Annotated in this window: 61 protein-coding genes and 4 tRNA genes (1 of these 65 cut by a window edge); 45 read left to right on the top strand and 20 right to left on the bottom strand. The window is 72.3% G+C overall.

The genetic code is table 11. From position 1 onward, the window contains the following. Both ribB and ribH read left to right on the top strand, forming a co-directional pair. Nucleotides 1-393 carry the 3' portion of a 3,4-dihydroxy-2-butanone-4-phosphate synthase gene (ribB, locus tag DEI92_RS11465; RefSeq protein WP_111013564.1) on the top strand. The gene continues 282 nt to the left of window position 1, outside the view, so the window shows 393 of its 675 coding nt (coding positions 283-675); its start codon lies beyond the left edge, outside the window; the stop codon is at nucleotides 391-393. Beyond that, complete coding sequence (gene ribH, locus DEI92_RS11460) at nucleotides 390-869, top strand: 6,7-dimethyl-8-ribityllumazine synthase (protein ID WP_111009399.1); 480 nt, start codon at nucleotides 390-392, stop codon at nucleotides 867-869. Before ribB ends, ribH begins: the two co-directional genes overlap by 4 nt. A gap of 167 nt (nucleotides 870-1,036) precedes the next feature. On the opposite strand, the gene DEI92_RS16550 is transcribed toward ribH, so the two are convergent. Both DEI92_RS16550 and DEI92_RS16975 read right to left on the bottom strand, forming a co-directional pair. Then, complete coding sequence (locus DEI92_RS16550) at nucleotides 1,037-1,207, bottom strand: hypothetical protein (RefSeq protein WP_181434856.1); 171 nt, start codon at nucleotides 1,205-1,207, stop codon at nucleotides 1,037-1,039. Nucleotides 1,208-1,273: 66 nt separating this feature from the next. Then, nucleotides 1,274-1,822 carry a TetR/AcrR family transcriptional regulator gene (locus DEI92_RS16975; RefSeq protein WP_111013563.1) on the bottom strand — a complete coding sequence of 183 codons (549 nt, stop codon included), beginning with the start codon at nucleotides 1,820-1,822 and terminating at the stop codon, nucleotides 1,274-1,276. Between the two features lie 138 nt (nucleotides 1,823-1,960). Here DEI92_RS16975 and DEI92_RS11450 point away from each other — a divergent pair, with 138 nt between their 5' ends. From DEI92_RS11450 to DEI92_RS11440, 3 genes are all read left to right on the top strand, one after another. Beyond that, nucleotides 1,961-3,484, top strand: a complete 1,524-nt coding sequence (locus DEI92_RS11450) for an MFS transporter (RefSeq protein WP_111013562.1) — start codon at nucleotides 1,961-1,963, stop codon at nucleotides 3,482-3,484. Nucleotides 3,485-3,659: 175 nt separating this feature from the next. Beyond that, a complete protein-coding gene (locus DEI92_RS11445; RefSeq protein ID WP_111013561.1) occupies nucleotides 3,660-4,250 on the top strand; it encodes a flavin reductase family protein in 591 nt (196 codons plus the stop codon). Continuing rightward, complete coding sequence (locus tag DEI92_RS11440) at nucleotides 4,243-4,857, top strand: superoxide dismutase (protein ID WP_111009403.1); 615 nt, start codon at nucleotides 4,243-4,245, stop codon at nucleotides 4,855-4,857. Before DEI92_RS11445 ends, DEI92_RS11440 begins: the two co-directional genes overlap by 8 nt. On the opposite strand, the gene DEI92_RS11435 is transcribed toward DEI92_RS11440, so the two are convergent. The 6 genes from DEI92_RS11435 to upp all read right to left on the bottom strand — a co-directional run bounded on the left by DEI92_RS11435 (nucleotide 4,847) and on the right by upp (nucleotide 11,519). After that, nucleotides 4,847-5,548 carry a TetR/AcrR family transcriptional regulator gene (locus DEI92_RS11435; protein ID WP_111013560.1) on the bottom strand — a complete coding sequence of 234 codons (702 nt, stop codon included), beginning with the start codon at nucleotides 5,546-5,548 and terminating at the stop codon, nucleotides 4,847-4,849. The genes DEI92_RS11440 and DEI92_RS11435 overlap by 11 nt on opposite strands. 100 nt (nucleotides 5,549-5,648) lie before the next feature. Continuing rightward, nucleotides 5,649-7,166, bottom strand: coding sequence for a serine hydrolase (locus DEI92_RS11430; RefSeq protein ID WP_181434855.1), 1,518 nt, complete (start codon nucleotides 7,164-7,166; stop codon nucleotides 5,649-5,651). Beyond that, nucleotides 7,163-8,512, bottom strand: coding sequence for a deoxyribodipyrimidine photo-lyase (locus tag DEI92_RS11425; protein ID WP_111009406.1), 1,350 nt, complete (start codon nucleotides 8,510-8,512; stop codon nucleotides 7,163-7,165). Before DEI92_RS11425 ends, DEI92_RS11430 begins: the two co-directional genes overlap by 4 nt. Next, a complete protein-coding gene (locus DEI92_RS11420) occupies nucleotides 8,509-9,048 on the bottom strand; it encodes a MarR family winged helix-turn-helix transcriptional regulator (protein ID WP_309146665.1) in 540 nt (179 codons plus the stop codon). Before DEI92_RS11420 ends, DEI92_RS11425 begins: the two co-directional genes overlap by 4 nt. Before the next feature lie 276 nt (nucleotides 9,049-9,324). Next, nucleotides 9,325-10,167, bottom strand: coding sequence for a winged helix-turn-helix domain-containing protein (locus DEI92_RS11415; protein ID WP_258370178.1), 843 nt, complete (start codon nucleotides 10,165-10,167; stop codon nucleotides 9,325-9,327). Between the two features lie 716 nt (nucleotides 10,168-10,883). Further along, entirely contained in the window at nucleotides 10,884-11,519 is a 636-nt protein-coding gene (gene upp / locus DEI92_RS11410; RefSeq protein ID WP_111009408.1) for a uracil phosphoribosyltransferase, read from the bottom strand. Between the two features lie 161 nt (nucleotides 11,520-11,680). Between upp and DEI92_RS11405 the strand changes: the two genes are divergently transcribed. Continuing rightward, nucleotides 11,681-12,112, top strand: a complete 432-nt coding sequence (locus DEI92_RS11405; RefSeq protein ID WP_111009606.1) for a nucleoside deaminase — start codon at nucleotides 11,681-11,683, stop codon at nucleotides 12,110-12,112. A 24-nt stretch (nucleotides 12,113-12,136) separates the two neighbouring features. Here the strand turns inward: DEI92_RS11405 and DEI92_RS11400 are convergent, their stop codons facing one another. Beyond that, the gene (locus DEI92_RS11400; RefSeq protein WP_111013558.1) at nucleotides 12,137-12,514 is read right to left on the bottom strand and encodes a hypothetical protein; all 378 of its coding nucleotides are present in this window, start codon (nucleotides 12,512-12,514) and stop codon (nucleotides 12,137-12,139) included. 93 nt (nucleotides 12,515-12,607) lie between these two features. Next, complete coding sequence (locus tag DEI92_RS11395; RefSeq protein ID WP_111013557.1) at nucleotides 12,608-13,564, bottom strand: cation diffusion facilitator family transporter; 957 nt, start codon at nucleotides 13,562-13,564, stop codon at nucleotides 12,608-12,610. Nucleotides 13,565-13,619: 55 nt separating this feature from the next. Between DEI92_RS11395 and proC the strand changes: the two genes are divergently transcribed. The 6 genes from proC (at nucleotide 13,620) to DEI92_RS16540 (ending at nucleotide 16,189) form a co-directional block, all read left to right on the top strand. Next, the gene (gene proC / locus DEI92_RS11390; protein ID WP_111013556.1) at nucleotides 13,620-14,450 is read left to right on the top strand and encodes a pyrroline-5-carboxylate reductase; all 831 of its coding nucleotides are present in this window, start codon (nucleotides 13,620-13,622) and stop codon (nucleotides 14,448-14,450) included. Between the two features lie 71 nt (nucleotides 14,451-14,521). Beyond that, the gene (locus tag DEI92_RS16970; protein ID WP_111009412.1) at nucleotides 14,522-15,040 is read left to right on the top strand and encodes a helix-turn-helix transcriptional regulator; all 519 of its coding nucleotides are present in this window, start codon (nucleotides 14,522-14,524) and stop codon (nucleotides 15,038-15,040) included. A 120-nt stretch (nucleotides 15,041-15,160) separates the two neighbouring features. Next, nucleotides 15,161-15,355, top strand: coding sequence for a helix-turn-helix domain-containing protein (locus tag DEI92_RS11380; RefSeq protein ID WP_111009413.1), 195 nt, complete (start codon nucleotides 15,161-15,163; stop codon nucleotides 15,353-15,355). A 110-nt stretch (nucleotides 15,356-15,465) separates the two neighbouring features. After that, nucleotides 15,466-15,564 carry a 30S ribosomal protein bS22 gene (locus DEI92_RS11375; RefSeq protein WP_003792170.1) on the top strand — a complete coding sequence of 33 codons (99 nt, stop codon included), beginning with the start codon at nucleotides 15,466-15,468 and terminating at the stop codon, nucleotides 15,562-15,564. Between the two features lie 80 nt (nucleotides 15,565-15,644). Beyond that, nucleotides 15,645-15,899: a glutaredoxin family protein gene (locus tag DEI92_RS16545; protein ID WP_181434854.1), complete on the top strand. Its 255-nt coding sequence runs from the start codon at nucleotides 15,645-15,647 to the stop codon at nucleotides 15,897-15,899. Continuing rightward, nucleotides 15,896-16,189 carry a Dabb family protein gene (locus tag DEI92_RS16540; RefSeq protein WP_181434852.1) on the top strand — a complete coding sequence of 98 codons (294 nt, stop codon included), beginning with the start codon at nucleotides 15,896-15,898 and terminating at the stop codon, nucleotides 16,187-16,189. Before DEI92_RS16545 ends, DEI92_RS16540 begins: the two co-directional genes overlap by 4 nt. 87 nt (nucleotides 16,190-16,276) lie before the next feature. Here DEI92_RS16540 and aspS read toward each other — a convergent pair whose 3' ends face one another. Beyond that, nucleotides 16,277-17,620, bottom strand: coding sequence for an aspartate--tRNA(Asn) ligase (aspS, locus tag DEI92_RS11365; RefSeq protein ID WP_111013554.1), 1,344 nt, complete (start codon nucleotides 17,618-17,620; stop codon nucleotides 16,277-16,279). An 82-nt stretch (nucleotides 17,621-17,702) separates the two neighbouring features. Between aspS and DEI92_RS11360 the strand changes: the two genes are divergently transcribed. From DEI92_RS11360 to ccsB, 8 genes are all read left to right on the top strand, one after another. Next, nucleotides 17,703-19,205: a SulP family inorganic anion transporter gene (locus DEI92_RS11360; protein ID WP_111013553.1), complete on the top strand. Its 1,503-nt coding sequence runs from the start codon at nucleotides 17,703-17,705 to the stop codon at nucleotides 19,203-19,205. A 103-nt stretch (nucleotides 19,206-19,308) separates the two neighbouring features. Beyond that, nucleotides 19,309-19,953 (top strand): histidine phosphatase family protein, encoded by a 645-nt coding sequence (locus DEI92_RS11355; RefSeq protein WP_111013552.1) that lies wholly within the window; start codon nucleotides 19,309-19,311, stop codon nucleotides 19,951-19,953. After that, a complete protein-coding gene (locus DEI92_RS11350) occupies nucleotides 19,950-20,597 on the top strand; it encodes a TlpA disulfide reductase family protein (protein WP_258368505.1) in 648 nt (215 codons plus the stop codon). The genes DEI92_RS11355 and DEI92_RS11350 overlap by 4 nt, the downstream gene beginning before the upstream one ends. Before the next feature lie 48 nt (nucleotides 20,598-20,645). Next, nucleotides 20,646-21,344 carry a cytochrome c biogenesis CcdA family protein gene (locus DEI92_RS11345; protein WP_111009609.1) on the top strand — a complete coding sequence of 233 codons (699 nt, stop codon included), beginning with the start codon at nucleotides 20,646-20,648 and terminating at the stop codon, nucleotides 21,342-21,344. Between the two features lie 70 nt (nucleotides 21,345-21,414). Further along, nucleotides 21,415-23,163 (top strand): cytochrome c biogenesis protein ResB, encoded by a 1,749-nt coding sequence (locus DEI92_RS11340; protein ID WP_375342543.1) that lies wholly within the window; start codon nucleotides 21,415-21,417, stop codon nucleotides 23,161-23,163. Nucleotides 23,164-23,264: 101 nt separating this feature from the next. Continuing rightward, on the top strand, nucleotides 23,265-23,600 hold the full coding sequence (locus DEI92_RS11335; protein ID WP_111009418.1) for a hypothetical protein: 336 nt from the start codon (nucleotides 23,265-23,267) through the stop codon (nucleotides 23,598-23,600). 3 nt (nucleotides 23,601-23,603) lie between these two features. Further along, complete coding sequence (locus tag DEI92_RS11330; protein WP_111009419.1) at nucleotides 23,604-23,951, top strand: ATP-dependent DNA ligase; 348 nt, start codon at nucleotides 23,604-23,606, stop codon at nucleotides 23,949-23,951. A gap of 103 nt (nucleotides 23,952-24,054) precedes the next feature. Further along, nucleotides 24,055-25,038, top strand: a complete 984-nt coding sequence (gene ccsB / locus DEI92_RS11325) for a c-type cytochrome biogenesis protein CcsB (RefSeq protein WP_111009420.1) — start codon at nucleotides 24,055-24,057, stop codon at nucleotides 25,036-25,038. 27 nt (nucleotides 25,039-25,065) lie between these two features. Here the strand turns inward: ccsB and DEI92_RS11320 are convergent, their stop codons facing one another. Further along, nucleotides 25,066-26,073 carry an o-succinylbenzoate synthase gene (locus tag DEI92_RS11320; protein WP_258370176.1) on the bottom strand — a complete coding sequence of 336 codons (1,008 nt, stop codon included), beginning with the start codon at nucleotides 26,071-26,073 and terminating at the stop codon, nucleotides 25,066-25,068. A 139-nt stretch (nucleotides 26,074-26,212) separates the two neighbouring features. On the opposite strand from DEI92_RS11320, the gene DEI92_RS11315 reads away from it, so the two are divergent. From DEI92_RS11315 to DEI92_RS11300, 4 genes are read left to right on the top strand one after another with little or no spacing between them, the layout of a single operon-like run. Beyond that, nucleotides 26,213-26,698, top strand: a complete 486-nt coding sequence (locus DEI92_RS11315) for a hypothetical protein (protein ID WP_111048148.1) — start codon at nucleotides 26,213-26,215, stop codon at nucleotides 26,696-26,698. Between the two features lie 48 nt (nucleotides 26,699-26,746). Then, on the top strand, nucleotides 26,747-27,676 hold the full coding sequence (locus tag DEI92_RS11310; RefSeq protein WP_111013549.1) for a 1,4-dihydroxy-2-naphthoyl-CoA synthase: 930 nt from the start codon (nucleotides 26,747-26,749) through the stop codon (nucleotides 27,674-27,676). A gap of 37 nt (nucleotides 27,677-27,713) precedes the next feature. Further along, entirely contained in the window at nucleotides 27,714-28,886 is a 1,173-nt protein-coding gene (locus DEI92_RS11305) for an AMP-binding protein (protein ID WP_111013598.1), read from the top strand. 17 nt (nucleotides 28,887-28,903) lie between these two features. Continuing rightward, nucleotides 28,904-29,863 (top strand): 1,4-dihydroxy-2-naphthoate polyprenyltransferase, encoded by a 960-nt coding sequence (locus DEI92_RS11300; RefSeq protein ID WP_181434851.1) that lies wholly within the window; start codon nucleotides 28,904-28,906, stop codon nucleotides 29,861-29,863. 132 nt (nucleotides 29,864-29,995) lie between these two features. Here the strand turns inward: DEI92_RS11300 and DEI92_RS11295 are convergent, their stop codons facing one another. Then, entirely contained in the window at nucleotides 29,996-30,328 is a 333-nt protein-coding gene (locus tag DEI92_RS11295) for a DUF4229 domain-containing protein (protein ID WP_111013548.1), read from the bottom strand. A 100-nt stretch (nucleotides 30,329-30,428) separates the two neighbouring features. On the opposite strand from DEI92_RS11295, the gene DEI92_RS11290 reads away from it, so the two are divergent. Then, complete coding sequence (locus DEI92_RS11290) at nucleotides 30,429-30,812, top strand: PLD nuclease N-terminal domain-containing protein (protein ID WP_111009424.1); 384 nt, start codon at nucleotides 30,429-30,431, stop codon at nucleotides 30,810-30,812. Nucleotides 30,813-30,873: 61 nt separating this feature from the next. Further along, on the top strand, nucleotides 30,874-32,571 hold the full coding sequence (gene menD, locus DEI92_RS11285; protein WP_258370175.1) for a 2-succinyl-5-enolpyruvyl-6-hydroxy-3-cyclohexene-1-carboxylic-acid synthase: 1,698 nt from the start codon (nucleotides 30,874-30,876) through the stop codon (nucleotides 32,569-32,571). A gap of 30 nt (nucleotides 32,572-32,601) precedes the next feature. Here the strand turns inward: menD and DEI92_RS11280 are convergent, their stop codons facing one another. Next, complete coding sequence (locus DEI92_RS11280) at nucleotides 32,602-33,888, bottom strand: isochorismate synthase MenF (protein ID WP_375342542.1); 1,287 nt, start codon at nucleotides 33,886-33,888, stop codon at nucleotides 32,602-32,604. Nucleotides 33,889-33,976: 88 nt separating this feature from the next. Here DEI92_RS11280 and DEI92_RS11275 point away from each other — a divergent pair, with 88 nt between their 5' ends. The 4 genes from DEI92_RS11275 (at nucleotide 33,977) to DEI92_RS11260 (ending at nucleotide 38,449) form a co-directional block, all read left to right on the top strand. After that, nucleotides 33,977-34,795 (top strand): demethylmenaquinone methyltransferase, encoded by an 819-nt coding sequence (locus tag DEI92_RS11275; RefSeq protein WP_111009427.1) that lies wholly within the window; start codon nucleotides 33,977-33,979, stop codon nucleotides 34,793-34,795. An 88-nt stretch (nucleotides 34,796-34,883) separates the two neighbouring features. After that, nucleotides 34,884-35,960 (top strand): polyprenyl synthetase family protein, encoded by a 1,077-nt coding sequence (locus tag DEI92_RS11270; RefSeq protein WP_111009428.1) that lies wholly within the window; start codon nucleotides 34,884-34,886, stop codon nucleotides 35,958-35,960. A gap of 43 nt (nucleotides 35,961-36,003) precedes the next feature. Beyond that, on the top strand, nucleotides 36,004-37,374 hold the full coding sequence (locus tag DEI92_RS11265; RefSeq protein WP_111013545.1) for an FAD-dependent oxidoreductase: 1,371 nt from the start codon (nucleotides 36,004-36,006) through the stop codon (nucleotides 37,372-37,374). A gap of 7 nt (nucleotides 37,375-37,381) precedes the next feature. Next, the gene (locus tag DEI92_RS11260) at nucleotides 37,382-38,449 is read left to right on the top strand and encodes a DUF418 domain-containing protein (RefSeq protein WP_111013544.1); all 1,068 of its coding nucleotides are present in this window, start codon (nucleotides 37,382-37,384) and stop codon (nucleotides 38,447-38,449) included. Here the strand turns inward: DEI92_RS11260 and cls are convergent. Further along, nucleotides 38,430-39,890, bottom strand: coding sequence for a cardiolipin synthase (gene cls, locus DEI92_RS11255; protein WP_111013543.1), 1,461 nt, complete (start codon nucleotides 39,888-39,890; stop codon nucleotides 38,430-38,432). The two genes, DEI92_RS11260 and cls, sit on opposite strands and share 20 nt — an antisense overlap. Before the next feature lie 36 nt (nucleotides 39,891-39,926). Next, nucleotides 39,927-40,415, bottom strand: a complete 489-nt coding sequence (locus DEI92_RS11250; protein ID WP_111013542.1) for a YajQ family cyclic di-GMP-binding protein — start codon at nucleotides 40,413-40,415, stop codon at nucleotides 39,927-39,929. A gap of 124 nt (nucleotides 40,416-40,539) precedes the next feature. Between DEI92_RS11250 and DEI92_RS11245 the strand changes: the two genes are divergently transcribed. The 6 genes from DEI92_RS11245 to DEI92_RS11220 all read left to right on the top strand — a co-directional run bounded on the left by DEI92_RS11245 (nucleotide 40,540) and on the right by DEI92_RS11220 (nucleotide 44,082). Further along, nucleotides 40,540-40,621, top strand: a tRNA-Tyr gene (locus DEI92_RS11245). Between the two features lie 94 nt (nucleotides 40,622-40,715). Next, nucleotides 40,716-41,537 carry an inositol monophosphatase family protein gene (locus tag DEI92_RS11240; RefSeq protein WP_111013541.1) on the top strand — a complete coding sequence of 274 codons (822 nt, stop codon included), beginning with the start codon at nucleotides 40,716-40,718 and terminating at the stop codon, nucleotides 41,535-41,537. A 455-nt stretch (nucleotides 41,538-41,992) separates the two neighbouring features. Beyond that, entirely contained in the window at nucleotides 41,993-42,757 is a 765-nt protein-coding gene (locus DEI92_RS11235) for a M23 family metallopeptidase (protein WP_181434849.1), read from the top strand. 98 nt (nucleotides 42,758-42,855) lie between these two features. Beyond that, a tRNA-Thr gene (locus DEI92_RS11230) sits at nucleotides 42,856-42,927 on the top strand. A gap of 35 nt (nucleotides 42,928-42,962) precedes the next feature. Further along, nucleotides 42,963-43,036 (top strand) — tRNA-Met (locus DEI92_RS11225). Nucleotides 43,037-43,140: 104 nt separating this feature from the next. Beyond that, complete coding sequence (locus tag DEI92_RS11220; protein ID WP_111013539.1) at nucleotides 43,141-44,082, top strand: AraC family transcriptional regulator; 942 nt, start codon at nucleotides 43,141-43,143, stop codon at nucleotides 44,080-44,082. Nucleotides 44,083-44,122: 40 nt separating this feature from the next. Here the strand turns inward: DEI92_RS11220 and DEI92_RS11215 are convergent, their stop codons facing one another. Further along, nucleotides 44,123-44,926, bottom strand: coding sequence for a helix-turn-helix transcriptional regulator (locus tag DEI92_RS11215; RefSeq protein WP_146246007.1), 804 nt, complete (start codon nucleotides 44,924-44,926; stop codon nucleotides 44,123-44,125). Between the two features lie 164 nt (nucleotides 44,927-45,090). Here DEI92_RS11215 and DEI92_RS11210 point away from each other — a divergent pair, with 164 nt between their 5' ends. The 3 genes from DEI92_RS11210 to DEI92_RS11200 are packed head-to-tail and all read left to right on the top strand — an operon-like array spanning nucleotide 45,091 to nucleotide 47,080. Next, nucleotides 45,091-45,540: a MaoC family dehydratase N-terminal domain-containing protein gene (locus DEI92_RS11210; protein WP_111013537.1), complete on the top strand. Its 450-nt coding sequence runs from the start codon at nucleotides 45,091-45,093 to the stop codon at nucleotides 45,538-45,540. Then, nucleotides 45,537-45,965, top strand: a complete 429-nt coding sequence (locus tag DEI92_RS11205; RefSeq protein ID WP_111013536.1) for a MaoC/PaaZ C-terminal domain-containing protein — start codon at nucleotides 45,537-45,539, stop codon at nucleotides 45,963-45,965. The genes DEI92_RS11210 and DEI92_RS11205 overlap by 4 nt, the downstream gene beginning before the upstream one ends. Before the next feature lie 8 nt (nucleotides 45,966-45,973). Further along, nucleotides 45,974-47,080 carry a UDP-N-acetylmuramate dehydrogenase gene (locus tag DEI92_RS11200; protein WP_258370173.1) on the top strand — a complete coding sequence of 369 codons (1,107 nt, stop codon included), beginning with the start codon at nucleotides 45,974-45,976 and terminating at the stop codon, nucleotides 47,078-47,080. A gap of 82 nt (nucleotides 47,081-47,162) precedes the next feature. Here DEI92_RS11200 and DEI92_RS11195 read toward each other — a convergent pair whose 3' ends face one another. Next, nucleotides 47,163-48,377, bottom strand: coding sequence for a pyridoxal phosphate-dependent aminotransferase (locus DEI92_RS11195; protein WP_111013535.1), 1,215 nt, complete (start codon nucleotides 48,375-48,377; stop codon nucleotides 47,163-47,165). Between the two features lie 210 nt (nucleotides 48,378-48,587). On the opposite strand from DEI92_RS11195, the gene DEI92_RS11190 reads away from it, so the two are divergent. The 6 genes from DEI92_RS11190 to DEI92_RS11165 all read left to right on the top strand — a co-directional run bounded on the left by DEI92_RS11190 (nucleotide 48,588) and on the right by DEI92_RS11165 (nucleotide 52,351). Further along, nucleotides 48,588-48,660: transfer RNA gene (locus DEI92_RS11190), tRNA-Trp, on the top strand. A gap of 84 nt (nucleotides 48,661-48,744) precedes the next feature. Beyond that, nucleotides 48,745-49,026, top strand: coding sequence for a preprotein translocase subunit SecE (gene secE / locus DEI92_RS11185; protein WP_111009440.1), 282 nt, complete (start codon nucleotides 48,745-48,747; stop codon nucleotides 49,024-49,026). 119 nt (nucleotides 49,027-49,145) lie between these two features. Beyond that, the gene (gene nusG, locus DEI92_RS11180) at nucleotides 49,146-50,201 is read left to right on the top strand and encodes a transcription termination/antitermination protein NusG (RefSeq protein WP_111013534.1); all 1,056 of its coding nucleotides are present in this window, start codon (nucleotides 49,146-49,148) and stop codon (nucleotides 50,199-50,201) included. A 126-nt stretch (nucleotides 50,202-50,327) separates the two neighbouring features. Then, entirely contained in the window at nucleotides 50,328-50,759 is a 432-nt protein-coding gene (gene rplK / locus DEI92_RS11175) for a 50S ribosomal protein L11 (RefSeq protein WP_111009442.1), read from the top strand. Between the two features lie 79 nt (nucleotides 50,760-50,838). After that, nucleotides 50,839-51,531 (top strand): 50S ribosomal protein L1, encoded by a 693-nt coding sequence (gene rplA, locus DEI92_RS11170; RefSeq protein WP_111013533.1) that lies wholly within the window; start codon nucleotides 50,839-50,841, stop codon nucleotides 51,529-51,531. Between the two features lie 193 nt (nucleotides 51,532-51,724). Beyond that, on the top strand, nucleotides 51,725-52,351 hold the full coding sequence (locus DEI92_RS11165; protein WP_111009444.1) for a Pr6Pr family membrane protein: 627 nt from the start codon (nucleotides 51,725-51,727) through the stop codon (nucleotides 52,349-52,351). 8 nt (nucleotides 52,352-52,359) lie between these two features. Here DEI92_RS11165 and DEI92_RS11160 read toward each other — a convergent pair whose 3' ends face one another. Both DEI92_RS11160 and DEI92_RS11155 read right to left on the bottom strand, forming a co-directional pair. Continuing rightward, a complete protein-coding gene (locus tag DEI92_RS11160) occupies nucleotides 52,360-53,004 on the bottom strand; it encodes a YqaJ viral recombinase family protein (RefSeq protein WP_111013531.1) in 645 nt (214 codons plus the stop codon). A 28-nt stretch (nucleotides 53,005-53,032) separates the two neighbouring features. Next, nucleotides 53,033-54,247, bottom strand: coding sequence for an ROK family transcriptional regulator (locus tag DEI92_RS11155; protein WP_111009446.1), 1,215 nt, complete (start codon nucleotides 54,245-54,247; stop codon nucleotides 53,033-53,035). Between the last annotated feature and the right edge of the window lie 104 nt (nucleotides 54,248-54,351).

Genomic DNA, 54,351 nt, shown 5'->3' with positions numbered 1-54,351 from the left:
TACACGGTGACGGTCGACGCCGCCGCGGGGATCACGACCGGCATCTCGGCGTCCGACCGTGCACGGACCCTCCGCGTGCTCGCCGATCCGCGATCGCAGCGCGGGGACCTCCACCGACCGGGTCACGTCGTCCCGCTCCGGGCACGTCCCGGCGGCGTCCGCGAGCGCCCGGGGCACACCGAGGCGGCGATCGACCTCGTGACGGCGGCCGGCCTCCGCGCTGCGGCAGCGATTTGCGAGATCGTCGGCGACGACGGCGCGATGATGCGCCTGCCGGCGCTGCTGGAACTCGGGGCGTGCGAAGGCGTCCCGGTCATCACGATCGCCGAGCTCAGCGCGTGGCTGACGGCGCGGGACGGGGCCGGACGGTCCCGGAGAGGACAGGACGGATGAGCGGAGCAGGAGCGGCCGAGCGTGACGAGGTCGACGGAACGGGTGTCCACGTGGCGATCGTCGCCGGGCGCTGGCACGAGACGATCGCCGGGGGGCTCCTCCAGGGCGCCCTGCGTGAGGCCGAGCGGCTCGGGGCGAGCACCGAGGTGATCCACGTCCCCGGCAGTTTCGAGCTGCCGGTCGTGGCGAAGGCCGCGCTCGTGGCCGGGGCGGACGCGGCGGTCGCCCTCGGCGTCGTGATCCGTGGCGGCACACCGCACTTCGAGTACGTGTCGGACGCCGCGACGAGCGGCCTGGTCCGGGTCGCGCTCGACACGGGCAAGCCCGTCGGCTTCGGGGTGCTCACCCTCGACGACGAGCAGCAGGGGCTGGACCGTGCCGGGCTGCCCGGCTCGAAGGAGGACAAGGGCGCCGAGGCGCTGCACGCGGCGGTCTCGACGGCCGTGGCGCTGCGCGGTCTCCACCGTCGCGCCTGACCGACCCGCGACCGGCCGTTGTCGCCGGGACGGCGAACGGCCCTGCACGCGCTCGACACTGTCGCCGGGACGGCGAACGGCCCCGCACGCGATCGACACTGCCGCCGGGACGGCGAACGGCCCCGCATCCGATGGGATGCGGGGCCGTCCCGTTCCGTCGAGGAACGCTAGCGCTTGGAGAAGGCGTGGATCGGCAGTCCGAACGACAGGCACATCAGGAGGATGCCGCCGAAGAAGATGAAGCCCTGCCCACTGGAGACCTGGAACGCGACACCGAACAGGTAGATCGCGACGACCAACAGTGCGATCGAGAACAGGGCGAGGAAGACGCGGCCCACGAGGTACCTCCGGTGACGAGCGGTTGAACGACGCCCAGTCTAGTCCCCGGTGGCGGCCGCGGTCGTTCAGGCGTCGGGGCGGGTGGCGACGAGTCGGTCGACGACGCCGAGGATGTCCTCCATCACGACGCCCTCGGCACGGGAGCGCCCGCCCGCGACCGCGCCGAGCGCCGCGGCGTGGTACAGGCCGTCGCCCATGAGCTTGATCGCCTGCGCCGTGGGAACGTCGCCGAGGTGGTCGACGAGCGCCGCGAGCCAGGCACCCTCGACCTCGTCGAGGGTGCGACCGGCCTCCTCGTAGCCGGCCTGCTGCAGCCGTGACGCGGCGAGGAGTGCGAGGTCGAGCTCGCTGCCGACGAACTCGCAGTTGCGGACGAAGTACCGCGCCGGGCCGTCCGTCGCCGCCCGCATCCGCTCGACGTCGGCGACCCCGAGGTCCGAGAGCCGCTCGCACAGGCCCGCGACGAGCGCCGCCTTGGACCCGAAGTGGTAGAGCAGTCCGCCCTTCGACACCCCAGCGCGGGCCGCGACGGCATCGAGCGTGGCGACGCGCTCGCCGTCGTCGCACACGATGCCGACGAAGCTGTCGAGGATGCGGTCCCGCGCGCTGGTCATCTCCTCAGTCTAGGGAGCGCGATGCAGGAGCCAGCGTTTGCAGCATGTACCGTCCGGTCGGTACAGTAGTTCGGTCAACCTCGCCGCGACGCATGCCGTCGCCTGCGCAGCACCACCGCCGTCCCGGAAGCACCACCGATGTCCCTGCTCCTCGCCCCCGTCCGCCGTCCCTCCGCGTCGACACGCACCCGACGGTTCGCCGCCCTCGCGGTCCTCATGCTCCCCGTGCTCCTCATCGCGGTCGACAACACCGTGCTGAGCTTCGCGCTCCCGGCGATCTCCGCCGACCTCCACCCCGCCGCCACCACGCTGCTCTGGGTGGTCGACGCGTACCCCCTCGTCCTGGCTGGGCTCCTCGTCGTCATGGGCAGCCTCGGCGATCGGTGGGGGCGCCGCCGCCTGCTCTTCGTCGGCGCGACGGGCTTCGCCGCGTTCTCGGTCGCCGCCGCGTTCGCGACCGATGCCTGGATGCTCGTCGCCGCCCGGGTCGCGATGGGCGTCTTCGGCGCGATGCTCATGCCGTCGACGCTGTCGCTCATCCGCAACGTGTTCGAGGACCGTGCAGAGCGACGCCTCGCGCTGGCGGTGTGGTCCTGCACGTTCTCCGCAGGCGGCGCGCTCGGCCCCCTGGTCGGTGGCGTCCTCCTCGCGCACTTCGCCTGGGGGAGCGTGTTCCTCCTCGCCGTGCCGATCCTCGTCCTGCTGCTCCTCACCGCGCCGTTCCTCGTGCCCGAGTCCCGTGATCCCGCTCCGGGTCCCGTGGACTTCGTGAGCATGGCGTTGTCGCTCGCGGCGCTCGCACCGACGGCGTGGGCGATCAAGTCGCTGGCCGATCCGGACACCCGGGGTGCCGCGCTCGCCGCACTCGCGGTCGGGGTCGTCTGCGGCGTCGCCTTCGTCCGGCGCCAGCTCACCGCGCGTGTGCCGATGCTCGACGTCCGGCTGTTCCGCAGCGTGCCGTTCACGGGCAGCATCGTCACGAACATGACGGCGATGTTCTCGCTCACGGGGTTCCTGTACTTCATCTCGCAGCACCTGCAGCTCGTCGCCGGGCTCGACCCGTTCACCGCCGGACTCGTCCTGCTGCCGGGCACGGTGTTGTCGGTCGTCGCCGGGCTCGTGGTCGTCCCGGTCGTCGCCCGGATCGCTCCGCGATGGGTGGTCGCGGTGTCGCTGCTGTCCTCGGCCGCCGCGTACGCCCTGGTCGCCGCGCTCGGACACGGTGCGGACATCCGGGCGCTCGCCGTGGCGTACGTGCTCCTGGGCGTCGGGATCGGCGCGTCCGAGACCGTGACGAACGACCTCATCGTGTCGACGGTGCCCGCCGCGAAGTCGGGTGCGGCGTCCGCGCTGTCGGAGACGGCTTACGAGATCGGCGCCGTGCTCGGCACGGCCGTGCTCGGGACCGTGCTCGCCGCCGCGTACCGCGCGCACGTCGTCGTGCCGGCGGGGCTGTCATCGACCGAGCACGTCGCCGCCGGCCAGACGCTCGGCGGGGCGGTCGCCGCCGCCCGGTCCCTCGGCGGCCACGCGGGCGCCGAACTGCTCGCATCGGCGCGCGCCGCGTTCGACTCGGGCGTCACGACGACCGCCGGCGTCGCCGCGGTGCTCATGGTCGCAGCTGCGGTCGGCGCGTGGTTCACGCTCCGGCGCGTCCGCTGACCCTCGGGCCCGCCGCGCCGGTCGGGCCCGCCGCGCCGGTGGACTCTCGGCCGCCCGTGCCACGCCCGACCGCACGCGATTGCTGTGGATCTTGACCTCAACGGCGCTCGAAGTCCTACGTTGGGACGTGGCCCTGACGGGTCGCGCCCGAAGAGGAAGAGAACGAGCCCGACTGATGCCCCAGGTCGACACCCCCCAGTCCGTGCCGGGCACCCCCGGTGACCTGACCGACGCCTACAAGGCGGCGTTCCGCGGACACCCTGCGGGGGTCGCGGTCATCACGGCGGACACACCCGACGGTCCGACCGGGCTCACGGCGTCGTCGGTGGCGTCGGTGGCGGTCGACCCGCCCGTCCTCGTGTTCTCGCTGTCGACGAACTCCGGGTCGGCCGGTGCGGTGCTCGGTGCGCCGCTGTTCGTGGTCCACCTGATGCACGCGGGCGGCGTGGAGCTCGCCCGGCGCTTCGCCTCCACGGGGAGTCCGTCCGTCGACGAGCCGGGCATCTGGGAGCGCCTGCCCTCCGGCGACTGGTACCTGCCCGCGGCGGCATCGGTCCTGCGGTGCCGTCCGCTCTCGACGACGCCGATCGGCAGCTCGACGGTGGTCGTCGCCGAGGTGCTCGACATCGTGCTCGGCCTCGAGCAGGGTGAGCCGCTCGTCTACCACAACCGGGAGTTCCACTCCCTCACCGATCGTTCCCGGCTGGTCCATCCGGCCGCGGGACCCGCACGTCCAACCCAACACGAAAGGACATCCGATGGCTGAGTACACCCTTCCGGAACTGCCGTACGACTACGCCGCGCTCGAGCCGCACATCAGCGGCAAGATCATGCAGCTCCACCACGACAAGCACCACGCGACCTACGTGGCGGGGGCGAACACCGCCCTGCAGCAGCTCGGTGAGGCCCGTGAGTCGGGCAACCTCGCGAACGTCAACAAGCTCGAGAAGGACCTCGCGTTCAACCTCGGTGGCCACGTGAACCACTCGATCTTCTGGACGAACCTCGGCCCGGACACGAAGGTGCCCGAGGGTGAGCTCGCCGCGGCGATCGACGAGTTCTTCGGCTCGTTCGACCAGTTCAAGGCCCAGTTCTCCGCGGTCGCCACGGGCATCCAGGGCTCGGGCTGGTCGGTGCTCGCCTGGGACATCGTGGGGCAGCAGCTCACGACGTTCCAGCTGTTCGACCAGCAGGGCAACATCCCGTTCGGGCTCGTCCCGATCTTCATGCTCGACATGTGGGAGCACGCGTTCTACCTCGACTACCTCAACGTCAAGGCGGACTACGTCAAGGCCGTGTGGAACATCGTCGACTGGGAGAACGTCGCCGCGCGCTTCGCCAACGCCAAGGCGCAGTCGTTCGTCACGCTCTGACCTGACCGTCGCGGTCCGGCACGACGCCGCGATCGCGATCAGGTTCGACACGGAGGCCGCCCCGTTCGGGGCGGCCTTCGTCGTGCTCGGCGTCCGGCCCCGTGGTGTCGATCGACCCCACCGCCGCATCGGCACGTCCGGCGGCGAGGGCCAACGTGCGTGCGATCCGGTGCAGCGCCTGGTCCGCCGCCTGCTGGTCGCCGTCGAGCACACCGCCCCACTGCACGCCCCGCGCGTACAGGACGGCCTCGCGCCCCCGTCGCTCGGGATCAGTGACGTCGTGATGCCGGCACCACGCGACGACGGACGCGACCTGGCGGTCGTGCCGCGGGCGGTGCCGACATCCGCCGCGGAGCGGCTCGGTCGCGCCGAGCTCGAACGTCAACCGCGCGGCCAAGTACCGATCGGGATCGCCGAGGTTGCCGAACTGCTCCCGGAACCAGCTGCGGAGGTCCGTCGGCGTCGCGGCGGAGTCGAGCTCCACGTGGTCGCACGTCCGCTCGAGGTGCTCCACCACGGCGTCCACCAAGGCGTCCCGGGATCCGAAGTGGTACACGAGCGGGTACGCGCTGGTGCCGAGGGCCCGACCCACGCCGCGCAGCGTGACGGCCTCGATCGGTGTGGCCCGTAGATGCGCGGCGACGCGTTCGACGATCGCGGGCTTGATGCTGGGATCGGGTCTGCGTGGCACGGCGGTCCTGTCCTCCGGTGTCGTCGAGGTCGACTGGCATGTGGAATGCTACCGGAGGTGGTCGTGTGCCCGTGCACGTTCCACAGGCGTCCGCAGCCGGTCAGACCGGAGGCGCGTCCTCCACCCGGACCGTGAGCGTCTGCACGAGTCCGGCCGCGATCGGAGCGAGACGGATCTCGACCCGCAGCAGACCGGTGCTCCCCCGGTGCCACCACACCAGGTGCGTGGGTGACCGCGTCTCCTCGCGCACGGGGCGGGCCGTGAGGTCCGCGCCGGACGCGGACAGGGCCTCCCGGACGGCTGCACGGCGGCGTTCGTAGGGCACGTCCATCGCGACGTTCGGGGTGCACACCGCGTCGGCGAGGTCGTCGGGGAACCCGTCGGCCAGGAGGCGCGTCACGGCCGCCTGCGCACGTCGCGTCACGTCGAGCACCGGGACCGCAGGGTGTGCGGGTCGTGCGGACAGCAGGAGGTCGTGCGCCTCCGTCGCGGCCATCGGCACCCGAGCCCCGGTCGCGTTCTCGAACGCGACCACGCCGACGCCGTCGGCCGTGCTCCATCGCATGTGTGCGGAGAAGCCCGGGTAGCCGCCCGAGTGCGACACGATCGTCCCGACCACCGGGTCCTGTTCGACGAACAGCCCGAAGCCGTACCCGGCAGGGCGATCCCGCAGACCCGGGAGACCCGTCCCGCCCGGGATCGTCCGTGACGCCTGCTGCATGGCACGACGGTCGGCTGCCGACAGTGGCGCCGACCCGGACCACGCCGCCGCCCCGGTCGTCCCGACGCCGATGCCGTCGAACGCGGCGGCCAGGAACCGCGCCCACGCCGCGAGGTCCGTGACCGTCGAGAACAGACCGCCGATGCTCGAGAACGCACCCGGGCCGGTGAACGGCAGCCGTTCCCAGCCGTCCGGGCCCGAGCGGTACCCGGACGCGAGCGCGGCCCCGTCGGGCGCGGTGAACGCCGTCCGGGTGAGCCCGAGCGGGTCGAGCAGCTCCTCGGTCGCGAAGCGCTGGTACGGCCGACCGCTCACCCGCGCCACGACACGGCCGAGCAGTGCGTAACCGAGGTTCGAGTAGGCGAAGCCCGTTCCCGGCACCCGGTCGAAGAGCAGGCCGCCGCGGAGCACGCCGTCGAACGCGTCGTCGGACAGGGACTCCTGCCGGTCGGCCCAGGGGTCGTCGGTCGGGAACCCGGCGGACATCGTCAGCAGCATCCGCAGCGTCGGGACGGGGGCGTCCGGGCGGGGCAGTGCGACCGACGCGAACGCGGGCACGAACGCGGTCACCGGGTCGTCGGGGTCGAGCAGGCCCCGTTCGGCGAGGAGCAGCAGGGCCGCGGCGGTGACGCTCTTCGTGCACGAGGCGATCCGGTACGCCGTGTCCTGGTCGGGCGCTCGTCCGTCACCGCGGTCCCCGTGGCCGCCACTGGCGACGAGGCCCTGGCGGTCGAACACGCCCCACGCGCTACTCGGCGCGACACCGCGCTCCACACGCTGCCGGAACAGGTCGTCGATGCGGCTCAGGACGTCCGCGGGGACACGGTCCGCGGGTCGTGGAGCCCTGGCGGAGGCGGCGTTGTCGGGAGCGGCGTCCGACGAGGATGCGCTGGTCACACGGCCCGCATCTGCTGGTAGGCGTCGAGGGCTCGGGCGCGGCTCGACTTGAGGTCGACCATCGGTTCCGGCCGGACCTCGTCCGCCGGGATCCACTGCCGGATGTAGCTCCGGTGGGGATCGAACTTGTCCGCCTGGAGCTGCGGGTTGAAGACGCGGAAGAAGGGGGCGGCGTCGAACCCGGAACCGGCCACCCACTGCCAGTTGCCGGCGTTGTTCGCGGAGTCGGCGTCGACGAGGGTGTCCCAGAACCACTGCTCGCCGACGCGCCAGTCGACGAGCAGGTTCTTGACGAGGAAACTCCCGACGACCAGGCGGACGCGGTTGTGCATCGCGCCGGTGTGCCAGAGCTCCCGCATGCCGGCGTCCACGAGGTCGATGCCGGTGCGGCCGTACCGCCAGCGGTCGAGCTCGTCCGACGACGCGGAGCGCCACGGGAAGGCGTCGAACTCGGGGCGGACGTTCACGGTCGCCATGTCCGGCTCGTGGTACAGCTCGTGCCAGTTGAACTCGCGCCAGGCCAGCTGTCGGAGGAACGACGGCGCCTGCCGACGCTGCGCGGGCGTGAGCTCGCCGTGCAGACGGTGCCAGAGCTGGTACGGGCTGATCTCGCCCCAGCGGATGTGCGGGCTCAGTCCGCTCGCGGCGTCGGCCGACGGCTGGTCACGCTGGTCGTAGTCCTCGAGACCGTGCTCGAGGAAGTGGCGGAACCGGGCCGCGGCTCCGGCCTCGCCGGGGGTCCAGGTCGCGCGCAGGCCGCCGGCCCAGTCCGGTCGGGTCGGCAGCAGACCCCAGTCGTCGAGGGCGTCGCTCGCCACAGACGGCCCGGCCGGCACCGTCACGGGCCGCGGGAGCGGTTCGCGGGGTGTCGGCATCGCCTGCGCCGCGCGCCAGAACGGCGAGAACACCCGGTAGGGCTGGCCCTGGCCGGTGGCGAGCGTCCACGGCTCCCAGAGCAGCGCCGCCGCCGCGCTGTGCACGACGTGACCGCGGTCGGTGAGCGACTGCTTGATCCCCGTGTCGATCGCGCGTTCTGCGGCGCCGTACCGACGGTTCCAGAGGATCGTGTCCGCCCTGGTGTCGCGCACGAGCTCGTCGATCACGGTGGCCGCGGCACCCCGGCGCAGGACGAGGCGGTTCCCGCGGGCCCGGAGGTCGGCGTCGAGCGCGGCGAGCGACCCGTGCAGCCACCAGCGCGCGGCGCCACCGAACGGACGGAGGCCCTCCGACTGGTCGTCGAGGACGTACGCCACGGTGACCGGGCCGCCGGCCGTGACGGCGGCGTGCAGGGCGGGGTTGTCGTGGAGGCGCAGGTCGTCCCGCAGCCAGACGAGCGCGCCGCTCACACGCTCGGCAGGGTGTCGGAGGCCAGATCGGAGGCCGACGGGTCCGGGTTCGCGCGGAGCGCCGGGTGCGCCGGGTGCGCCGTGGTGCCGTCGGTGGCGGCAGCGGCGGCCGTGCGCAGCTTCGTGCACAGGTGTTCGAGCTCGCCCAGCTCGTCGTCGTCGAGTCCGGCGCCGACCTGCTCGGCGATGGTGGCGGCGTGTTGCTTCGCCACGGTGCGGTAGAGGTCGAAGCCGTGTGTCGTCAACGCGACGATCACACCGCGCGCGTCCGTCGGATCGGGGAGTTTCTCGACGACGCCGCGGGCCGCCAGCCGTTCGACGAGGCGGCTGATGCTCGGCTGGGTCAGCAGGAGCTGGCCGGTCAGGTCCCGCATCCGGAGGCGCCGTCCGGGCTGCTTGGACAGGTTGTAGCAGACGTCGTACTCGTTGAACGAGATGTCGGACGACGGGAACGCGGTGTTGAGGTTGCGCATCACGGTGACCTGCGCGCGGAACAGGGCCTCCCACGCGGCGACGGCCTTCGATGTGTCACTCACTGCGGCTCCTTCCGACCTCCGCCAACTGTATCGACGGGGTCGGACGCCCGACCGGCTCGGACACGACGAAGGGCGGCCACCAGAGGCGTGGTGGCCGCCCTCCTCCCTTGCACCCAAGAGTGTCCTGCAATCACATTCCGCAACCGCTGCCACAGCAAACAGCGACTGCTCCGTCAGAATATAACGAGGTGGTAACGAGCGGTAGGTACCGAATCGTTGTTTCACTGCGAGTTCACCCAGAGCGCCCGATGCCGACGCCGGGAGCCCCCGCGGCCGTCAGAAGAGGTCGGGGGACGGCGTGGAGGCGTACCGCACGGCGACGTCCGCGTGCCGGTCGAACCGGTAGCCGACACCCCGGACCGTCCGCACGATCTCCTCGAAGGCACCGAGCTTCGAGCGGAGGCGTCGGACGTGCACGTCGATGGTCCGCTCGTTCGGCGTCTCGTCCTCGCCGTCCGCCCAGAGTCCCTCGATGATCGCCTGGCGGTCGACCGTCCGGCCCTCGCGGAGCACGAGGAACTGGAGGAGCTCGAATTCCTTGTACGTCAGCGGTGCGGTCTCGCCGTCGAGCACGACCCGCTTGCGCGAGATGTCGATCACGACGCCGGTCTCCTCGGGCTCAGCGGGCGAGGTCTGCTTCCGCGCCGCGACCGCGGATCGGTCCTGCAGCGCGAGGCGCACCACCTCGACGTCGCGGCCCCCGGAGCCCTCGGCCGCCACGGCGACCGCCGCGTAGGTCTCGGCGGCGGGGGCGAGTTGGGCCGTCAGGGCCTTGAGCTGCTCGACGATGGCCGCGAGCGAGGTGCCGGCCGCAGCCGCCTTCGCCTCGTCGATCCCGACGTAGAGGGCGAATCCGCGTGCCTCCGTGCCCTCGGGCAGAGCGCGGCTCCGGGCGGGAGCGACGACGGGACTCGTCGGGACGTCCTCGGCAGCGGGCGCAGGCCGTGCGGCACGGGCGGGCAGGGCGATGCCGGCAGCGGGGGTACGCACGGGCGCAGCAGTGCGGGCGTGCTGGGCCGTGGGGAGAGCCGGCCCGGCCTGGGTCGGCGAGGCAGCGCCGGCGAGCGCGGTGTCGGCGGGGGCGGTGGTGTGTCGCGGGCGATCGATGGTGAGTGACATGGGAGTCCTCCTGGCTGTGGCGCTCGGAGCGCCGGTGCGTCGAATGCGTCCTCGGTCGCGGCGGCCGCGCTGCCCGGACCCCGGCGAGGGGGTTCGAGGGCGGGACGGACCGAGGGGAGCGGGTGCCTCCGCGTCGACGATCACGATGGTCGTCGGCGCCGGATCCCGGGGACCGCACACAGGACGGGGTCGCCGTCGGGGTGGGTCCGGCTGGAACGGGTGCCGGTCAGGCACACATTCGACAACACATGACCGCCATGCCCGGCATCATCATGCCGGCAGTCCCCTGGACCTCGATGAGGACGCGGGTGGACGAGGAAACAGTCATGGGGCGAGTATCGGCGGTATACCAGGGGGCTGTCAACTGTCCCGGCGGACGTGCGGACGTGCGCCCCGCGCGACGCCAGCGCCGACCGAGCCTGCGAGGGCGGTGGAAGGGGCTACTCGGCGAGTCCGCGCGCTGGAGCTGAGGCGGCGCGCCAGCGCCGCGCGACGCCAGCGCCGACCGAGCCTGCGAGGGCGGTGGAAGGGGCTACTCGGCGAGTCCGCGCGCTGGAGCTGAGGCGGCGCGCCAGCGCCGCGCGACGCCAGCGCCGACCGAGCCTGCGAGGGCGGTGGAAGGGGCTACTCGGCGAGTCCGCGCGCTGGAGCTGAGGCGGCGCGCCAGCGCCGCGCGACGCCAGCGCCGACCGAGCCTGCGAGGGCGGTGGAAGGGGCTACTCGGCGAGTCCGTACAACCGGTCGCCCGCGTCGCCGAGTCCGGGCACGATGTACCCGCGGTCGTCGAGTCGCTCGTCGAGGGCACCGAGGACGATCGTGACGTCCTTGCCCGCGGTGGCCTCCTCGACCGCGGCGAGCCCTTCGGGCGCGGCGAGGATGCAGACGGCGGTGACGTCCACGGCGCCCCGGTCGAACAGGAACTCGATCGCGGCCGTCAGGGAGCCACCGGTCGCGAGCATCGGGTCGAGGACGAAGCACTGCCGGTTCGACAGGTCCTCGGGCAGGCGCTCGGCGTACGTCTGGGGCTCGAGGGTCTCCTCGTTGCGCGCCATGCCGAGGAACCCGACCTCGGCCGTCGGCACGAGCTTGACCATGCCCTCGAGCATCCCGAGGCCCGCTCGGAGGATCGGCACGACGAGCGGACGCGGCTTGGCGATGGCGACGCCGACGGTGTTCGCGACGGGGGTCTCGATCGCGGTCGCGGTCACTCGCACGTTGCGCGTCGCCTCGTACGCGAGGAGCGTCACGAGCTCCTCGGTCAGAGCGCGGAACGTCGGTGCGGGCGTCGTGCGGTCGCGGAGCACCGACAACTTGTGCGTGATGAGCGGGTGGTCGGCGACGTGGACTCGCATACGCTCAAGGGTACCGGCCACGGAGGCGCCACCGCGGCGGACGAGGAGGGCGAGTGGAGCACCGGCAGCACGGACCCGGGCCGGTCGGCCCCGGACCCTCGGGCATCGGCGGCGGAGCGGACCGGGGCGAGCACCCGGCGGCCCGGCCGTGGGTGGCCGCGATGGAACGGGCGCTCGACGAGGCCCGCGCGTGTCTCGCGACGGGGGACGTCCCGGTCGGCGCGGTCGTGCTCGACGCGACCGGTGCGGTGGTCGCCACGGGGCGCAACGAACGGGAGGCCCGACAGGATCCGACCGCGCACGCCGAGGTGCTCGCACTCCGCGCCGCCGCGGCACGCACGGGGGACTGGCACCTCGAGCAGCACACCCTCGTCGTCACGCTCGAGCCGTGCCCGATGTGCGCCGGCGCCGTGCTCGCCGCCCGGGTACCCCGGATCGTGTTCGGCGCGTGGGATCCGAAGGCGGGTGCGTCGGGCAGCGTCTACGACATCGCGCGCGATCGACGACTCCCACACCGGGCCGAGGTCGTCGGCGGCGTGCTCGAACAGCCCTGTGCCGCGATGCTCGACACGTTCTTCGCCGCGAGACGCTGAGGCCGCTCGGCGACCGGACGCGCCTCAGTGCCAGAACACGGCGATGAGCACGTTGACGATCGCGAGCGCTCCGGTCGTGTGGAAGAACGGCAGCGCCGCCTTCGGTCCGGCCGTCCCCGCGTCGGCCCGGCGCTGCCGCGACCGCGCCACGAACGCCGTCGTGAGGGCGATCAGCGCGATGACGAGCTTGACCCCGAGCTTGACGTGGTTCGACCCGCCGTGGGTGGTCGCGTCGATGATGCCCATGAGTGCCAGACCGGTCACGAGCTGCGTCACGAGGCCGATGACGAGCCATTGGGTCTCGATGTGCTCCTTGCGCCGGACCTGCGCGAGGAAGGCGCCGATCACGGCGGCGAGACCGATGAAGTGGAGAGCCAGGAACACGTTCTGCAACACGGACATGCTCCGATCGTGGCGGAGGCCCGGCCGGCTCCGCCACGAAGGCGTGCCTTCCCTGTGGACGGTCGCTCGGCCTCCCGACCGGGGGAGGACGCGTCAGTCGGCCGCGCGGATGATGATCGCCTCGGTCGGCGGCCGCGGGGCGTCGTGCCGGACGTCGGGCTCGATGTAGATGACCCGGGCGACGGGCACGACGGACCGGACCCGGGCCTCCAGGGCGTCGATGCCCGCCGCGACGTCCCCCAGGCGACGGTCCCCGTCCACCGCGACCTTCGCCGCCACCATGAGCTCGTCCGGGCCGAGGTACAGGGTCTTCATGTGGATGATCGAGTCGACCTCCGGGCCGTCGAGGATCGCCCGCTTGATCGCCTGCAGGTCCGCGGGCGTCGCCCCCTCGCCGAGCAGCAGGCTCTTCGTCTCGACACCGAGTACGACCGCGACGGCGACGAGCAGGAGGGCGATGAGGATCGTGCCGATCGCGTCGAAGACGCCGTTGCCGGTGAGCGCCGTCAGACCGACGCCGAGGAACGCGAACACGAGCCCGGTGAGCGCCGCCGTGTCCTCGAGCATGACGATCGGGAGTTCGGGTGCCTTGGCCCGACGGATGTACTGCACCAGGGACTGGTCCCCGCGGTCGGACCGGGCCTCCCGCAACGCCGTCCGGAGCGAGAAGCCCTCGAGCAGGATGGAGATCGCGAGCACCGCCAGCGGGAGCCACCAGGTCTCCAGGGGGTGCGGGTGCTCGAGCTTCTCGATGCCCTCGTACAGCGAGAACACGCCGCCGATCGAGAACAGGATGATCGACACGACGAAGGCGTACAGGTACCGTTCGCGGCCGTAGCCGAACGGGTGTTCCTCGTCCGCCGACCGCTTCGACCGTCGGCCGCCGATGATGAGCAGGACCTGGTTGACCGAGTCGGCGAGGGAGTGGACGCCCTCGGCGAGCATCGACGCCGATCCGCTGATCGCGGCCGCGATGAACTTGACCACGGCGATGCCGACGTTCGCGCCGAGGGCCGCGACGATCGCCCTGTTGCCTCCGGATGCGCTCATGGTGCCCAGCCCTGCTCTCGTTCCTGTGCGGTCGGTCAGATCCTAGGATGGCCGGATGGTCCTCGATCTGCCACGTACCGCGATGCTCGGCGTCGGATCCATGTCGGGAGCGGTCCTGGACGGCCTGGTCGCCGCAGGCGTTCCCGCGGATCGCTTCGCCGTCACGAACCGGTCGGAGCCGTCCGCCGAGGCGCTCCGCGTCCGGGGCCTCGACGCCGTCGCCGTGGAGACCGACCCGGAGGCGAACCGGCGCGCCGTGCGCGGGGCGGGGCTCGTCGTCGTCGGGGTCAAGCCGTTCCTCGTCGCCGACCTGCTGCGCGAGGTGCGGGCCGACCTCGAGCCGGACGCGGTGGTGGTGAGTGTCGCCGTCGGGGTGACGAGTGTGACGATGGAGTCCCTGGTGCCGGAGGGCGTGCGGGTCGTCCGGGCGCTGCCGAACACCCCCGTGCGCGTCGGCCGCGGTGTCACCGGGGTCAGCGGGGGCAGTCGCGCCGACGCGGCGGCGGTCGCGCTCGCTTCGTCCCTCTTCGCGGTCTCGGGCGATGTGCTCGAGGTCCCCGAGGCCCAGCTCGACGCCCTCAGCGCGGTGTCCGGGTCCGGGCCCGCCTACGTGTTCCTGCTCGTCGAACAGTGGCGGCGTGCGGCCGAGTCGCTCGGGTTCGACCGCGAGCAGGCGCGGGTCATGGTCGAGGGCACGCTCCGCGGCGCGGTCGAGCTCCTCGCCACGTCGGACGACGGCCCCGAGGCCCTCCGGCGCGCGGTGACGAGTCCGAAGGGCACGACCGAGCGGGCGATCGCGGTCCTCGAGGACGCGGACCTCGAGGGGACCCTCCGCCGTGCCGCCGATGCCGCCATCGCCCGAGCCGCGGAGCTCGCCGCGCTCTGACGCACGCGCCCTGGGGCACCCCGAGGGCGTCCGGATGGCCCTCGCCGCGCGCGCCCCGTTACCCTGAGCGCATGCCCGACATCTTCGGCGTGATCGCGGACCCCACGCGGCGCCGACTGCTCGCAACCCTGCTCGAGGAGTACGGCGCGGCCGGGTCCGTCGGCGAACTCAGCGTGGGTGCGCTCGTCACGCGCCTCGGGATCAGCCAACCGACGGTGTCGAAACACCTCCGGGTGCTCCGCGACGCCGGCCTGGTGCGCACGCGCGACGAGGGCCAGCACCGCTACTACCGCCTCGACCCGGAGCCCCTCGTCGGCGTCGAGGAATGGCTCGCACCGTTCACCGGTGTCGTCGCTGCCGAGGAGGTCCCGGCGACCACGGCGTGGACCCCCGACGGCCGCCCCGTGTCGGTGCGCCGCGGCGCCGCGGGACGGTCTCGGGTGGACGTCGGCACCGAACTCGGACGGGTGATGGCCGAGGCGTCCTTCCGCGCCACGACGGCGATCTCGGGGGCGCAGACAGGCTGGGAGCGCGTGGTGGACCCGGTGCGGCGTCGGCTCCAGCGGCGTGCCGGCGAGGACGACGACTGACCCCCGTTCCCGGGGCAGCGGGCGGGCTGGACACCGCGCCACGGCCGCCCCTATGGTTGCCAGAGACCACGCAGGTCACACCATGGTCCGGAGGCGCCGGGCCCCTCCTGAAGGCAGAGCATGGCCGGCAACTTCGACGACGTGCGGTTCCTCACGGTCGCTGAGGTCGCCGAGATGATGCGCGTCTCGAAGATGACGGTCTACCGCATGGTGCACGCGGGGGAGCTCCCCGCCATCCGCTTCGGCCGGTCGTTCCGGGTCCCGGAGTCCGCCGTCGCGGAGATGCTCCGCGGTGGTGTCGCCGACGTCGGTTGAGCGCGCCACGCCCACGCCGTTCGACAACGCCGGTCGGCTCCGGTAATGTCGCACGAGGTATTTTTCCGCGGTCTCCGACCCGGTGTCCACATCAGCCGTAGGAGGGCCGTATGGGTTCTGTCATCAAGAAGCGCCGCAAGCGCATGGCGAAGAAGAAGCACCGCAAGCTGCTGCGCAAGACGCGCCACCAGCGTCGCAACAAGAAGTAGGTCCTACCGGACCTGCTCACCACGAGAGCCCCGACCGATCACCGGCCGGGGCTTCGTCGTCTCCGCACTACGCTGGACGGGTGCCCACCGTGACGCTCCTGACCAAGCCCGGATGCCACCTGTGCGACGACGCCCGTCCGATCGTCCGCTCCGTGCTCGACGCCCACCCCGACGTCGTGTTCGAGGAGCGGGACATCCTCCGGGACGACGCCCTGCGCGAGGAGTACGCGGAGGACATCCCCGTGGTCATCGTCGACGGCCGGGTCCACAGCACCTGGCGCGTCGACGCCGAGCGGTTCGAGCGTGCGCTCGCCGCGGCCGAGGCCCGCGCGTGATCCACCACGTCGTCGCCTGGCGCTTGCGCGACGACGTCGTCCGTCACGAGGCGATCGCCCACATCCGCGCCGTGCTCGAAGGCCTCGACGGCGTCGTGCCGTCGATCCGCTCCATCCGCGTGGTCGACAACGTGGCGTACCCCGGCAGCAACGCGGACGTCGCGGTGGTCGCCACGTTCGACGACCTCGCCGGGCTCGAGGCCTACCAGGTCCACCCCGAGCACCAGGCCGCCGCCGACACCGTCCGCGGGATGGTCACGGGGCGGACCGCCATCGACTGGGAGGCCTGAGCCGCGCCTCCCGGCCGTCGCTGCCGCACACGCGGGAGGCGCTGCCCCGGTGGGGAGCAGCGCCTCCTGTCGTGCGGTCGGGAACCGCTACGGGAGCAGACGGGTGGGACCGCGGAACAGGTACGTGACCTCGCGGATCGACGACTGGCCGAGCATGAGCATGAGCACCCGGGCCAGGCCCATGCCGAAGCCACCGTGCGGGGGGACGCCGTAGCGGAAGAAGTCGAGGTACCACTCGAGCTCGGCGGGGTCCAGGCCCTTCTCGACCGCCTGCTGCGTCAGGACGTCGACGCGGTGCTCGCGCTGGGCGCCCGTGGAGATCTCGGTGCCGTTGTAGATGAGGTCGTAGCTCTTCGTGAGCGTCGGGTCGTCCTCGTGACGCATGTGGTAGTACGGCCGGATCGTGGCGTCGTAGTCGGTGACGAACACGAAGTCCGAGCCGAACTGCTCCTTGGCGTACGCCGAGATCCGGCGCTCGCCCTCGGGGTCGAGGTCGCCGTCGGCGCGGGGGATCTCGTAGCCGCCCTCCGCGACGATCCGGCGGGCCTCGGCGAGCGGGATGCGCGGGAACGGCGCGGTGGGGACCTGGAGCTCGAAGCCGAAGACCTCGCTGATCTCCACGCCGTACTTGGCCTGCACGGCGGTGATGCCGGCGACGAGGAGCTCCTCGTGCATGGCCATGACGTCCTCGTGGGACTCGACCCAACTCATCTCGGCGTCGACGCTGGTGAACTCCGTCGCGTGCCGGGAGGTGAACGACGGGTCGGCCCGGAACGCGTCCGCGATCTCGAACACCGCGCCGAATCCGGCTGGCTGCGCCATCTGCTTGAAGTTCTGCGGGCTCTGCGCCAGGTACGCCGTCGTGTCGAAGTACGGCAGCTCGAACAGCTCGGCGCGGGACTCGGACGCGGACGCCATGAGCTTCGGCGTGTGGATCTCGATGAAGTCGCGCTCGACCCAGTAGGTCCGGAACGCGTGCTCGAGGGTCGTCTGGATCCGGAACACGAGGTTCTGTTTGCGGTTCCGGAGGTCGAGGAACCGCCAGTCGAGGCGCTTGTCGAGCGAGGAGTCATCGGCGATCGGCGTCTCGGGGAGCGCGGCGGTCACGACGTCGAGGCGGTCGATCTTGACCTCGATGCCACCGAGCTTGACGCGCTCGTCGTGCTTGAGCGTGCCCTGGGCCACCAGGAAGGTCCCGTGCGCGAGCCCGGAGATCGTCTCGGTCGTGGTCAGCGCCGCACGTGCGCTGTCGTCGGCGTCGTCGTCGACGGCGCGGACGGCGGGGTTGACGAGCTGGACGGCGCCCGTCTCGTCGCGCAGTACGACGAACTGCACCTTCTTCTGGTCACGGACGGTCTCGACCCATCCGCCGACGGTCACGGGACCGTCGGGGAGTGCGGCGAGGTCGGCGATGCGGGTGCGTTCGATCACGGGGGTCGAGTCTAGCGGGCGGCCCCCGTCCCGCGTCGGACGCCGTGGTGAGCGCTCACGCCCGCCCGTAAGGTGGTCGCCGATGACCTCCGCAGCTGTCCCGTCCGGTCCGTCGGCACCCGTCGCCCACTCCGTGCTGCAGGCGCTGCGGTCGCCGCGCTTGCTCACGCGCGAGGTGCTCGCCGGCGTCGTGACGGCGCTCGCCCTGATCCCCGAGGCGATCTCGTTCTCGATCGTCGCCGGGGTCGACCCGGCGGTCGGCCTGTTCTCGTCGTTCGTCATCGCGGTCGTGATCGCGTTCGTCGGAGGTCGTCCTGCCATGGTCTCCGCGGCGGCCGGATCCGTGGCGCTGGTCGTCGCGCCGCTCATCCGGGACCACGGCATCGCGTACCTCGTGCCGACGATCGTCCTCGGCGGTGTGTTCCAGCTCGTGCTCGGCTTCCTCGGCGTCGCTCGTCTCATGCGGTTCATCCCGCGGAGCGTCAACGTCGCGTTCGTCAACGCGCTCGCGATCCTCATCCTCACCGCACAGCTGCCGAACCTGTTCGGCCGTGGCGTGCCGGTCGTCGTCTGGCCGCTCACGGCGCTCGGCATCGCGATCATCATCGCGTTCCCGCTCCTGACGAAGGCGGTGCCCGCCCCGCTCATCGCGGTGATCGTGGTCACCGCGCTCACGTTGCTGTTCCACGTCGACGTCCCGACGGTCGGGGACAAGGGCGCGCTGCCGTCGTCGCTGCCGACCTTCGCCGGGATCCGTGTGCCGCTCGACCTCGAGACGCTGCGGATCATCGCCCCGACGGCCTTCGGCATGGCGGTCGTGGGGCTCATCGAGACCCTGCTCACCGCACAGCTCGTCGACGCGCTCACGGACACCCGGTCGAGCGGGTGGCGCGAGTCGTGGGGGCAGGGCATCGCCAACGTCGTCAGTGCGTTCTTCGGCGGCACGGGCGGCTGCGCGATGATCGGCCAGACGGTCATCAACGTCAAGACGGCCGGGGCCCGGACCCGCGTCTCGACCTTCGTCGCCGGCGTCTCGGTGCTCGTGCTGACGGTGACCCTGCGCGGGGTGGTCGCCGAGATCCCGATGGCGGCGCTCACCGCCGTCATGGTCATGGTGTGCGTCGCGACGTTCGACTGGCACAGCGTCCGTCCGCGGACCCTCCGCCGGATGCCGCTCGGGGAGACGGGCGTCATGGTGATCACGGTCGTGGTCGTCGTGTTCACCGACAACCTCGCCACCGGCGTGCTCATCGGCGTCGTCGTGTCCGCGCTCGTGTTCGCCCGGCGGGTCGCCCACGTCGTGTCCGTCGAGCGGGAGGTCCGTGGCGACCTCGTCCGCTACCGCGTGCACGGCGCGCTCTTCTTCGCCTCGTCGAGCGATCTGCCCACGCGGTTCTCGTACGCCGAGGACCCGGCGCGGGTGGAGATCGACCTCGCCGGCGCCCAGGTGTGGGACGCGTCGACGGTCGCCGCGCTGGACGCCATCGAGCAGCGGTACGCGATGCACGGTGCGACCGTCGAGGTGGTGGGGCTCGACACCCGCTCGCTGCGGATCCACACGCGGCTGTCGGGCCACCTGTCCTGACGGGCCCGCCCGGGCCTCCCGGACGCCGCTGCTGAGCGGTTCCGCATACCCGTGCGGCAACTGGGTGGGAGGTGGACGCGCCGCCCGACCTACACTGGAGGGCATGCCCGCGACCCGCTTGCACCTCGTTCGTCACGGCGAGGTCCACAACCCCGATGGCGTCCTGTACGGACGCCTGCCGGGGTTCCGGCTGAGCGAGCTCGGCCGACGCATGGCCGAGGCCGCCGCGCGGTCGTTCGTCGACGCCGGTGTGGACGTCCGTGCGGTCGTCGCATCGCCCCTGCAGCGGACGCAGGAGTCGGCCGCGCCGTGGGCCGAGGCGTACGACCTCGACGTCCGGCTCGACGAGCGGCTCATCGAGCCGACGAACCGCTACGAGGGCCAGCCGCCCGGCTTCACGCGGCGGTCGGTCGCCCGGCCGACGGAGTGGCCGTGGATCGCCAACCCGTTGCGGCCGAGTTGGGGCGAGGCCTACGCGTCGATCGCGAACCGCATGACGGCCGCGCTCGAGACCGCGTGGGGGAGCATCGACGGGGGTGACGTCGTCCTCGTGAGCCACCAGCTCCCGATCTGGACGGTGCACCGCCGGCTGGCCGGCGAGCACCTCTGGCACGACCCGCGTGCCCGTCGGTGCGCGCTGTCGAGCATCACGAGCGTGGAACGCCGTGGCGGGCGCTTCGTCGAGGTCGGCTACGCCGATCCCGCGGGTCCGCTCCGGGCCGGAGCCGTCGACATGGGAGCAGTGTGATCACCACCAGCACGACCGTCCAACCGCGGCGCCGTTCGACCCGCGCCCGCCTCGCCGTCGCGATCACCGGTGCCGTGGTCGCGGCCCTCGCGCTCGCAGGCTGCTCGTCGAGCTCGAACGACCAGTTGACGAACCAGTACGGCAAGGGCACCACGCAGAACTACATCTCCGGCGACGGTGCGGTGACCGAGGTCGCCGCCGACAAGCGGAGCGCGCCCGTGACCTTCTCGGCCACCACCGACGACGGCGACCACGTGTCGAGTGCCGCGCTCAAGGGCAAGGTCGTCGTCCTCAACTTCTGGTACGCCGGGTGCCCGCCCTGTCGCGCCGAGGCGAAGTACCTCAACCAGTCGTACGGGACGTTCCAGGGCAAGGACGTCGCGTTCGTCGGGGTGAACGTGCGCGACCGGAAGCCGACCGCCCAGGCGTTCGAGCGCACCTTCCGGACGGCGTACGGCTCGGTCCTCGACGCCGACCACGGGACCATGCAGCTCGCCCTCTCGGGCACGATCGCCCCGAACTCCGTCCCCACCACGATCGTGCTCGACAAGCAGGGACGCGTCGCCGCGCGCGTCCTCGGTGCGGTCGACTCGTCGAGCATCATCGACACCCTCGTGAGCGACGAGCTCAACGGGAACGCCTGACCCGTGACCGGCGGCAACCCCTTCTCCGACGCGATCCTCAGCGGTCAGATGGCCGTCGCACTGCCCGTCGCGGCGCTCGCCGGGTTGGTGTCGTTCCTGTCGCCCTGCGTGCTGCCGCTCGTGCCCGGGTACCTCGGGTACGTCGGTGGCGTCACCGAGGTCGGGCGACGTCGTGGCCGCGTCCTGCTCGGCGTCCTGTTCTTCGTGCTCGGGTTCACGGTCGTCTTCGTCGCGTACACGACCGTGTTCGGCGCGCTCGGCTTCTGGCTCGTGCGCTGGCGCGACCTCATCACCCAGGTGCTCGGGGTCGTCGTCATCGCCATGGGGTTGGTGTTCGTCGGCCGGTTCACGTTCCTGCAGCGCACCGTCAAGCCGTCCTGGTCGCCCGCCACGGGCCTCGTCGGGGCGCCGCTGCTCGGCGTCGTGTTCGGCCTCGGCTGGACCCCGTGCCTCGGCCCGACGCTCGCCGCGATCAACCTGCTCAGCGTGCAGGCCGGCAGCGCGTGGCAGGGCATGTGGCTCGGCGTCGCCTACTGCATCGGACTCGGCATCCCGTTCCTGCTCGTCGCGCTCGGCGCCGGGTGGGCGTCGAGCGCCCTCCGCACGGTCCGGCGCCACATCCGCCTCGTCAACGTCATCGGAGGAGCGATCCTGATCGTCATCGGTCTGCTCATGGTCACCGGACTCTGGTCGGCCATCATGTCGAGCGTCGGGGCGGTGATCCAGAGCTATGTCCCGCTCGTCTGACACCCGGGAGGCCCGGATCGCCGCAGCGGTTCCGGTCACGGACCGCACGTCCACGGCTGCCTCCGCCGGCATGGACGAGGCCGACGGCACGACGATCGTCGGCGATCCGATGCGCCCGTCCGACCACGTCGACGCCGCCCCCACGTCGGGCGGCACCGGTGGTGGCGGTACCGGCGGCGGTGGCGGTGGGGGCGGCGACGACGGCGGGGTGAACCAGCCCGCGCTGTCGTTCCTCGGCTACGTCCGGTTCTTCTGGCGCCAGCTGACGAGCATGCGCACGGCGCTGTTCCTGCTCATGCTGCTCGCGCTCGCCGCGATCCCCGGGTCGCTCGTGCCACAGCGCACGGCCGACCCGAACGGCGTGACGCAGTACCAGGTCGACCACCCGACGTTGTACCCGGTCCTCGACAAGCTGCAGGTGTTCGACACCTACACCTCGGTGTGGTTCTCCGCGATCTACCTCCTGCTGTTCGTGTCCCTGATCGGCTGCATCATCCCGCGGACACGCCACCACTGGCAGGCCCTCCGGACCCGCCCGCCCCGCACGCCGGTCCGCCTCGGGCGCCTCGCCGGGTACCAGCGCATCGCGGTCGACCCGACCACGGTCACGGGTGGGGGGTCCGCGACGGGCCCGGCTCCGGCCCTCCCGACCGCCGAGACCGCCGTGACGAGCGCGATGACGCTCCTCAAGCGGTCCGGCTACCGGGTGGAGCGCTTCGGTGACTCGGTGAGCGCCGAGCGCGGCTACCTGCGCGAGACCGGGAACCTCGTGTTCCACACCGCGCTCGTCGGTGTCCTGCTCGCGGTCGGCATCGGTGGCGGGTTCAGCTACACGGGGCAGCGGCTCCTCGTCGAGGGCCAGACGTTCTCGAACGTGCTCGGCTCGTACGACTCGTTCAACCCGGGGCGCTGGTTCAGCCAGTCGCAGCTGCACGGCTACAACCTGACGCTCGACGACTTCACGACGACGTACGAGCAGAAGAACCTCAACGCGCTCGGTCAGGCGACGGACTACAAGGCCGTCGTGACCGCCCGGACCAAGGGCGGTGCGGCGATCAAGCGCACCATCAAGGTGAACGACCCGTTGTCGATCGGCGGGACGAACGTGTACCTGCTCGGCAACGGGTACGCGATGGACGTCACCGTGCGTGACGGCGACGGGCACGTGGCGTTCGAGGACGTCGTCCCGTTCCTGCCGCAGGACACGAACTACACCTCGCTCGGCGTGGTCAAGGTGCCGGACGCGCAGCCGGACCAGCTCGGCATGGTCGGGTTCTTCTACCCCACTGCGGTCAAGCAGGCGACGGGCGCCTACACGTCGAACTACCCGGACACCGAGAACCCGCTGCTGAGCCTGCAGGTCTACACGGGCGACCTCGGCCTCGACGACGGCGTCCCGCGCTCCGTGTACCAGCTCTCGACGAAGGGGCTGCGGCAGATCGCGGGGACGACGGCGGCGCACGGCGCGATCGAGCTCGAGCCGGGCCAGACGAAGCGACTGCCCGACGGCACCGGCTCGATCACCTTCAACGGCGTCAAGCGGTACGTCTCGCTCGACGTCCACCACGACGCCTCGCAGCTGTGGGTCGCCGGGTTCGCGATCCTCGCGGTCGCCGGACTCCTCACCTCGCTGTTCGTGCCGCGTCGGCGGGTGTGGGTCAAGGCCGTCGGCCGCCCCGGCGAGGACGGCTTCGACCTCGAGTACGCCGGTCTGGCGCGCGGCGAGGACCCGAACCTCGAGCGCGCGGTGGACGAGATCGCCGAGCGGCACACGGCCGGACTCGGGGTGGCGCCGACGGCGGCGGCCTCGCTGACCTGACGCGCGCTGGCGTCCCGATCGGGACGCCGGCGGTGCGGGTCGTGCTCAGCCCGTACCGGCGCACGGGCGGGTCCTGGTTGCATCGACCGGGAGGAGGCCCGATGCGTTCGATCGACTACAGCGACGCCCACGTGCTGACGGGGGACGCCATCGCCGATGCCGTCGTGGACTACGCGGCCGAGCTGGCGCACCAGGCCACGGCCGAGCCCGTGCGGATCCCGGCCCGAGCCGCCGACGGGTCGGTGGTGCACGTGTCGCTCCTCGTCGGGCCGGCGAGCGAGATCGTGCTCTCGGACGTCCCGGACGCGGACGGCGAGGAACTCGTCGACGACGAGACGGTGACGGAGATCCGCCGGCGGATCATGCTCCTGCGCGAGCCGCAGCCCATCACGACACGACTCGAGGACATCGTCGCCCCGGGCGACGAGGAGGTCTGAGCGATGGGACATCTGACGTACGGCGCGATGCGCCTCGGGATGGAGATCGAGGACCGCACGCTCGCGCACCTGCAGGTCGTGATCGTGAACCGGCTGCGACGCGGGGACAGCTTCGCGTTCTCGTGGAAGGACGACGTCCGCGTCGGCGACGGCCGCACCACGATCTGGTTGCACCCGTACTGCGAGCTGCACTTCAAGTTCATCGGGGGCCGACCTCCGCGCCTCAACCGGGCGTGGATCGCGGCACTCGACGACGCGGCGGGCAGCGGGACGGGCCTGTACCTGCTCGCGGAACCCCCGGAGGGCGAGGCGCAGACGCGGCGGCCCGAGCTGTCGACCGGAGCGGTGTGAACCGGGGGACGTCCGCGGTGCGGATCCGCTCAGACTGCGGCCGCTCGACCGCCCCGGCCCCGGCACGGTCAGGGGCGCGCGGTACCATCAGGGCGTGAACGACATGACCTCGGACCTCGCGCAGTACTCGGTCGTCCTCGTGTACTCGGCGATGGCCGTGTACCTCATCGCGTTCATCTCGTTCATCCTCGACGTCGCCAAGCGGTCCGGGGACGTGCAGCTCGAGCGCTCGGCGCGGCAGGAACAGCGGGCCGAGGCGCGGACGGTCGCGACGGTCCAGGGCGGCACGGTCGTGCTCGAGCGGGTCGAGGCGCCGGTCGACCGGCCCCGGTCGGGCAGCCGCTTCGAGCGCGTCGGCATGGCGATGATGGTGCTCGGGCTCGTGATCCACGTCGGGTCGATCGTGCTCCGCGGTGTCGCCGCGCACCGCGTGCCGTGGGCGAACATGTTCGAGTTCTCGCTCACCGGCACCGGGATCATCGTCGCGATCTTCCTCGCCGTGCAGTTCTGGCAGAACCTGAAGTTCCTCGGCGTGTTCGTCAGCGGACTCGTCCTGATCCTGCTCGGCATCGCGACCGTCAACTTCTACGTCGACGTCGTGCCGCTCCCGCCGGCGCTGCAGTCGTACTGGCTCGTCCTCCACGTGTTCGTGGCGATCTGCGGCACGGGCTTCTTCGCCCTCGGCGCCGGGCTCGCGGTGTCACAGCTCGTGCAGACCTACCGGCAGGGCCACGGCGGCGACGTCAAGCAGCTCCGCTTCATGGAGACCCTCCCCGACGCCGACCGGCTCGAGGTCATGACCTACCGCGTGCTGCTCGTCGGGTTCGTGCTCTGGACCTTCACCCTCATCGCGGGCGCGATCTGGGCCGAGCGTGCCTGGGGCCGCTACTGGGGGTGGGACACCAAGGAGGTCTGGACCTTCATCATCTGGGTGATCTACGCCGGGTACATCCACGCGCGCGCGACCCGTGGATGGCGGGGTGCGCGGTCGTCCTGGCTGGCCCTCATCGGGTTCGCGGCCGTGATGTTCAACTTCTCGGTCGTCAACCTGTTCTTCAAGGGGCTGCACAGCTACTCCGGACTGTGAGGCAGCGCGGGACGCCTGCCCGTCCCGTCACGCGGTGAGGACTGCGTGCGTCCGACGCAGCCGCTCGATCCACCAGGAGCGGCGGTCGGGCGCGGCTGCGTGGCGCTCCAGCAGGTCCGGCGCGACGTCGACGCGACGGACCGCGATCCTCCCGTCCTGCGGCAGGATCGGCCGGGCCGTGACGTCGCCCCGGAACATCGCGGCGGTGCCGAGTCCCGAGGCGAACCCGTCAGCCGCCACCGCTGCGGCGAGGTGCGCGCCCATGCTGATCCCGACGGACGTGTCGAGCGCGCTCGAGACGACGCACGGCAGCCCGGCCTCGGCGACGACGCGACCCGCCGCGGTGATCCCTCCGAGGGGCTGCGCCTTGACGACGAGGACTTCCGCGGCACCCGCGCGCGCGACGGCGAGCGGGTCCTCTGCCTTGCGCACGCTCTCGTCGGCCGCGATCGCGACGCCGAGCCCCTGGAGACGCCGTCGCAGCGCCGCGAGTTCCGGCACGGTCGCGCACGGCTGCTCGGCGTACTGCAGGCCGAACGGCGCGAGGGCCTCGAGCGCCCGCGCGGCGTCGTCGACCGACCACAGTCCGTTCGCGTCGACGCGCACGGCGGCGTCGTCGCCCATCACGGCCCGGACCGCACGGACCCGGGCGACGTCGTCGGCGAGGCCGGTGCCCGGCTCCGCGACCTTGACCTTGGCTGTCCGGCACCCGGGGTAGCGGGCGAGCACGTCGGGGACCGCGTCCGCGGGCACGGCGGGCACGGTCGCGTTGACGGGCACGGTGTCGGCGTCCGCCCGATGCGGTCGCCAGCCGAAGTCGACGGCGGCGCGGAGCCATGCGGCCGCCTCGGCGTCGTCGTACTCGACGAACGGCGAGAACTCGGTCCAGCCCTCGGGGCCACGCAGCAGCATGGCCTCGCGCACCGTGATCCCGCGGAACCGGACACGCATGGGCAGCGCCACGACGTGCGCGGCGGCCAGGAGCTCGTCGATCGACGGGATCGGAGCGGTGGGTGGGGGAGTCACGGTCGTCACCCCCCGATCCTCCCAGGCGCGCTCAGGTGCCGCGCCGTGGGCTCGGAGGCGACCGCCAGTTCCGGCCGTTAGCATCCTCAGGTCGAGCGGCCGCCGGGCCGCGCGAACCAGGGACGGGAACGACCAGGAACGGTCGGAGATGACGCGGGGAGAGCCGGTGACGCCGAAGTCGCAGCAGCGCACCGGAGGCCGTCGACCCGCCTCGTCCACGCGTCGTGTCGCTCCCGACGGCGGCCGTGGGGTGCGGGCCGTCGACCGGTCCGACGAGTTCGCGCAGCTGCTGCGGACGAACACGGTCGACATCGACCGGCCGCCCAGTCGTGCCCGCCGGAGCCCGGTCGTCGGCAAGGTCGGGCTGGCCCTGGCCGTGGCGAGTGTGGCGGTGGACGCGAGTGCGTTCGCCGTCTTCATGGGCGGCGAGGTCGACTTCGCGGGCGGGATCTGCTTCGTGGTGGTGTTCCTCACCGTGATCGCCGCGGTGCTCGGGTTCGTCGCCGCGGTGGGCGGTCTCGGCCGCTGGTACGGCGTCGTGGCGGTGTTCATCGCGTTCGCCGCGAACCCCGTCGTCATCGTGGTCGTCCTCGTCGTGGCGGCGCCCGAGGTGCTCACGCAGTTCGGCAGCTGACCGAGGCCGAGGCTGAAGCCGGTCGGGGCCGCCGGATAGGCTCGGAGCATGGCTGCACCCGTCTCCGACACCTTCGATCCCGACGTCTGGGACGCGGCGCCGATCGCCGCGTCGTTCACGGACATCACGTACCACAAGCACGTGTCGGGCGGGATCGTCCGCATCGCCTTCGACCGTCCCGAGGTCCGGAACGCGTTCCGACCGCGCACGGTCGACGAGCTGTACCACGCGCTCGACGACGCCCGGCAGGACCCCCGCGTCGGCTGCGTGCTCCTGACCGGCAACGGACCGAGCCCGAAGGACGGGGGCTGGGCGTTCTGTTCGGGCGGCGATCAGCGCATCCGCGGCCGCAGCGGCTACGAGTACGTCGGCGACGAGGGCGCCCCGCCCGAGGGCGTGGACCCGGCGGCGGCACAGGCGTCGATGGGCCGCCTGCACATCCTCGAGGTCCAGCGCCTCATCCGGATGATGCCGAAGGTCGTCATCGCGGTCGTGTCCGGTTGGGCGGCCGGCGGTGGGCACTCCCTGCACGCGGTGTGCGACCTGACCATCGCGAGCGCGGAGCACGGCCGGTTCAAGCAGACGGACGCCGACGTCGGCTCGTTCGACGGCGGGTACGGCAGCGCCTACTACGCCCGGCAGATCGGCCAGAAGGCCGCGCGCGAGGTCTTCTTCCTCGCCCGGGAGTACAGCGCCCAGCGTGCCTACGAGATGGGCGCGGTGAACCTCGTGGTCCCGCACGCGGACCTCGAGCGGACCGCGATCGAGTGGGGCGAGACCATCCTCGGCAAGTCACCCACCGCGATCCGGATGCTCAAGTACGCGTTCAACGCGGTCGACGACGGCCTGGTCGGGCAGCAGGTGTTCGCCGGCGAGGCCACGCGGCTCGCGTACGCCTCGGACGAGGCCGTGGAGGGGCGTGACGCGTTCCTCGAGAAGCGCACGCCGGAGTGGACCGCGTACCCGTGGCACTACTGATGCATCGGTGGGGCGTGACGGCGGTGAGCCGACGCCGATGACGCGGCCGCTCCTCCCGGTCCCCACCGACGACCCGTTCGACGTGCTGCGGGCGCTCGAGTGCGCGCTGTCCGGCGGGCCGGCGATCCTGCCGCGGACGCCGTCACCCCGGTCGGCGTCGGTGCCGTCGTCGGACCCGACGTCCTCCACACCGCCCGCCGTCGTGCCGCGTCGGGTCGCCCTCGTGGTCGAGACGAGCGGATCGACCGGCGCCGCGAAGCGGGTCGCGCTGTCGTCCGAGGCGCTGTTGGCCGGCGCCGCGGCGGCGGACGCGGCGCTCGGCGGTCCGGGGGGTTGGGTGCTGGCGCTGCCGACGCACTACATCGCCGGTCTCAACGTCCTCACCCGCTCCGTCGCCGCGGGCACCAGCCCCGTCGTCGTGCCGCCCGGGCATTTCGACCCGACGGCGTTCGCCGACGCGGTCGACCGCCTGCACGCCGACCGCCGGTACACGTCGCTCGTCCCGGCGCAGCTGGCACGCGTGCTCGACGATGCCCGTGCGACCGCCGCGCTGGCCGGGCTCGACGCGGTGCTCGTCGGGGGACAGGCGACCCCGATCGCGCTGCGCGACCGCGCGCGTGCCGCCGGTGCCCGGATCGTCACCACCTACGGCGCGAGCGAGACGAGCGGCGGCTGCGTGTACGACGGTGTCCCGCTCGGCCCGGTCCGCACGCGGCTCGTCGACGGCGGCCTCGAACTGTCCGGTCCGATGCTCGCCGAGGGGTACCTGGACGACCCGGAGCGCACCGCCGCCGCGTTCGTCGAGGGCGACGGGCTCCGCTGGTACCGCACCGCGGACGCCGCCGAGATCGCGGCCGACGGCACGGTGCGTGTGGTCGGCCGCCTCGACGACGTCGTCATCTCCGGCGGCGAGAAGGTCGCGCTCGGCGCGGTCGAACGGGTCGTCCGGGAGGCCCCGGGCCAGTCCGGCGCGGTCGTCACCCGCCGCGCCTCCGACCGCTGGGGCGAGGTGCCCGTCGTCGTGACCGACATCGCGGTGGACGTCGCGGTGCTCCGGGAGCGCGTCGGCGCCGTGCTCGGTCGTGCCGCCCGGCCGGCCGCCGTCGTGGTGGTCGACGCCGTGCCCATGCTCCCGACGGGCAAGCCGGACCGACGCGCGGTGCAGCGGCTCGCCGCCGACGCCGCTCCCAGCGGCTCGATGGACACCTGACGATACGATCGGTGGCCGTGGCACAACGAGGCAAGGGACCCCGACCGACGTCGAAGCGCCGATCCGGACGGCCCGGTGGCCGACCGGTCGGGCGCCCCCAGAAGGCGACCGCACGCGACTGGGTCGGCGGCGCCCGGCTCCGCACCCTCACGCTCGGCGTCGTCCCGGTCGTGCTCGGGACCGCCGTCGCGTACGTCGACGGTGGGTACGACCTCGGCATCGCGCTGCTGTGCCTCGCGGTCGCCCTGTTCCTGCAGATCGGGGTGAACTACAGCAACGACTACTCCGACGGCGTCCGCGGCACCGACCGCTACCGCGTCGGCCCGGCGCGGCTCACGGGCTCCGGCAGAGCGCGTCCGCGGACGGTGCTCACCGTCGCGCTGACGTTCTTCGGGCTCGCGGCGGTCGCGGGTGTCGTGATCGTCGTGCTCACCGGGCTCTGGTGGCTCCTGGCGGTCGGCGCCGCGGCGATCCTGGCCGCGTGGTTCTACACGGGCGGCAAGCGGCCGTACGGGTACAACGCGCTCGGCGAGGTCTTCGTGTTCGTGTTCTTCGGCCTCGTCGCGGTGCTCGGGACCGAGTTCGTCCAGATCCACCACGTGACCCTGAACGCCTGGGCCGCGGCGGTCGCCGCCGGGCTGTTCGCATGCGCCGTGCTCATGGTCAACAACATCCGGGACATCGACGAGGACCGTCTGGCGGGCAAGCGCACCCTGGCGGTCGTGCTCGGCAGCCGCGCCGCGCGGACCCTGTACGTCCTGTTCCTCGTCCTGCCGTACGTCGTGCTCGTGTGGTTCGTCGTGCTGTACTTCCGCACGGGCTACGCGTACTTCACGCTGCTCCTGGCGCTGCCAGCCGCGATCATCGGCGCAACGTCGAGCCGCCCGCGAGAGCTCATCACGGCGCTGCAGCTGTCGTCGTTCTCGGCGCTCGCGTACGGCATCGTGCTCGGCATCACGCTCGCGCTGCAGCCCTAGGGCAGACAGCGATCGCGACGTCGCTGCCAGGGCGGCTGCCTCCGCCAGGAGATCTGCGGCAGCGGGGGCCGGGCTCCAGCGGGATCAGGCCCCGGCGGGATCAGGCGTCGGCGGGATCAGGCACCAGCGGGATCAGGCGTCGGCGCGGGGCGACGCGGGACGCTCGACGACGCCCGGCTCAGCGCTCCGGGCCGGGTCGACCGACGGAGCAGCCGAGTCCTCGGCGTCGACGAAGTCGTCCTCGAAGTCGGTGTCCTCGTCGTGGTCGGGCCCGCGTCGCCGCTCGGCGAAGCTGGTCGCCACCTGCCACCGCAGCTTCGGCAGCGCGATGTACGAGATGAGCAGCCCGACGAGCGCGGCGCCGATCGTCGCCACGGGCCACGGCAGCCGGATGACGAGGAAGACCGCGAGCAGGACCGCGAAGATCCCGATCCTCGCCAGGGAGTACACCAGCCACGACTTCACCCGATGATTCTACGGTCGGGCGACGACGCGGGAGCTGAGCGTCCGGCGACCGGTGTGCACGTCCCGGCGCGTCCCAGCCGGAGCGACTTACACTCCGTCCATGGTGAAGTTCCTCATCGGCGCCGTCGTCGCCGCCGTTGCGTTCACCGTGTACGCCGTCATCGACTGTGCATGGGTGCCGCGCGATCGGGTCCGTGCCCTCAACAAGCCCCTGTGGATCGTCCTCGTCGTCGTCCTGCCGATCATCGGCGCCGTGCTCTGGTACCTGCTCGGGCGGGCCCCGGCACGGGCGGTGCCCCGGCAGCGGTACCGTGGGCCGGACGACGACCCGGACTTCCTCGGCGCCACCGCGCGCGCCGGGATGACCCGCAGCGAGAAAGAGCAGAGCGACGCAACCCTCCGGCACCTCGAACAACAGCTCGCCGACCTCGACGACGACCCCGGCGCCAGCGGCGGCCCCGGCGGCGACCGCCCCGACCGGTAGTCCCGGCAGCGATTCCCCGATCCGGCCCGCAGGGTCCGGGAGCCCGGCGACCGACTTCGCGGTGGCGTTCCTGCTCGAGCTGGCCCGCGCCGGCGTCACGGACGTCGTCGTGAGCCCGGGGTCGCGGTCGCAGGCCCTCGCCCTGGCCGCGGCCGCCGTCGAGCGCGCCGGTGCCCTCCGGGTCCACGTCCGGCTCGACGAGCGGACCGCCGCGTTCTTCGCGCTCGGACTCGCGGTCGAGACGCAACGGCCGGCCGCGGTCGTCACGACGTCCGGGACGGCCGTGGCGAACCTCCACCCGGCCGTGCTCGAGGCCCACCACTCGGGCGTCCCGATGATCGTGGTGAGCGCCGACCGACCCGACGAGCTCCGTGGCATCGGCAGCAACCAGACCACGCACCAGCCGGGGGTCTTCGGCGCCGCCACGCGGTTCGTCCGGGACGTCGAGGCGCCGACCACCCACGGAGTGGACGACTCCACCCGGGCCACGCTCCGGGCACTCGTCCGCCAGGCCGTCGCGGCGGCGGCCGGCCACGACGGGCCTCCCGGGCCGGTGCAGGTGAACCTCGCCTTCCGCGAGCCGCTCTCGGCCGCGGTCGGGGCCGTGACGGCCCCCGAGCCGCACGAGGTCGACGCCGACTTCGCCACCCGTCGCACCGGACCCGCACCCGAGCGCGACCACGACCTGGTCGTCGACGCCGACCCCGCCACGGTGGTGGTCGCGGGCCACGACGCCGGCGCGGACGCCGAGCGCATCGCGTGGGAGCTCGGCGCCCCCCTCCTGGCCGAGGTCTCGAGCGGCGCCCACTTCGGTCGCAACCTCGTCGTGGCCTACCGTCAGCTGCTCCGTGACCCCGCCTTCGGCGGTCGCGTCCGCCGCGTGGTGGTGCTCGGGCACCCGACGCTCAGTCGTGAGGTCCCGGCGCTCCTCCAGCGCGCGGACGTCGAGGTCGTCGTGGTGCGGGGCGCAGCGGCCGAGGCGTACGACCCCGGCAGCGCCGCCCGTCCTCCGCACCCGGCCGTCGTCGTCCCGGGCATCCGCGTCGACGGGCGCCCGGGGCCGGAGCACCGCGCATGGGTGGGCACCTGGGTGGGTGCGAGCCGTGCCCTCCTCGGCGACGGGGACACCGCCCCCGATCTCGACGCCAAGCGGTCCGCCGACCGCGCGGAACGGGCGCAGTTCTTCCGCGACGAGCTCGCGGTGCGGCGGCGTCCCGTGGACCGGGCGATGCTCGTCGACGCGGTCTGGGGTGCCACCTGGCCGCACGACCGCCTCGTGTTCGGTGCGTCGCTGCTCATCCGGGTGGCGGACGGCCGCGTCCCGGGCAAGAAGGTGCGGGTGCACGCGAACCGCGGACTGGCGGGCATCGACGGCACGATCTCGACCGCGCTCGGCATCGCCGCCGGAGTCGAGGCCTCGGGCGCGACGGGGGGCACGACCCGCGTCCTCGTCGGCGACCTGACGTTCCTGCACGACCTCGGCGGGCTGGTGACGGGCGTCGAGGAGCGGCGCCAGCGCCTCCAGATCGTGGTCGGCAACGACGGCGGGGGTGCGATCTTCGGCGGGCTCGAGGTCGCCGCGACGACCGACCCGGCGGACATGCGCCGGATGATGGCGACACCGCAGGTGGTCGAGATCGAGCCCGTCGTCCGTGGCCTCGGGTGGGAGTACCGTCGCGCCGCCACCTGGGCCGAGCTCGAGCAGGTCCTCACGGATCCGGCCGACCGACTCGTCATCGAGGTGCCGCTCCAGGTCTGACCGCCTCCTGGGGCGGCCGGGAGGTCCGGCTCAGGCGAGCGCGTCGGTGACGGGCCGGAGCTTCAACGCCGTCTCCGCGACCTCGCGGTCCGGTACGGACCCGGCGACGATCCCGGCACCGGCCCACGCGGTCACGGTGCCGTCGTCGTCGATTTGCGCGCTCCGCAGCGCGAGCATCCACTCGCCGTCGCCGGAGGCACCCATCCATCCCACGGGTCCGGCGTACCGGCCGCGGTCCGTGCCCTCCAGTCGGGCGATGAGGTCGAGCGCAGCTGCTCGCGGCGTCCCGGCCACCGCCGCGGTGGGGTGGAGGACGTCGGCGACGTCGAGGGCGGTCGTGCCCTCGGGCAGCGTGGCCGACACGTCGCTGGCGAGGTGCCAGAGGTTCGGGAGCTGCAGGCGGAACGGTGCGGGATCGGCCCGCACGTCCGTGGCGACCGTGCCGAGCGCCTCGACGAGGCTCGCCCGCGCGAAGGCGTGTTCCTCGAGGTCCTTCGGGTCGGCGGCCAGGGACTCCGCGGCGAGGCGGTCCGACTCGGCGTCCGCACCGCGCGCGGCACTACCCGCGAGCACCCGCGCGGTGAGCGTCCGCCCGTCGGTACGGGCGAGTGTCTCCGGCGTCGCGCCGACGAGGCCGTCGACCGCGAACGTCACGCAGTCCGGGTACGCCGCGGCGAGGTCGACGAGGACGCCCCGGCGGTCGGCGTCGGCCGGGAGGCGCGCCACGCGGTCACGGGCGAGCACCACCTTCTCGACCCCGCCGGCGCGGATCACCCGGACGGCCTCGGCGACCGCGGCCGCGTAGGCGTCCTCGTCGATGCGACCGGGACCGAACGCGGCCGAGAGGTGGGCGGGCGCCGGGGTGGGCAGGGTGATCGACGCGGTCGCGGTGGTCGGGACGACGTCCGCCACGACCGCGGGGAACGCGTCACCGTCGAGGGGCTCGGGGTCGATCGTCGTCATCCACGCCCGCCCGTGACGGCGACCGATGACGATCCGCGGCACGACGAGCACGCTCGGGGCGGCGGACTCGTCGGCGAAGGCGAAGGCCCCGAACGCGACGAGTCCGGTCCCGCGGACCCGGAGGCCGTCCTCGACGGTGGCGCGCTCCACGAGGCGGCGCCAGGTGGCGGAGGCGTCGCGCATCCGGCCCGGCCCGGTGAACACGAACCGCACGGCCTCGCCGATGCCGACGATGCCGTCACCGCGCCGGACGAAGGCGAGGGGACGGTCGGGGAGCGTCGCGGCCAGCACGTCCCCCGGGTCGTCCAGCATGCGGGTCGCGACGGTCAGACGGGGGGTCTCGACGGCGGTCAGGGGCACCCCACGATGGTACGCGTCCGGCCTCGGCGGGCCCGCCGTCGTACGGCTGCCGTCCGGCGTCGACCAACTAGGATGGCTCCTCGTGAGCAGGGCGGACATGGAGAAGCGGCCGGACGAGGTGGCGGCGATGTTCGACGACGTCGCGGCACGGTACGACCTGACGAACGACATCCTCTCGGCGGGCAACGCGGCGCTCTGGCGCGTGGCGACGACCCGCGCGGTGGACCCCCGGCCGGGCGAACGTGTGCTCGACCTCGCCGCCGGCACCGGGACGAGCTCGGTCGCGTTCGCCAAGCGCGGCGCCGAGGTCACGGCGCTCGACCTGTCCGCGGGCATGATCGAGGTCGGCCGACAGCGTCACCCCGAGATCACCTTCGTCCACGGTGACGCCGAGCAGCTCCCCTTCGAGGACGATTCGTTCGACGCCGTCAGCATCTCCTTCGGGCTCCGCAACGTCAACGAGCCGTCCGTGGCGCTCGCCGAGATGTACCGGGTGCTCAAGCCCGGGGGCCGCGTTGTCATCTGCGAGTTCTCGACCCCGCCGCTCGCCGTCCTGCGCCTGTCGTACACGGCCTACCTCAAGCGGGTCCTGCCGGGCATCGCGCGGCTGTCGAGCAGCAACCCGGCGGCGTACCGGTACCTCGCCGAGTCGATCTCCGCGTGGCCCGACCAGCAGGTGCTGAGCCAGTGGCTGCGCGGTGTGGGGTTCACGATGGTGGCGTACCGGAACCTCACCGCCGGTATCGTGGCACTCCACCGCGGTCGCAAGCCGGTCGCGGGTGCCGTGCGCGAGTCCGCCGCACGCCGGGCGAAGGCACGGCGTGCCCACCAGCCGACGGGGGAGCAGCCCCGCGTCGGGACGGAGCCGGACGCGCCCGCGGCGGAACGACCGGGAGCGTGACCGCCGGGGCCAGCCCCGCGGCCGAGCCCACCGATCCGGTCCACGACGAACGGTCCGCGTCGGACCCAGTCCCCAGTACGGAGCAGCAGTGAACCCGAGTGTCCCCGTCGCCCGACGCGCGCCCAGCCTGCGTGCGTCGCTCGGCGTCGGTGAGCGGATGTTCGCGACCCCCGCGGAGCGCCGGTTCGTCGGCCGGATCGACGACGGGCTCGAACTCGTCGAACAGCAGCTCGACGAGGCCATGCGGTCGGCCGACACCCTCGCCGACACGACGAGCCGCTACCTGCTGTCGGCTGGCGGCAAGCGCATCCGCCCCACCCTGACCCTGCTCATCGCGCAGCTCGGCGAGGGCGTGACCGACGCCGTGGTCCGTGCCGCCGTGAGCGTCGAGATGACCCACCTCGCCTCGCTGTACCACGACGACGTCATGGACGAGGCGCCGGTCCGACGGGGTGTGCCGAGCGCCCACGTGACCTACGGCAACAACGTCGCGATCCTGACGGGTGACCTGCTCTTCGCCCGCGCGAGCCTCATCACGGCCGAGCTCGGCGTCGAGGGCATCCGCATGCAGGCCGAGACCTTCGCCCGCCTGTGCCTCGGGCAGCTCCACGAGACGACCGGCCCCGGCCCGGACGACGACCCGGTCGCGCACTACATCCAGGTGCTGAGCGACAAGACGGGGTCCCTCATCGCCACCGCTGCCCGCGCCGGGATCATGTTCTCCGGAGCCGACCGGACGTACCTGCCGGCCGTCGCGGAGTTCGGCGAGAAGGTCGGGGTCGCCTTCCAGCTCGTCGACGACGTCATCGACCTCGCCCCCGCCGGTGACCGCACGGGCAAGATCACGGGCAACGACCTCCGCGCCGGTGTCGTCACGCTGCCGCTCCTGCACCTGCGGCGCGCCGCGGCGACGGACGCTGCGGCGGCGGACCTCGTCCGGCGCATCGAACGCGACGTCACCGGTGCCCCGGACGACGCGGTGACGAGCGCGCCGTACCTGTCGGCGGTCACGGACCTCCGCGAGCACGAGGCCACCGCGGCCACACGCGCCGTCGCCCACCGCTGGGCGGACGAGGCCGTCGCGGCCATCGCACCGCTGCCGTCCGGGCCGGTCAAGCGCGCCCTCACCCGCTTCGCGGAGTCGGTCGTCGACCGCACCCGCTGACCCGCGACGCTCGTCGCACGCCGAACAAGAACTGGAGCACACGGTGACCACTCTCCGACTCGCGATCGTCGGTGCAGGCCCCGCCGGCATCTACGCCGCCGACATCCTCAAGCGCGAGGCACGCGGGTTCGACGTCTCGATCGACCTGTTCGAGCAGCTCCCGGCGCCGTACGGCCTCGTCCGGTACGGCGTCGCACCGGACCATCCCCGGATCAAGGGCATCATCAACGCACTCCGCGACGTCCTCGACAGCGGTGCCGTCCGCGTGTTCGGCAACGTCCGGTTCGGCCAGGACATCAACCTCGACGACCTCAAGCGGCACTACAACGCGGTCGTGTTCTCCACCGGGGCGATCAAGGACGCCGACCTCGACGTGCCGGGCGTCGACCTCGAGGGCTCGTTCGGCGCCGCGGACTTCGTGAGCTGGTTCGACGGCCACCCCGACGTCCCGCGCACCTGGCCGCTCGAGGCCGAGAGCGTCGCGGTCATCGGCAACGGCAACGTGGCGCTCGACGTCGCGCGGATCCTCGCCAAGCACGCGGACGACCTGCTCCCGACGGAGATCCCGGACAACGTGTACGAGGGCCTCAAGGCGTCGCCCGTCACCGACGTGCACGTCTTCGGGCGCCGCGGCCCCGCGCAGGTCAAGTTCACGCCGCTCGAGCTCCGCGAGCTCGGCGAGGTGCCGGACGTCGACATGGTCGTGTACGACGAGGACTTCGACTACGACGAGGCGTCCAAGGCCGCCGTGGCGACGAACAAGCAGGTCATGGTGATCGACCGCGTCCTGCAGCAGTGGCGCAAGCGCGAGCCCGGCACGGCGTCACGCCGGCTGCACCTGCACTTCCACGCGCGGCCGATCGAGATCGTCGGTGCCGACGGCAAGGTGACCGCCTTGCGGTACGAGCGCACCCGGCCCGACGGTCAGGGCGGCGTCGAGGGCACCGGCGAGTTCCGCGAGGTCCCGGTGCAGGCCGTGTACCGCGCGGTGGGCTACTTCGGGTCGCCGGTGCCCGGTGTCCCGTTCGACGAGCGCCACGGCGTCATCCCGAACCACGAGGGTCAGGTGCTCGACGACGACAACCAGCAGATGCCGGGTGTCTACGCGACGGGGTGGATCAAGCGCGGACCGGTCGGACTGATCGGGCACACGAAGTCCGACGCGATGGAGACCGTCCAGCACCTCGTCACCGACCAGGCGAGCTGGTGGAGTCCGGAGGACCCGTCGGAGGAGGCCGTCCCGGCCCTGCTCCGCGAGCGCGGCGTCGAGTACACGGACCTCGACGGCTGGCACGCCCTCGACGCGCACGAGATCGCGCTCGGCGAGCCGGCGGGGCGTGCGCGCGTCAAGGTGGTCCCGCGCGAGGACATGGTGGACGTCTCGCTCCGCCGGGGCGCCACACAGCGGGTCTGACCGACCCGTGGCGCCGTCCGGCGGCCGCCTCGTGGGGGTCGACCTCGCGCGGGCACTCGCGCTCGCCGGCATGGTCGTGGCGCACGTCGGGGCGGTGTCCCAGACCGTGGCGTGGTCGGACCCGTCCACCTGGTCCGCCGTCGTGAACGGGCGCTCCTCCGCACTCTTCGCGCTGCTCGCGGGGGTGTCGGTCGCGCTCGTCACGGGTCGGACGCGCCCGTTCGCTCCGCCCGCGATGGCCGCCGCCCGGATCCGGCTGGTGGTCCGGGCGGTCCTCCTGGTCGCGCTCGGGGTGCTGCTCGTGGCACTCGGCACGTCCGTGGCCGTGATCCTGCCGACGTACGGGGCGCTGTTCCTGCTGGTCGTCCCGGTCCTGCGGTGTCCCCGGTCGGTCCTGCTGTCGTTCGCCGCGGGGGCGGTCGCGCTGTCGGTCCCGGTCGCGCTCGCGACCGCCGCGCTGTTCGCCCACGCGGACGCCGCGACGGCGCAGTTCGGCCGGACGTACCCGGTCCTCACGTTCCTCGGGTTCCTGCTCGTCGGACTCGCGGTGGGGCGGAGCGACCTCCCCGCTCGCCGGACGCAGGTGCTGCTCGTCGTCACGGGGACGGCACTCGCCGTCGCCGCGTACACGGTCGGTGCGGTCGTCGCGCCGGTCGACCCCGCGGTGGCCGTCGTCACCGGGGTGCCCTCGGCCGGCGGCGCGACGGGACCGTCAGCGGTCCTGCAGGAGTGGCTGTCGCCGCGGGCCCACTCGTCGTCGGTCGTCGACGTCCTCGGCTCGACCGGGGTGGCCGTCGCGGTCCTCGGCGCCTGTCTGCTCCTGACCGAACGCCGAGCCCGGCTGGCGCGGATCGTATGGCCCGCGGTGGCGGTCGGCAGCATGCCGTTGTCCGTCTACGCGCTGCACATCGTCGCGATCGCCGTGCTCGCGCACACCCTCGGACCGACCGAGGGTCCCGCCGTGGCGGCCTCGTTCCTGCTCGGCGCGGTGCTCGTCGCCGTGCTCTGGCGGCACCGGTTCCGGCGCGGTCCGCTCGAGATGCTCCTCGCCGCGGCTACTGCAGGGCCGCGGTGAGCCGCGCGACGTTGTCGAGCACCTGCGAACGGGTGGGCCGCTCGAGCCACTCGTCGAGCGTGATCTCGAACGCGTCACGGCGGTAGGCGTCCTGGACCTCGCGGAGCGCGTCGACGAAGCGGTGTCCTCGGACCATGACCGATATCTCGAGGTTGAGGCTGAACGACCGCATGTCCATGTTGCTCGATCCGATCACCGAGACGGCGTCGTCGATCGTGAAGTGCTTGGCGTGCAGGATCGTCGGCTTGTTGTACAGGTAGATCCGGACGCCGGCGCGCAGCAGCCCCTCGTAGTAGGAGCGCTGGGCGTGCCAGGTCAGGGCGTGGTCACCGATCTCGCCGACGAAGAGCTCGACCGCCACGCCGCGTTGCGCCGTCGTCGTGATCGCGTAGAGCATCGACTCGTCCGGCACGAAGTACGGGCTCGTGATCACGACGCGCTCCTGCGCCGCGTAGAGCAGCGCGTTGAAGAGGCGGAGGTTGTTCTCGCCGTCGTACCCGGGGCCCGAGGGGACCACCTGGCAGTCGAGGGCGTCCTGCCGGTCGGCGCGGTGGACCGGGTCGCTCTCGCGCACGAGGAGCTCGTCCGTCTCCGAGTACCAGTCGGTCACGAACAGCGCGTTGATCCCCGCGACCACCGGACCCTCGAACCGGACCATGAGGTCCTTCCAATGCAGACCCCGTCGGCGGTTGATCCCCGTGTCGTAGCTCGAGTCGATGAGGTTCTGCGAGCCCGTGAACCCGAGCCCGCCGTCGACGACGAGGAGCTTGCGGTGGTTCCGGAGGTCCGGACGCTGGTACTTCCCGCGCAGGGGCTGCACGGGGAGCATGAGATGCCATTGCGCCCCGATCTCGTCGAGGCGCGCGAGCGTCGCCCGGTACCCCGGGTAGCCGCGGCTCGCGATGTGGTCGAGCAGGAACCGGACCGTCACACCGCGCTGCACCGCTCGCCCGAGGGCGTCGAAGAACGGGGAGGTCGTCTCGTCGAGCGTCGCGATGTAGAACTCGACGTGCACGAAGCGCCGCGCGGTGTCGACCGCACGGGTCATCTCGGCGATCGACTCCTCGTAGTCCGGGTAGAGCTCCGCGGAGTTGCCGCCGACGAGCGGCATCGACCCGAGGTTGCGGTTCAGCTCACTGACGCCGTGCAGCCAGGACGGCCAGCTCGGTTCCCGCCGCACCCGGTCCATGCCCTCGGTCTGGTCGAGGATGTACTGGTTGATCTCGGCCTGCTTCTCGCGGCGTGCCTTCGGCAGCTTCGTCGAGCCGATGAGCAGGAAGACGATGAACCCGAGGTACGGGATCAGGAAGATCGCGAGCAGCCACCCCGTCGCCGTCTGTGGTTTGCGGTTGATCGGCACGTAGATGATCGAGAACGCGCGGATCGCGAGGTCGAGCAGGACGAGCAGGACGATGACGGCGACGTCGAGCCAGTGCTCCACAGCGGGCCTCCGGTCTCGGCGGTCGTGGGATGCCGGCTAGCGGAAGTTGACGAACTGGAGCGGCACGTCGAAGTCGGCCCCCCGCAGCAGGGCCATCGTGGCCTGGAGGTCGTCCCGGCTCTTCGAGGAGACCCGGATCTCGTCGCCCTGGATCTGGCTCTTGACGCTCTTCGGGGCCTCACCGCGGATGAGCGCGCCGACCTTCTTGGCGACGTCCTGCTCGATGCCGTTCTTGAGTGCGGCCTCGATGCGGAACTCCTTGCCCGACGCGTACGGCTCGCCGGCGTCGAGGCTCTTCAGGCTGATGCCGCGCTTGATGAGCTTCGACTCGAAGACGTCGAGCACGGCCTTGGCGCGCTCCTCGGAGTTGGCCTTGATGAGGACGTCCTCGCCGCTCCACGCGATCGACGCGCCCACGCCCTTGAAGTCGTAGCGCTGCTCGATCTCCTTGGCGGCCTGGTTGAGGGCGTTCTCCGCCTCCATCTTGTCGACCTTGCTGACCACGTCGAAGGAGCTGTCTGCCATGCCCGACAGCCTAACGAATGCGGCACCACGCGGCGGGGCCCCGGATGGTCCCGAGCGGCACCGCCGACACGGTATGCTCGTACGGCGCCTCCGGTCGGTGATCACACGGGTCGGGTGCGCACATGGCGAGTTACCCAAGCGGCCAAAGGGATCTGACTGTAAATCAGCCGGCGTAGCCTTCGGGGGTTCGAATCCCTCACTCGCCACCCACGCGACGAGGGTCCGTCCGCATCGGACGGACCCTTCGTCGTCCCGACGGGTCCGTCCGTCCCGGGCCCCGTCCGTCCCGAGGAGGCCCCCGTGCCCGGAGCCAGCGCCACCGTCAGCGTCCCGGAACTCGCCGACATCGCCGAGTCGATCGGGCGCGACGCCGCAGCCCTCGCGCATCGACGGCGGACCGAGGGGGTCGAGGTCACCGACCGCAAGTCGAGCCTCGTCGACGTCGTGACCGCGGCCGACCGTGAGGTCGAGGCGATGATCCGACGGCGGATCGCCGAGGTGCGACCGGACGACGGGTTCCTCGGCGAGGAGACCGGCACGAGCGTGGGGTCGAGTGGGCTGACCTGGGTGGTCGATCCGATCGACGGAACCGTCAACTACCTGTACGGCAGCCCGTCGTACGGCGTCAGCATCGCGGTGGTCGAGGGCGAGCCGCATCCCGCGCGGTGGTCGGCGCTCGCCGGGGTCGTCGTGGCGCCGGCCACGGGCGACGTCCACCGGGCCGAACGCGGTCGCGGAGCGTGGCTGAACGGGCGCCCGCTGCACGTCGGCGCACCGGCGTCGCTCGCCGAGTCCCTCGTCGCGACCGGGTTCGGGTACACCGCCGAGCGCCGCCGCGACCAGGTCCGCGTGCTCGCGGGACTCATCACCGAGGTCCGGGACATCCGACGTGGGGGAGCGGCGTCACTCGACCTCTGCGCGGTGGCCACGGGGACCGTCGACGCCTACTACGAGCGGGGGATCAACCCGTGGGACATGGCGGCGGGCGCCCTCGTCGCGGCGGAGGCCGGCGCGACCGTCGAGAGCTGGGATTCGGGTGACGCCCGGGGGTACGTCGTCGCGGCGCCGGTCATCGCCCGAGCGCTCGTGGACCTCGTGCGGGGCCTCGAGGGCGCGGCCTGACGGCGGCCTCGTACTCCGGCGGCCGTCCCCAGGTCGGGGGTGCGTGACTGGCGGGCCCTCTGCGGCCGCTGGTACCGTTCCAGTTCCGTCACTGCTCGCCCCGCGAGCGCGTTCCGCCCCGTCCTGAGGATCTCGTCCACGCCGCCATGCCCTTCGACGCCAGTGCAACCGCCCCGTCCGTCACCGGTCCCGACGCTCCGGTCGCTCCGACCACCCGGCGTCAGCGCATCGACGCAGAACGCCGGGAGGCCCGGAGCGGTGGACGCAGGTCGGCTCGCGTCCGATCCGCGTCGCGTCCAGCGGCTTCCGCTCCGCACACGGAGGCCGCCGACGGTCCCGCGGTCACGCCGGCCCACCGGCCGCTCGTCGTCCCGCCCGTCCGCGGTGCGGGTGTCCCGCTCGCCGCGGCCACGTCGGCCCGGGTGCGGGGGAGCAGGACGGGCTCGGTCCCGGTCGTGGCGCAGCGTCGCGCGGCCGTGGCGGCTCCCCGGCGTGCCGGGCGGGGCCGCGGGGCCGGGGTCGCCACGGACGGCGCGCTGCGGCGCGCGGCCGAGCGGGTCACCGGTGCGGTGGCGCTGCTCTTCGTGGCAGGACTCGTCGTGTCGACCTCCCTGCCGGCGCAGGCGTCCTGGTCCCCGATGCCCCTCCCGGGACACGCGGCCGCCGGCACGACCGCGCAGTCCCTGACCGTCGGCGACGGCGCCTCGGATGCCGAGACCGGTCGGGACGGCTACACGGTCTCCCAACCCGCGGCCGCGTCCGCGAACACGAGCGACACGTTCACGAACGACCCGAACGGGACCATCCAGTGGCCGTTCATGACCGGCGTGCCGATCACGAGCGGATTCGGCGCCCGCAACGTCGAGGGCTGCTCGTTCTGTTCCACGTTCCACGAGGGCGCGGACTTCGCGCCGGGCGCGGGCACGCCGATCCGGGTGATCGCCGCGGGCACCGTGACCAAGGTGCAGGCGGACGACGGCGGGTACGGCAACGACGTGTGGGTCGAGCACGACGTCGACGGCAAGCGGTTCGTGAGCGTCTACGGTCACATGGAGGACGACTCGTTCGAGGTGGTCGAGGGGCAGCACGTCGCGGTCGGGGACGAACTCGGCCTGGTCGGGAGCACGGGCAACTCCACCGGTCCGCACCTGCACCTCGAGGTCCACGTCGACGGCGTCGCGGTGGACCCGATCGCCTGGCTCCGGGCCAACGCGGACTGACGCTCGGCACGCCCGGGGGGCGTGATCGGTGCACGCACGGCGCGCCGGCTCTGCTATCCTCGTACGGTGCCGCGCGCCGGGTTCCCGTCCGCGGCCACGCCCCGATAGCTCAGTGGTAGAGCACTTCCATGGTAAGGAAGGGGTCGTCAGTTCAATCCTGACTCGGGGCTCCGACCCGCAGCGCTCCCGGCGCCGCGGTGTCCGCGGCGGGGTAGCTCAGTTGGTTAGAGCACACGGCTCATAATCGTGGTGTCGCGGGTTCAAGTCCCGCCCTCGCTACCGTTCTCCGGCTCGGTCGACGCCGCTGGCGTCGGTCCGGCCGGTCCTGGCCGCGGCCGCTCCATCCCCTGCAGTCGCGGTGCGACCGACAGGCAGGATGGATCATGGCCCTCATCCACGCGCGTTTCGACACGAGCGATCCGGACGAGGCCTTGGCGGCGCTCCGCACGGTCTACCCGACGGTGCGGGTGCAGGACGTGCCCGCCGGAGGTGGCTTCCGGTTCACCCAACACGTCGACGGAGACCAGGACGTCACCTTCGCCCGGATCCGCTTCGGATCGATCATGGACCTCGCCAGCGATCTGACGGACGGCTTCAGCATCGTCCACACGCTCGAGGGCCGCTACGACAACGTCGACACCGGACCCACCGCCGGCCCGTCCCTGTGGCACGGCGCCGTCCGCAGCCACGCGGAGGACTCGCGACTCCTCGTCGTGAACGTCACCACGGCCGCGGTCGAGCGGCTCGCCGCGGAGCACCTCGGCGCCGAGACGGCGGTCGTCCGGTTCCACGGCACGGCGCCCGTGTCGGCCGCGGCGGCGGCGCTCTGGTCCAGCGTGGTCGACTTCGCTGCGAGCGGAGTCATGGACGATGGCGAGGACGAGTTGTCGGGCGGCTTCGACCTGGTCCGGCAGCAGGCGTTCCGCGCGCTCATCGGTGCCGCGCTCCACACGTTCCCGATCGAGGTCGTGTCGGGCACGGTCCGCGGGACGGGTTCGCTCCCGTCGTCCGTGCGGCGCGCCGTCCGGTTCATCGAGGACGACCCCGGCCGTCCGATGAGCGTGGCCGACATCGCCGCGGAGGCCCGGATGTCGGTGCGCGGACTGCAGCTCGCGTTCCGTCGGCACCTCGACACGACGCCGCTCGACCATCTCCGGCGGGCTCGGCTCGCCGCCGCTCACGAGGAACTGGAGGCAGCGGATCCGGGGACCGGCGCGACCGTCACCGAGATCGCGGGGCACTGGGGGTTCGGCAACGCCGGCCGGTTCAGTCGTGCCTACCGCGAGGAGTACGGCCGGTCGCCGGGCGAGACCCTGCGGCACTGACGAGGCGTGGTGCGGGCACCACGGTCCCGAACGTGCTGGTTCAGCGGTGCAACGTCGTCATCGGCGACTCGCCGAAGCGCTCGCGGTAGCGCTGCGAGAACCGCCCGGCGTGCATGAGGCCCCACCGCGTCGCGATCGCCGCCACCGAGTCGCCGCGGGACGGATCCCCGGCCACGAGGTCGGCGTGCGCGCTCCGGAGGCGGTAGGACCGCAGGTACTCGAGCGGGGTCGACCCGAGCGCGCGGCGGAAGGCGCTCTGGAGTCCGCGGACGCTCATGTGCGCGGCCGCGGCGACGTCCGTGATCGTGATCGGTGCGCCGGCGTGCTCCTCCATGAACGCCACCGCGCGCCGGACAGCCAAGGGGGCCTCGGTCAGCCCGGCGTCGACCGGCGCGAGCTCGAAGGCCGCGATGGTGGCCGCCGCCAGGGACTCCTCGGCCGTCGTCCGGACGATGCTGCCGGCCTCCACGCCGGGCAGCGCTGCCGCGGCACGGGCGTGTGCTGCGGCACTGGCCCAGTAGCGAGCCAGGGCGGTGCCGACGGGGCGCGCGGGCTGACGGGGGAGCCGGAGTCGTTCGTTGCCCGTGGTCGTCCGTGCCACGCGGTGCAGGACGGCGAGTTGGATCGAGACCGCCTCGAGCACGTCGAGCGTCGCGGGGAGATCGTGATCGCCGGGCGGGAGGAGCAGGAGGTGGTGATCGCTCCCGTGGTCCTCGGGGCTGACCACGTGGCGGAGACGGAGCACGCGCACGTGATCGGACCCCACGTGGTCCGTGCCCGCCTGCCGGCCGGTGGGGACACCGTCCTCTTCCGTCGACCGGGGCTGCCCCGACACTTGCGTCACTCGCCCTCGCTTTCCTGCCCCGGAATCCTAGGAGCGGGACGGACGTCGGGACCGCCGGGGAGCGCGCACGCGGAGAAGCCGTGCGCGCACGGGACAACTGTCTTCGTTCACTGGCTCCGAGCCGGGCAGGGTGCCGCGCACGCGGTCCTCGGTAGACTGCCCGGGTGTCAGTGAACCCCGAGCTCGTCGGCAGGACGTTCCCGCCGGCAGCGCCGTACCTCGTGGGTCGCGAGAAGGTCCGTGAGTTCTCTCGCGCCGTCTTCGCGACCGCCCCCGTCCACCTCGACGCCGCGGCCGCCCGCGCCGCCGGGTACCCCGACGTCGTCGCGCCGGCCACGTTCGCGGTCGTCGTGCAGGAGGCCACGCTCGCGCAGCTCCTCGCCGAGCCGGACGCGGGGATCGACTTCGCGCGGGTCGTGCACGGCGAGCAGCGCTTCCGCTACGAGCGACCCATCGTCGCCGGCGACGAACTCACGGCCACCCTGACGGTGACGGGGGTCAAGACCCTCGGCGGCAACGCGATGGTCACGGCGGAGTCCGCCGTGGTCGACGCTTCGGGAGCCCACGTCGTGACCGCCACGTCGACCCTGGTCGTGCGGGGGGACGACGCATGAGCGCGGTCGACACCACCGGCGCGAGCGAGGTCGGTGCCGTCGTGGCCGAGCGGACGGTGCACCTGACGCGCGATGCCCTCGTGCGGTACGCGGGGGCCTCCGGCGACTTCAACCCGATCCACTACCGCGACGACGTCGCCGCGGCGGTCGGGCTCCCCGGTGTGCTCGCGCACGGCATGCTCACGATGGGGCTCGCCGTGCAGCCGGTCGCCGAGTGGCTCGGTGACCGCGGGTGGGTCCGCGAGTACGGGGTGCGCTTCACCCGTCCCGTGGTCGTCGACGCCGAGGGCGGCGCCGACGTCACGGTCGTCGCGACGATCGGGCTGCTCGACGACGACGGCCGCCCGGAGCGCATCGACCTCACGGTCACCGCGGTGGGCGTCACCGTGCTCGGCAAGGCCCAGGTGTGGGTGGTGTTCCGCTGACCGAGTCGGTGACCGCACTCGCGGAGCTCACGACCCTGCGCGTCGGCGGCCGTCCGACCCGGCTCGTCGTGTGTGCGACGACGGACGGGCTGGTCGAGGCGGCCCGACGGACCTGGGCCGACGGCGACGACTGGCTCGTGGTGGGCGGCGGGAGCAACCTGCTCGCCGCCGACGCCGGGTTCCCCGGAACGGTCCTGCTGGTCCGGACCCGCGGGGTCGAGGTCGTCCCGGACGGTTCGGACGCCGTCCGGCTCCGCGTCGCGGCGGGCGAACCCTGGGACGACCTGGTCGCCCGGACCGTCGAACGCGGCTGGACCGGACTCGAGGCGCTCTCCGGGATCCCCGGGACGACGGGTGCCAGTCCCGTGCAGAACGTCGGCGCGTACGGCGTCGAGGTCGGCGACGTCCTCGCCGCGGTGGAGTTCCTCGACGCCGACACCGGAGAGCGGGCCTGGCTCCCCGTCGACGAACTGGGCCTGGGATACCGCACGAGCGTGTTCAAGCGCGGACGCCGGGGGGTCGTGCTCACCGTCGAGTTCCGCCTCGGTCTCGCCGACGACCGTGGCGTCCCCGTGCGGTACCCTCAGCTCGCGACCGCGCTCGCCGTGGAGCTCGGCGCGGCCGTCGCCCCGACCGCGGTCCGGTCGGCGGTGCTCGGCCTCCGCGCCGCGAAGGGCATGGTGCTCGACCCGACGGACGCGGACACCGCGAGCGCGGGGTCGTTCTTCACGAACCCGATCGTGTCGCCCACGTTCGCCGCGACCCTGCCGCTCGACGCACCGCGCTGGCCGGTCGCACCGGACGCCGCTCCGGCGGTCGTCCCGCTCGGGTCTGCTCCGGCGGCGCCCCCGACGGTCGCCGACGAGCGGGTGAAGCTCAGCGCGGCCTGGCTCATCGAGCACGCCGGCGTGCACCGCGGGTTCGCCCTGCCCGGGTCGCGGGCCGCCGTGTCGTCGAAGCACACGCTCGCGCTGACGAACCGTGGTGGCGCCAGCGCGAGCGAGGTCGCCGAGCTCGCGCGCTACGTCCAGACGATGGTCATGACCCGGTTCGGCGTCGCCCTCGTGCCGGAACCCGTCGTCGTCGGTGACCTGCTCGACTCGGTGCCGGACTGACCGCTCGCCGGGACGCACGTTCCGGGCACGTGTCGGGCCTCCCGGCCGGCGACCCGTTCGTCGGGGCGCGGGCCGCGGGGGATCAGGAGAACAGTCGCGTCAGACGTGCGACGCCCTCGCGGATGTCGTCGTCGCCGAGTGCGTAGGACAGGCGCAGGTACCCGCTCGGTCCGAACGCCTCCCCGGGCACGACGGCGACCTCGGCCTCGTCCAGGATCATGTCCGCGAGCTCGAGGGACGTGGTCGGCGTCACGCCCCGCCAGGTGCGGCCGAGCAGCGCCGTGACGTCCGGGTAGACGTAGAAGGCGCCCTGCGGCGTGGGCGTGGTGAACCCGGGGATGGCGTTGAGACCGTCGACGATGAGTCGGCGCCGACGGGCGAAGGCCTCGCGCATGGCGACGACGGGCTCCTGCGGCCCGGTGAGCGCGGCGATCGCTGCACGCTGCGAGACGTTCGAGACGTTCGATGAGAGGTGCGACTGCAGGTTCCCGGCGGCACGGACGACGTCCGCCGGACCGATCATCCACCCGACGCGCCAGCCGGTCATCGCGTAGGTCTTCGCGACGCCGTTGACGAGCACCGTCTGGTCCGCGAGCGCGGGCACGGCGGCGAGGATCCCCGTCGCGGCCGTACCGTCGTAGACGAGGTCCTGGTAGATCTCGTCGCTGATCACCCAGATGCCGTGCGCGAGCGCCCACTCGCCGATCGCGCGGGTCTGCTCGGGGGAGTACACGGCGCCCGTGGGGTTGGACGGCGAGCAGAACAGGAGCACCTTCGTGCGGTCGGTGCGGGCGGCCTCGAGCTGCTCGACCGTGACGAGGTAGTCCTGGTCGCTCCCGGCGAAGACCTCGACCGGCACGCCGCCCGCGAGACGGATCGCCTCGGGGTAGGTGGTCCAGTAGGGGGCGGGCAGGAGGACCTCGTCGCCGACGTCGACGAGGGTCGCGAACGCCTGGTAGACCGCCTGCTTGCCACCGTTCGTGACGATCACCTGTCCGGCGGTGACGTCCGCGCCGGACACGGTCCGGGTCTTCGCCACGATCGCCTCCCGCAGCTCGGGCAGCCCGGCGGCCGGTGTGTAGTGGTGGTTGCGGGGGTCGCGGGCGGCGTCGACGGCGGCGTCGACCACGTGCTGCGGCGTCGCGAAGTCGGGCTCGCCCGCCGCGAACGACACGATCGGGCGCCCCTCGGCCTTGAGCGCCTTCGCCTTGGCGTCGACCTTGAGCGTCGCCGACTCGGCGATGGCGGCGACACGGGAGGCGATGCGGGGCGCGGAACGGGGGGCTTCGGTGCTCACGCGGTCAGCCTACCGGGGCGCCCCGCCCGGCTGGAGGCACCCGAGTGGACACCGCCTCCGCCGCTCCCGTAGACTGATGCGCGGTGGTCGGAATCCGCCACGCTCTCGCGCGCCTCTTCGCCGTGTGATCGCCCCTCGGTCGGGCACCCGGTAGGGTGACACGGTCGAGCGGATGGATTCCCTCACCGACGGAAGGGCGAGCCCTTCCGAAGGGCGGTGGCTCAATTGGTAGAGCAGCGGTCTCCAAAACCGCAGGTTGCAGGTTCGAGTCCTGTCCGCCCTGCAGCTCGGTCCGCACGATCCGGTGCGGACCGGACGACGGGTCAGCAGGCGCACCGTCTGCGATCTGGCCTCCGAAGGGTGTGAAGTGGCGAGAAGAGACCTGGAGACGACGACGACCGACGACGTCGTCACCAAGGCGAAGCGTGACCGCGAGAAGCGTCGCGGTCCCGTCGCCGCCGTCGCGCTGTTCATCCGCCAGGTGATCGCTGAACTCCGCAAGGTCGTCACGCCGACGCGTCGTGAGCTGTTCAGTTACACCGGTGTCGTGCTCGTCTTCGTCGTCGTGATGATGGTGCTCGTGTCCGTGCTCGACTTCGTGTTCGGGTGGGGCGTCGGCTACGTCTTCGGGAACGGCGCGACCTCCTGACGACCACCACGGGCTCCGGACCGGAGTCCTGATCCGCGTCGGCTCCCCGGGGCCGCGCCGCACCGCCGGACCGGACCGAACGAACACCCGATCCGCCAACCGAACGGAAAGAACCGACAGTGTCTGACAACTCTCGCGCTCGCGACGACATCGACCTCTCGACCGCCGCCGAGCAGGGCTCCGAGGTCGAGGAGAACCAGGAAGGCAACGTCGAGACCTCCGAAGGTCGCTCGATCGAGTCCGCCGAGGAGCGCGCCATGTCCGTCGAGGACGAGGACGAGGCCCTCGCCACCGGCGCGACCGACGGCGACGCGTTCGACGAGGCGCTCGCCGCCCTCGCCGAGTCGCGCGACCCCGAGGCCGACGCGATCGTCGACGACGCGCTCGAGATCGACACGCCGGAAGAGGCCGAGGCCGCCGTCGAGGCGGTGGAGGACGAGGAAGAGCTCGAGCTCGAGACCGAGGAGGCCGAGGGAGACCTCGTCGCCGCCAACGCGGACCTGGCCGCCGAGGAGGCCGCCGACGCGCTGGGCGACGAGGACGAGGTCGAGGTCGAGGTCGACCCGTACGAGGCGTTCAAGGCCGAGCTCCGGATGAAGCCGGGCAAGTGGTACGTCATCCACTCCTACGCGGGCTTCGAGCGTCGCGTGAAGTCCAACATCGAGAACCGCATGGTGTCGATGTCCATGGAGGACGCGATCTACCAGGTCGAGGTCCCGATGGAGGACGTCGTCGAGATCAAGAACGGCCAGCGCAAGCTCGTCACGCGTGTCCGGATCCCGGGTTACGTGCTCGTCCGCATGGACCTCGACGAGGACAGCTGGTCGGTCGTGCGTCACACGCCGGGCGTCACGGGCTTCGTCGGCAACGCGCACAACCCCACGCCGCTCCGCTTCGACGAGGCCTTCGGCATGCTGAAGAGCCTGGTGCAGGTGGCCGAGGTGGCCCCGGCCAAGGGCGGCGCGAAGGGTGGTGCCGCGGCACAGCGCGTCACCCCCGCCGAGGTCGACTTCGAGATCGGCGAGACGATCACCATCAAGGAGGGCTCGTTCGCGGGTCTGCCGGGGTCGATCTCCGAGATCAAGCCGGAGAGCGGCAAGCTCACGGTCCTCGTCTCGCTGTTCGAGCGCGAGACGCCGGTCGAACTCAGCTTCGACCAGGTGACGAAGCTCTAGTAGACTGTTCGAGTTTGGGCTCGGATCCGTATCGCGGACCGAGCTCGCCACCGCGGTCCGGAACGGCCGGACGAGCGGGAGAGTGCACGGGTCCCCGTGCGTTCGAACCCAGGAGAAGGAAGAGACATGGCTCCGAAGAAGAAGGTCACGGGCCTGATCAAGCTGCAGATCAACGCCGGCGCGGCCAACCCCGCCCCGCCGATCGGTCCCGCGCTCGGTCAGCACGGCGTGAACATCATGGAGTTCTGCAAGGCCTACAACGCGGCGACCGAGTCCCAGCGCGGCAACGTCGTCCCGGTCGAGATCACCGTGTACGAGGACCGCTCGTTCACGTTCGTCCTCAAGACCCCGCCGGCCGCCGAGCTCATCAAGAAGGCCGCCGGGATCCAGAAGGGGTCCGCGACCCCGCACACGGTCAAGGTCGCGCGCATCTCGATGGACCAGGTCCGTCAGATCGCCGAGACGAAGCAGGCCGACCTCAACGCCAACGACGTCGACGCCGCGGCGAAGATCATCGCCGGCACCGCCCGCTCCATGGGCATCACCGTCGAGGCCTGAGGCCCCGCACCCCTTCCGACACCCCCGTGGGAGAGCCTCGCCAGGCTCGTCAACCACACTCTCGACTAGGAGAACCACCATGGCGAAGAATTCCAAGGCCTACCGGGCCGCGGCCGCGAAGATCGAGGCCGACCGGTACTACACCCCGTCCGAGGCCGTCGACATCGCGCGCGAGACCGGCTCGAGCAAGTTCGACTCGACCGTCGAGGTCGCGCTGAAGCTCGGCGTCGACCCCCGCAAGGCGGACCAGATGGTGCGCGGCACCGTCATCCTCCCGCACGGCACCGGCAAGACCGCCCGGGTCATCGTCTTCGCGACGGGTGCGGCGGCCGAGGCCGCCATCGCCGCGGGTGCCGACGAGGTCGGTGGCGACGAGCTCATCGAGAAGGTGGCCGGCGGTTACACCTCGTTCGACGCCGCCGTCGCGACGCCGGAACTCATGGGCAAGGTCGGTCGTCTCGGCCGCGTCCTCGGCCCGCGTGGTCTCATGCCGAACCCCCGCACGGGCACCGTCACCCCGAACGTCGCGGGTGCGGTGAACGACATCAAGGGCGGCAAGATCGAGTTCCGCGTCGACAAGCACGCCAACGTGCACTTCGTCGTCGGCAAGGCCTCGTTCACGCCGGAGCAGCTGAACGAGAACCTCACCGCCGCACTCGACGAGGTCGTCCGCCTCAAGCCGAGCGCCTCGAAGGGCCGCTACATCACGAAGGGCGCCATCTCGACGACGTTCGGCCCGGGCATCCCGCTCGACGTCAACGCGATCGGCTGAGTCCGGGAGGACCCGAACGGCCCACACCGCTGCACGCGGTGTGGGCCGTTCCGCGTTCCTGCGCCGTCCGAGCCGCCGGGGACCATCCGCCGACAGGGACCGTCCGCCCACAGCACCGCCCGCGCTCCGCAGACGTCCACAGGCAGCTGTCGGGAGGCCCGGTGCAGCAGCCGGGGCCACTACTGTGAGCCACGTGCGCACCAGCCTCACCGTCGTGTCCGCCGTCCGGCTCGTCGTCGCGATCGCGATCGTGACCGCGGTGGTGGGACAGCTCGTGGTGCTCGTGCGCGGGGACGTGTTCCGACCGTGGGACTTCTTCGGGTACTTCACCATCCAGTCGAACTGCGTGGCCGCGGTGGTGCTCGTCGCGGTCGTGGTGCTCGCCGCGCGTGGACGGTCGACGAGCCGGTTGACGTTCGTGCGCGCCGCTGCCACGACGTACATGGCCACGACGGGCGTCGTGTACAACACCCTCCTCGTGCACGTCCCGCTCGGCGCGTTCGGGCTCGCCTGGTCGAACGACGTCCTGCACCGCTGGGTGCCGCTCTACCTGGCACTCGACTGGCTCTTCGTCGACGACCGACGTCCGATCTCGCTGCGGCGCGTTCCGTGGTTCCTCGTCTACCCCGCGGTCTGGCTCGGCGTGGTCCTCGTCCGGGGCGGCACCGACGGCTGGGTGCCGTACCCGTTCCTCGATCCGCGGCAGGGCTACGGCGTCGTGGCGATCGCATGTGTGGCGATCGGGGTGTTCATCACCCTCATCGGCATCGTCGTCGCGCGGGTGGCGCGGGTGCGGCTCCTCCGCGTCGAGCGGCGGTAGCCCCGGCGTCAGCTCCGCGCGACGCGGAGGCGGTCGAGCACGAGGTCGGCGAGTTCGACGAGCCCGCGGATCTGGTCGTCGTCGCGATCCACCCAGCGGCACTCGGGCTCGTCGGCGACGGGCACGAAGTCGTCGTGTCGTTCCCACACGAACAGCGTGCGCTCAGCGCCGAGCACGTACTGCTGCCACCAGATCTGCCGCAGGTAGTGGCGGGGGATCCGACGCCAGCCCGTCGACGTCGTCTTGATCTCGGCGAGCACCAGACGACCCTGGTGATCGTGTCCGACGCCGTCCGGTGTGGCGAGGTGGGCTCGGTTCGTGCGGGCGTGGAACAGGGCGCTCGACGGTTCGATGCCGTGCGTGGCGGCGACCCAGGCGGCGATCACCGGTTCGCGTTCGCGACCGTGGTCCGTGAACGCGTTGCCCGAGAACCGTGAGCCGTAGCGCTTGTCGGCGACCACGGCCTCCACGGCGTGGAGGGACGCGAGCCGGGCGACGTCGGTCGCGGTGATCCCGGCCGCGCGGGCACGGAGCCAGCCGACGCGGTCGGTCGCGTCGGCCAGGATGCGCGCGGTGTGGTCGCGGAGGACCGTGAACCGGTCGTACGCGTCGTCGTCGTCCCAGAGGGAGAGCGTCGGCTGCACGATGGTCACGCGACCATTGTCCCTCGCGCCGGGACGGTCAGGAGGACACGAGGCGGCGATCCTCGCCCACGGCCACCATCTCGTCGATCCCTGCGGGGGAGAGCGCGTAGTCGATCGCCAGGGCGGACGCGCCGTGCAACGCGGCGGCGGAGCCCGCGCGGGACTGCGCGATGACCAGGTGCGAGGTCGCGAGCGGCATGGATCGGGAGTAGACGACCTCGCGCACGCCGGCCAGGAGGTGTTCCCCCGCCTGCGCCATCGACCCGCCGAGCGCGATGACGGCCGGGTTCATGAGCGAGACGCACGTGGCGAGGACCTCGCCGATGTCGCGGCCGGCCTGCCGGACGGCGCCGATCGCGTCGATGTCCGCGCGGGCGACGAGCGCGAGGATGTCCTCGCTCGACGTGACGTCGTGGCCCTTCGCGCGCAGCGCGCGGGCGATCGCCGGACCGGAGGCGACGGCCTCCAGGCAGCCCGTGTTGCCGCAGTGGCAGGGGACCTCGCCCGCGCGGGCGACGCGGACGTGCCCGATGTCGCCGGCGGTGCCCTGAGCGCCACGCTGGAGGCGACCCTCGGACACGATGCCGGAGCCGATACCGGTGGCGACCTTGACGAACATCATGTGGTCGACGTCCGGCCACGCGTGCTCCCGTTCGCCGAGCGCCGCGATGTTGACGTCGTTGTCGACGAGCACGTGGGTGTCGATGTGCTGGCGCACCCATCCGGGGACGTCGAAGCCGTCCCAGCCGCGCATGATCGGCGGATTGGCGGGGCGTCCGGTGGAGAACTCGACCGGGCCCGGCAGACCGATCCCGATGGCGACGACGTCCTCGCGGCGGCGACCGATCCGGTCGAGCAGCAGGTCCAGGCGCCCGACGAGCCACTCGAGGATCGGGACGGGCCCCTCGGCGATGTCGATGCGGGCCTCGTCCATCGCGAGGCGGTTGCCCATGAGGTCGGTCAGCGCGACACGCCCGTGGGAGGCACCGAGGTCGGCGGCGGCGACGACCCGCGCGGTCGGTCGGAGTGCGATCTGCGCGGGTGGCCGTCCGCCCGTCGAGACAGCGGTGTCGAGCGGGCCGACGAGGCCGACCTCGACGAGCGCGTCGAGGCGCACGCTGACGGTCGAGCGGGACAGCCCGGTGCGGGCGGCGAGTTCGGCGCGGGTACGGGGGACGCCGTCCCGCAGGATCTGGAACAGCTCACTCGCCCCGACGGTGGGCGGCGCTGCCGCACGCGTCAGATCGACCATGGTCGGAGTGAACCACACTAACGACGGCGGCAGCAAGCAAGATCGCCGAGCGACATGGGACTTCTGCTTGACGCTCGGCAGAAGTGCTCGTAGTGTGACCTGCG

Source organism: Curtobacterium sp. MCBD17_034 (genome assembly GCF_003234515.1).
Lineage (GTDB): Bacteria > Actinomycetota > Actinomycetes > Actinomycetales > Microbacteriaceae > Curtobacterium.
The sequence above is the reverse complement of the archived record's forward strand: the minus strand, read 5'-3'. Positions and strand labels throughout refer to the sequence as shown.

What these genes read in the sequence shown, in the direction of transcription:
- DEI92_RS11355 (WP_111013552.1), top strand. Translation starts at nt 19,309, where the DNA reads ATGCCCGCGACCCGCTTGCACCTCGTTCGTCACGGCGAGGTCCACAAC.
- DEI92_RS16970 (WP_111009412.1), top strand. Translation starts at nt 14,522, where the DNA reads ATGCCCGACATCTTCGGCGTGATCGCGGACCCCACGCGGCGCCGACTG.
- DEI92_RS11340 (WP_375342543.1), top strand. Translation starts at nt 21,415, where the DNA reads ATGGACGAGGCCGACGGCACGACGATCGTCGGCGATCCGATGCGCCCG.
- proC (WP_111013556.1), top strand. Translation starts at nt 13,620, where the DNA reads ATGGTCCTCGATCTGCCACGTACCGCGATGCTCGGCGTCGGATCCATG.
- DEI92_RS11290 (WP_111009424.1), top strand. Translation starts at nt 30,429, where the DNA reads ATGGTGAAGTTCCTCATCGGCGCCGTCGTCGCCGCCGTTGCGTTCACC.
- DEI92_RS11375 (WP_003792170.1), top strand. Translation starts at nt 15,466, where the DNA reads ATGGGTTCTGTCATCAAGAAGCGCCGCAAGCGCATGGCGAAGAAGAAG.
- DEI92_RS11360 (WP_111013553.1), top strand. Translation starts at nt 17,703, where the DNA reads ATGACCTCCGCAGCTGTCCCGTCCGGTCCGTCGGCACCCGTCGCCCAC.
- DEI92_RS11220 (WP_111013539.1), top strand. Translation starts at nt 43,141, where the DNA reads ATGGCCCTCATCCACGCGCGTTTCGACACGAGCGATCCGGACGAGGCC.
- DEI92_RS11250 (WP_111013542.1), bottom strand. Translation starts at nt 40,415, where the DNA reads ATGGCAGACAGCTCCTTCGACGTGGTCAGCAAGGTCGACAAGATGGAG.
- rplK (WP_111009442.1), top strand. Translation starts at nt 50,328, where the DNA reads ATGGCTCCGAAGAAGAAGGTCACGGGCCTGATCAAGCTGCAGATCAAC.
- ribH (WP_111009399.1), top strand. Translation starts at nt 390, where the DNA reads ATGAGCGGAGCAGGAGCGGCCGAGCGTGACGAGGTCGACGGAACGGGT.
- DEI92_RS11380 (WP_111009413.1), top strand. Translation starts at nt 15,161, where the DNA reads ATGGCCGGCAACTTCGACGACGTGCGGTTCCTCACGGTCGCTGAGGTC.
- rplA (WP_111013533.1), top strand. Translation starts at nt 50,839, where the DNA reads ATGGCGAAGAATTCCAAGGCCTACCGGGCCGCGGCCGCGAAGATCGAG.
- ccsB (WP_111009420.1), top strand. Translation starts at nt 24,055, where the DNA reads ATGACCTCGGACCTCGCGCAGTACTCGGTCGTCCTCGTGTACTCGGCG.
- DEI92_RS11205 (WP_111013536.1), top strand. Translation starts at nt 45,537, where the DNA reads ATGAGCGCGGTCGACACCACCGGCGCGAGCGAGGTCGGTGCCGTCGTG.
- DEI92_RS11415 (WP_258370178.1), bottom strand. Translation starts at nt 10,167, where the DNA reads ATGTCACTCACCATCGATCGCCCGCGACACACCACCGCCCCCGCCGAC.
- DEI92_RS11155 (WP_111009446.1), bottom strand. Translation starts at nt 54,247, where the DNA reads ATGGTCGATCTGACGCGTGCGGCAGCGCCGCCCACCGTCGGGGCGAGT.
- DEI92_RS11450 (WP_111013562.1), top strand. Translation starts at nt 1,961, where the DNA reads ATGTCCCTGCTCCTCGCCCCCGTCCGCCGTCCCTCCGCGTCGACACGC.
- DEI92_RS11445 (WP_111013561.1), top strand. Translation starts at nt 3,660, where the DNA reads ATGCCCCAGGTCGACACCCCCCAGTCCGTGCCGGGCACCCCCGGTGAC.
- DEI92_RS11395 (WP_111013557.1), bottom strand. Translation starts at nt 13,564, where the DNA reads ATGAGCGCATCCGGAGGCAACAGGGCGATCGTCGCGGCCCTCGGCGCG.
- DEI92_RS11330 (WP_111009419.1), top strand. Translation starts at nt 23,604, where the DNA reads ATGGGACATCTGACGTACGGCGCGATGCGCCTCGGGATGGAGATCGAG.
- DEI92_RS11440 (WP_111009403.1), top strand. Translation starts at nt 4,243, where the DNA reads ATGGCTGAGTACACCCTTCCGGAACTGCCGTACGACTACGCCGCGCTC.
- DEI92_RS11335 (WP_111009418.1), top strand. Translation starts at nt 23,265, where the DNA reads ATGCGTTCGATCGACTACAGCGACGCCCACGTGCTGACGGGGGACGCC.
- upp (WP_111009408.1), bottom strand. Translation starts at nt 11,519, where the DNA reads ATGCGAGTCCACGTCGCCGACCACCCGCTCATCACGCACAAGTTGTCG.
- DEI92_RS11400 (WP_111013558.1), bottom strand. Translation starts at nt 12,514, where the DNA reads ATGTCCGTGTTGCAGAACGTGTTCCTGGCTCTCCACTTCATCGGTCTC.
- DEI92_RS11405 (WP_111009606.1), top strand. Translation starts at nt 11,681, where the DNA reads ATGGAACGGGCGCTCGACGAGGCCCGCGCGTGTCTCGCGACGGGGGAC.
- DEI92_RS11305 (WP_111013598.1), top strand. Translation starts at nt 27,714, where the DNA reads ATGACGCGGCCGCTCCTCCCGGTCCCCACCGACGACCCGTTCGACGTG.
- DEI92_RS11315 (WP_111048148.1), top strand. Translation starts at nt 26,213, where the DNA reads ATGACGCGGGGAGAGCCGGTGACGCCGAAGTCGCAGCAGCGCACCGGA.
- DEI92_RS11310 (WP_111013549.1), top strand. Translation starts at nt 26,747, where the DNA reads ATGGCTGCACCCGTCTCCGACACCTTCGATCCCGACGTCTGGGACGCG.
- DEI92_RS16975 (WP_111013563.1), bottom strand. Translation starts at nt 1,822, where the DNA reads ATGACCAGCGCGCGGGACCGCATCCTCGACAGCTTCGTCGGCATCGTG.
- DEI92_RS11345 (WP_111009609.1), top strand. Translation starts at nt 20,646, where the DNA reads ATGGCCGTCGCACTGCCCGTCGCGGCGCTCGCCGGGTTGGTGTCGTTC.